The following is a 56658-nucleotide window of genomic DNA, read 5'->3' on the forward strand; positions in this document are numbered from 1 at the left end:
GCGGTGCGGCGGCGACCCGGCTGCCGGTGACGAGTTCGGTGCTGGCGGCGTTGCTGCTGGGCGGTGAGGCGGCGGATTCGCTGCCGCTGCTGATCGTGTGCGCGGTGGCGGCGTTCCTGACCGCGACGCTGGTGCACCGGGCGGCGGGGGACCAGTCGCAGGGCCGGTCGGCGCCGGCCGGTACGACCGGCTGATCATCAGGCGTCGGCCGTCGGCGGCACGGTTTTGCGTCAAAACCGTGAACGCGCGTCGAACCGGTCGTGGACTCCCGTCGCACGGGTCACACGACTGCCGTCCCGCCGCCCGGGACCAGTAGTGTTCATCGTTTTCACTGCTGAAACCTGGGGCTCCCCGGCCGGGCGGGAAATGGACACCGTGCGCACCCTGCCGACCCGGCCGGGACAACGCCCGTCGGGGGTCGAACCGCAGGTGGCGGGGGCCGTCGCGGCGGGCAGCGGGCATATGCCGACAGGTTGGCCAGGACGGCACTCACCACATCGTGGGAAGCCGGGAAAAAGTTGGCCTCGTCGCCGACCGCGGACCCTCGTCCGGGGCCGGCGTCGGCCGGGACACCGTTCCGGCCGGACCGACGAGCCCTCAGGAGGGGAAAATGCGCACCGAGATCCTCGTGCAGCAGGACACCGACCTCGACCTCGACCTCCGCATCGCGGAGGTCTCGGAGCAGACCCAGGAGTTCGGCCAGGGCACCTACACCTCGCCGAGCAGCTACGCCATCGGCACCCGCTGCCCGATCTGCTGCTGACGACGCGTCGGTAGACCACGTGCGCGGGGCGGGCTGCGGCCCGCCCCGCGCTCTTCGTTCCCCCCACCGCCTGCGACCTTGAGGGACACCACGAACGTGCGAGCAGAGCAGGACCTGTTCGAGGTCCGCGAGCCGGTGCTGGTGCGGATGGCCAGCACGCCGCGGACCGGCGCCGAGGCCCGGATCGACCCGGACGACCCCGCCCCGGGGGCGCGCCGGCTGGCCGCCGACCCGCTGCTGCGGCAGGCCGTCGAGGTCGCCAGCGGCAGCCTCGCACTCAGCCTGCAACGCCTGGGCGAGCCGGACGGCGCGGCCGCGCTCGGCCGCAAACGGACCGTCAGCGCGGCCCGGACGCTGACCCGTTACGCCCGCCGCTCGGGCGGCCGGCCCACCCCGTTCGGGCTGTTCGCGGGCGTCGGCCGGGCCCGGTTCGGGGCGGCCGCGAAGTCCTCGCCGGTCGGGGCCGGCCAGCTGCGGGTGCGGCTGGACGGCGGCTGGCTGCACCGCCGGGTGCTGGCCTGGCTGGCCGTGCCGGAGGTCCGCCGCCGGGTCGAGGTGGTGCTGGACGACCTGTCGGTGCTGCGCGACGGCCGGCTGCTGCGGCACACCGGCGAGCGCGAGGTCTCGGTGCGGGACAACGCGCTGGTCGCCCGGGTGCGCGAGCTGGCGGCCCGGCCGGTCGGCTACGCCGCGCTGCTGGCCGATCTGACGGAGCGCTTCCCGCAGCTGCCGGCCGAGCGGATCGACGGGGTGCTGGCCGGACTCGTCCAGCACGGCTTCCTGCTGACCTCGCTGACCCCGCACCGGATCGACGACGCGCTGCTGGCGCGGATCGAGTCCGCCGTCGACGGGGCGGTGCCCGGCGCCGCGGAGGGGCTGCGGGCCGTCCGGGCCGCAGCGGCCGCCCACGAGCGGGACCGGCCCGGCGAGGGTCTGGCGTCCTGGCGGGCGCTGCTGGGCGAGGTGCGGGCGCTGGATCCGGCCGACCGGGCCGGCGAGCGGCCGCCCGTCCAGGTGGACCTGCGGATGCCCGCGGACCTGGTGCTGCCGGAGGCGATCGGCGAGGAGGTGCGCCGGTACGCCGCCGCGATCTGGGCGATCACGCCCGAGTGGACCACCCTGGAGCACCTGCGGGACTACCGCGAGCGGTTCATCGAGCGCTACGGCACGGCGAGCGCCGTCCCGCTGGGCGACCTGGCGGACCCGCACCGCGGGCTCGGCCTGCCGCCCGAGTACGGCGGCGCGCTGCCCGCGCACTCGCGGTCCGGGCCCGGTGACGACGCCGACCGGCCGCGCCGCAACGCGGTCGCCGAACTCGTCCAGCAGGCCGTCCTGTCGGGCCGTGACGTGGTGCTGGACGACGCCGACATCGCCCGCCTCGCGGACGCCGCCGGCCACCGGCCGGGCGACACCCGTCCGCCGCGCACCCTGGAGCTCTGCTTCCAGGTGCTCGCCGACTCCACCGCCGCGCTCGACCGCGGCGAGTTCCTGCTGCTCGGCAGCCCGCACATCGGCTCCTGGACGGCCGGCGCCACCGCCGGCCGGTTCGCCGACCTGGCCGGCCTGACCGACGGCCTGGCCGCGCTGGCCGCCGGGCCCGCCGAGGACGGGGTGCTGCCCGTCCAGGTCGAGCTGGCCCCGCGCGACCCGCGGTCGCTGAACATCGTCCAGGTGCCGCGGCTGCTGCCGCACCGGCTGCCGATCGGGGTGCCCGCCGACCGGGACGACCCGCACTGCCTGGACTGGCGCACCCTGCTGGTCGCCGCCGGCGAGGACGGGCTGCGCCTGCTGCACCCGGCGACGGGCCGTCAGGTCGTCCCGGTGTTCCCGCACATGCTCGCCCTGGACGCGCAGGCCCCGCCGGTCGCCCGCTTCCTGTCCGAACTGGCCGCGGCCCGCCCCCGGGTGTGGTCCGGCTGGGACTGGGCGGGCCTGGACACCCTGCCGTACCTGCCCGCCGTCCGCTACGGCCGGGTGCTGACCACGCCGCGCCGCTGGCTGCCCGGCCGCCGCCTGCGCGACGCCGCCCGCACCGCCGGCCCGGCCGCCTGGGCGCAGGGCCTGCGCGAGTGGCGCGAGCGCTACCGGGTGCCCGACCGGCTGCAGATCGCCAGCAACGACCGGATGTTCCCGATCGACCTGCGGGAGAGCTGGGACGCCGAGCTGCTGCGTGCCGAACTCACCGCCCCCGAACCGCGGTTCCAGCTCTTCCAGGACCTCACCGCGGACGGCGCCGGCCTCGGCTGGAACCACGGGCACAGCACCGAGATCGTCGTCCCGCTGTTCCGCGCCCCGGCGCGGAAGCCCGCCGACGACCGCCCGCCGCTCGCCAGGTCCGCGCTGCGCCTCGCCCCGACGGGCGTCCACCTGCCGGGCGAGGACTGGCTGTTCGCCAAGCTGTACGCCGACCCGTCCGCCCACGAGACGCTCCTCACCGAGCACCTGCCCGCGCTGCTCGCCGACCTCGGGGACGACATCGACCGCTGGTTCTTCCTGCGCTACCGCGACCCCGAACCGCACCTGCGGCTGCGCCTGCACGGCGACCCGGCGGCGCTGGCCGGCCGGGTGCTGCCCGCCCTCGGCCGGCACGTCCGCGCCCTGATCGGGCGCGGCGCGCTGCGCACCATGGCGCTGGACGTGTACCGGCCGGAGACCGACCGGTACCTCGGGCCGGACGCCCAGCAGGCCGCCGAGGAGCTGTTCCTGACGGACAGCCGATCCGCGGTCGTGCAGTTGCAGGCCCGCCGCGCCGGGGCCGCCGCGGTGCCGGACGAGGTGCTGGCCGCCGTCGGCCACGCCGTGCTGCTGGACTCGCTCGGCGACTGGGACTGGTGCCGCTGGGCCGACCACCTGTTCGACAAGAGCCCCGACCACCAGGTCTACCAGCGCCACCGCGCCCTGACGGACCGGCTGATCCGCCCCGGCGACGCCGCCCGGCACGCCGCCGACCTGCTCGGCGTCCCCGCCCTGGCCACGCTCTGGACGGACTCCCCCGCCCCGCGCGCGTTCGGCCGGCTGCTGCTGGCCGCACCGGAAGCCGACCGCGACGAGGCCCTGATGTCGCTGCTGCACATGCGCCACAACCGCCTGTTCGGCATCGACCCGGCCGCCGAGGCCCGCGGCTACGCCGTGCTGCGCGGCGCCGCCCGCGCCCTGCTGGGCCGCCGTGCCCACTCCCGGGACGGGTCATGACGGCCCGTCACCCCCTCTCTACCCCGGAGCTGCCGATGACCGTCACCGAACCGAGCGGAGCGACCTCGCACCGGGCCGGACTGCGCGAGGCGGCCGGAGCGGTGTCCGACCGGATCCTCGACCGGCTCGCCGACCCGGCCGCCACCATCGCCGCCACCCGGATCCCGGCGGAGGCCGCCGACGACGGCGTACCGGAAGGGGTGTGGGCCGAACTGACGCTCGGCAGCGGCAGCCCCGGCCTGTCGCTGGCCTTCAGCGGCGGCGCCCGGCCCGGCACCGACCGGGCGGCCCGGGCGCACGGCTGGCTCGCGGTCGCCACCCGGGCCGCCGCCGACGGCGACACCACGCCCAGCGGGATCTTCAAGGGGCCGGGCGCGCTGGCGTTCGCCGTGCTGGCCGCCAACCGCGCCACCGGCGGCTACACCACCGCCCTGCACCGGCTCGACGCCTACCAGCGGCAACTGGTGCGCACCGCGCTCCCCGCCGTGCCGGACGGCCCGCTGACCACCATCGGCCACTACGAGGTGGTGCGCGGCATGACCGGCGTCGGCCGGTACCTGCTGGCCCGCGCCGAGACCTGCGGCGAGGAACTGGAACACGTCCTCGGCTACCTGATCGAACTGGCCCGCGGCGACACCGCGCACCGCGGCGGGCGCGTCCCGCGCTGGTGGTCGCTGGACGCCCCGCGGATCGGCTCCGAGCACCTGCTCCCCGACGGCCACCTCAACCTCGGCCTGTCGCACGGCGTCGCCGGCCCGCTGATGCTGCTCGCCCTCGCCTGGCGCGACGGCATCCGGCTGCCCGGCCACCGGGAGGCGCTGGAGAGCGCCGCCGGACTGCTCACCCACTGGGCGGTGCGCGACCAGCACGGCCCGTACTGGCCGGGCTACCTCGACCTCACCGAGTACCTGGCCGGCCCCGACGCCTACGACAAACCCCCGAGCTGGCCGTCCTGGTGCTACGGAGCACCCGGCGTCTCCCGCGCCCTCCAGGTCGCCGGGGCCGCCCTCGACCGCCCGGACTGGACGGCCACGGCCCGCGCCTCGGTGGAACGGCTGCTGACCGTCCCGCTCGACGACTGGGGCATCACCGACCACGCCCTGTGCCACGGCTGGGCCGGCGCCCTGCACCAACTCGGCCGCCTGAACGAGGACTTCGCCGACCCGCGGATCGAACGGCGACGGGACCTGATCGCCGCCCGGCTGGTCGACGCCTTCGACCCCGATGCGCCGTTCGGCCTCCGCTTCACCATGACCGCCAGGCCGTTCGCCTCGGACGTCTCCGGCTACCTGGACGGCGCCGCCGGCGCCGCGCTCGCCCTGGACTCGTACGCGTCCGGCGGCACCCCGCACGACTGGGACATGCCGCTGCTGCTGTCCTGACCTCAGTGCGCGCGTCGACGCGGCGTCCCTGTAAGGGACTTCATCAGGACGTCGACCCGGACCGCCGCGCGCGTCGGAGCTGCCGGACGGGGCCGGACGGGGCGCCCGACCGGGCTCCGGGCTCCGGGCTCCGGGCTCCGGGCTCCGGGCTCCGGGCTCCGGGTGCCGGGCTCCGGCCTCCGCGCACGCGTCGGAGCGGCACCCGTCCCCCCGCACGGGTGCCGCTCCGGAGGCGCCCAGCACGGCGGTGTTCCCCCCTCCGCCGTCCTGCGCTTCGCCGCCCCGGGCCGTGCGCGGAGCAGCGCGGGCACAGCCGGGGTCGGCGGGTCGCGGGCCGGTCGCCGGCGGGTGCCGGCCCACTGGTTCGGGCCGCAGGTCCGGTGTCCCACCCCGGTGCGTCCCGATGAACACAGCCTGGGGTGGGCCGATAACCGGCAGCTAACATCTCCCTCACGTGCACCGGCGGGAGTCGGAGGGGACCTGCACGCGTCATCACGGGGAGCACAGGGGTGAGGTTCGGCCTGCTCGGCAGTCTGCTGGCGCACGACGGGGAACGGGACTGCCCGGTCCGCGGCCCCAAGGCCCGCGCCCTGCTCGCCGTCCTGCTGCTGCACGCCAACCGCCCCGTGTCGCTCGACCGCCTCACCGACACCCTGTGGGGCGCCCACGGCCCCGCCACCGCCGAGGCCTCACTGCGCAACCTGGTCGCCCGGCTGCGCCGCGCCCTCGGCGACGAGCCCGGGCACCGCCTGCGGGCCGTCCCCGGCGGCTACCGGCTGGACGTCGCCGAGGACGAACTGGACACCCTCCGCTTCGACCGGGCCGTGCACCGGGCCCGCGCCGCCCACCAGGCCGGGGACCTGCCGCAGGTGCTCGCCGAGACCGCCGCCGCCCTGGAGCTGTGGCGCGGCGACCCGCTGGCCGACGTCACCGAACCGGCCGCCGGGCACGCCGCCCAGCTCGAACAGTGGCGGGAGAGCCGGCTGCAGGCCCTGGAGTGGCGCTTCGACGCCGAACTGCGCCAGGGCCGCCCGCACGGACTGATCGCCGAACTCACCGCCCTGACCGGCGAGTTCCCCCTGCACGAAGGCTTCCACGGCCAGCTGATGCAGGCCCTCGACCGGACCGGGCAGCGGGCCCGCGCCCTGGAGGTGTACCAGCGGCTGCGCCGCACCCTGGTCGACGAGCTCGGCATCGAACCCGGCCCGGCCGTCCAGGAGGTGCACCGGAATATCCTCGCCGACCCGGCCCCAGCCGGCTCCCCAGCCGGCTCCCCCGCCGACTCCCCCGCCGACTCCCGTGCCGGACGCCCCGCGCCGGCCCAACTCCCGTCCGCGCCCGCGCACTTCCTCGGCCGCCGGGAGCAGCTCGCCACCCTGCGCACCGCCCTGCTGGCCGCCGTCGCCGACCGGCCCGCCGTGGCCGTGGTCAGCGGCATGGCCGGGGCCGGAAAGTCCGCCCTCGCGCTGGCCTGCGCCCACGCGCTGCGCGCCGAGTTCCCGGACGGGCAGCTGTTCCTCAACCTCCGCGGCGCCACCCCCGGCCTCACCCCGCTGGGCGCGCTGCCCGCGCTCACCTCCCTGCTGCGCGGCCTCGGCATCGAACCGTCCGGCCTGCCCGAGGACCCCGACACCGCCGCGGCGCTGCTGCGCACCACCCTGTCCGGCACCCGCACCCTGCTGCTGCTCGACGACGCCGCCGACCTCGCCCAGGTCCGGCCGCTGCTGCCGGCCGGGCCGGGCTGCGCCGTGCTGATCACCGGCCGCGCCCCGATGCTCGCCCTGGACGGCGCGCTCCACCTCCGGCTGGACACCCTCTCCGAACGCGAGAGCATCGCCCTGGTCGAACGCACCGCGGGCCGCGCCACCGCCGACCGCGCCGTGGTCGCCTTCGAACAGGCCGACCTGGCCCGCCTGGTCCAGCTGTGCGGCCGCCTCCCGCTCGCCCTGCGGATCGTCGGCGCCCGGCTCGCCGCCCGCCGCACCCTCCCGGTCCGCGGCCTGGTCGGCCGACTGGAGGACCGCGAGGACCGCCTCGACGAACTCGAACTCGACGACCTGAGCATCCGTCAGTCGCTCGCCCTGACCTACGAGTCGCTGCGCGCCTCCGACCGGCGGCCCGACCGGCGGGCCGCCGACGCCCTGCTCGCCGTCGGCGCCCTCGACCTGCCCGAGTACAGCGCCCCGTTGCTGGCCGGCGTCCTCGGCCTCACCCCCGCCCAGGCCGGCACCGCCCTCGACCGGCTCACCGAGGTCGCACTCCTCGACGAGCCGCGACTCGACCGGTACGTGCCGCACGACCTGGTCCGCGACTTCGCCCGCGAACTCACCGCCGACCCCGAGCAGCGCCTGCGGCACACCGGCGCCGCACTCGACTGGTACCTGGCCACCGCGTCCGCCGCGGCCCGGGCCCTCGAACCGGACAAGCACCAGCTCCGCCGGCTGCCCGCCGTCGCCCCGGGCCGGGAACTCGACCAGCACGCCGCGCTGGCCTTCGGCGACGCCGAATACGGCAACCTGCTGGTCCTGGTGGACCGGCTCGCCGACGAACCCTGGGCCACCGACCGCCTGCTCCCCACCGTACGGGCGCTCTTCCCCTACCTCCGCAACCGCGGCCGCGCCCAGGAACTGGCCCAGCTCAACCGCGCCGCCCTGCGAGCGGCCGGGCGGACGGGCAACGCCTTCGCCGAGGCGTATGCCCTCAGCGACCTGGCCTGCGCGCACTTCGACGTCGGCCGCTACCAGGCCGCACTCGACCTCATCGAGCAGAGCGAGGCCCGGTGGCGCGAGCTCGACAACCCCGACCAGGAACTCACCACCCGCACCAACCGCGGCGTACTGCTGCACTCGCTCGACCGCGACGAAGAAGCCCTGGCCGTCCTGGAATCCTGCGCCGAACTCGCCCGCGAGCGCGGCAGCACCCACCACGAGGCCACCATCTACTGCTCCCTCGGCAATCTGTTCGAGGTCACCGACCCGCACCTCGCCATCAGCTACCACCGGCGCAGCCTCGAAGCCGGCCGCAGCGTCGGCTCGACCGCGGCCGAGACCGCCGGCCTCAACAACATCGGCTTCGCCCACCTCCGCCTCGGCGCCCACGAGGACGCCATCCGCTCCTTCGACGCCGCCCTCGCCCTCCCACCCGGCAGCGCCCCCTGGGACTTCCGCATCGAGGCCCACCGCGGCCGCATCGACGGCCTCCGCCGCCTGGGCCGCCTCGCCGAAGCCCTGACGGCCTGCCAGGACCTCCTCGCCCTGGCCGCCTCCGGCCCCGAGGGCTACGGCACCGGCCTCGCCGAACACATCCGCGGCCTGGTCCTCCGCGACCTCGGCCGCCCCGCCGAAGCCGCCGCCGCCTGGCGCAACGGCCTCGCCAGCCTCGCCAACGCCGACGCCCGCGAAGTAGCCGAAATGCGCGCCCTCCTAGCCGCCACCGAAAGCGCCTGACCCCCACTCACGCCAAAGGGCCGGCCCGGGATCCCTCCCGCCGACCGGCCCTCCGTCAACCTCCGCGTACGGAGCCCCCTGTCGGGTTCGAACCGACGACCCCCGCTTTACAAGACGGACCGGGATCATGACGGGGCGTGACGCCTGATGCTGCGTGGCGCTGAACCTGCAGGTCAGCGCCACGCGGCAGGTTTGGTGATCCAGCTCCGCGCAGCTTCTGCCATCCCGTCCGCTCACGCATCGCTCACGCAGGAAACCCGTGGGCCAGGCTGCAACGGGCTCGCCAGCAGCTACGCGGCGCCCGCCTCTCAGCCACCTACAAACGCGTCTCCGCAGTCACACGTGGCGGGCAAGCGGACTTGCGATTGCCTCACCTGGCACGACGAACAGTCCCCGGACCGGGGGTTACCGCTAAGAAATGGTGATAGGTACGCCGATCTGCTGGGCTACAGGCGTCCAAATATCGACGTCTTCGCTAGGCGTGTCGATAGAAATTACCAACGAGTAGCGAGCGCCATCAGGACTTCGGTCCTTCTTGGGATTCTCTTTCCACCAGCCCGTGACCGGATAAACAGCAATGGCCCCGCGCGAGGCCAAATCGGCGGCGGTGCCTTGCCAGATATCCGTGTGCACGGACCCCGGAGACTGCTGAAGCTTCGCCCCGAAAAACCATTCACCCGATTCCGCATGGCTCTCCGGTCGTGCCTCCTCCTCGGCCAGAGCCTTTCTATTGATGCGCTTGCGAAAGTCACTGTTCGATTCAGTGGCGCGCCGCATGTCGAAACGCAAACCATGCGAGGCGTAGGTGTACCTCCTGCGCCAACCGCGCCGCCCAGGATTAGGGTCAATGAAATACGCGAGAGTCACTCGAAGCCGTACCGGAGTTTCACCCATTCCCATGAGAACCTCCACCGGCCAGGGCAGATCGTGCATGTGAATCTCGCGCAGCGCTCCTGCCCCATTGAAAGGATGGATAGTTTCCTGAGCGACAAGGGTAAGCGCATTCGATGCACTGCGAGTAGCTCGCCCCACATCCGGGACTCCCATGCCGTAACGGCGCAGCAGCGCAGCCCGGTCTACCTTCTTCTTCTCGGCAGTGATTCTGGATCTCATCGCGGACGTCCACTCGGCCGAGTGGATAATCAGCGCTCTTACCGTTTCAGGCCAGAGGCTTGGATATGAGCACATGATCTGAGCTGCCATATTGGCAGCCTGCGCGGTAGCGGCACTCGTGCCTGCTGTCAACCCCAGTTGGCCGGGCCGCTGCACAGGGGCTTGCGTCGTAAGCACCTGCAAGTTCTCCGGCGTGTCAATCATTAGGTCATCCGGGGATGCGGCTGCATTCCCGCCCTCAAAAACTACCTCTGGCTTGACTGGCCAAGTCCTACTAAAGGCAACGGACGTCCGACTATGGGGAGAAAGCTCGCCACGAGGTGCAAGAGGCCGCCAGCCGTTAAAACCTGCCGGCGCCTCACTCATGTCGTCTCTTTCGGTGAAAGCCCCCACGGTCAGTACATTCCAAGCCTGCGCTGGATCTTCGACCGGCTCCACGTCACTACGAGTCAAATGATCGAGATCAAATGGAAAGATATTTCCAGCCGAAACCACAAAGAGTCGGGGATGAGCTTCCGCTTCCTGAGTGCGAATAACAACTTGGCCAGAATCTGTAGCGGAATCGATGCTGTGGCCGTAGGCTAGTGCGTCGATGGCTGAGGACCAAGATGTGGGTTGTCCATAATTTGACACAGACTCGCCATTTGGCGTGTCATGCCCAGCAGTCACTGCCATGGAAAATACCCTGCGACGACGGGGCGCCTGAATTTCCACCCTATCTACAGCCTTCGCGACAACTAGGCCGTAAACGTCCGGTTCATTAAAAGCTGGCGGAGGAGGAAGAATCTTCGCCGATTCCAGGCGGTGCCGAAGATGGATTCGCTCGGCTGCGACCAAGGCCTGCCCGAGGTCTCCAAACAACGCAAGTCCGGCCATCTCCGTCCCATGACCGCTGTGATCCTGAGTGTTCCAAGGAGTCTCCGCAGTGTGGCAGTCCTCAGCATTCAGGGCCGGACGGAGCAAAGGATGGTCACGGAATACCCCCGTATCCAAGATGCAGGCAGCCGGCGCATCGTCTGGCGCGTGATCTGTACGCTCCAGGAGCGCAGAAACCCATTCGCCTTGGTCGACCGCGGGCTGAAGAGCCAACACTTCGGCCGCATGGTTAGACCGCCGAATCTCTGCAAGGTCATCCAAGACGTCGAGAGCTCCCGACAGCTGTTCAAGAGTGGTTGCAGCTAGCAGAACCACTCTATCGGCCATCTGCAGGATGTGCCTGTGAAGAGTAATCTCAGCTTGCGCAGCAAATTCTCGAAAGCGGTCGATCTCCCGACCATCGCGCACGCGCAACCAGACTTCGAGCCATATCTTCTCATCCACTCGGGGAAGGCGATCGACCGGGTCAGTCCAGAGGGCATTGATGGACGCGAGACGAATTTCCTTGATTCTATTGACAAGGTTGCTGTGAGTCGGCCTCTCGGTGTCGGCCGTCTCGGCATACTCTTCAATCTTCTTGACGAAATTCTGCAGCTTACCGTCGGGCACGAAAACGGTCGCGCGCTCGACGAGCCCGTACGCAGTTTCTACAGGCTGAACCGACATGAGCTCTGGGTGCACCTTGCCCACCCTCGAATCAAGGCTCTCGACCGCCAGTTCGACGCCGGGGAAACTCTCGAACTCCACATAAACGCCACTGACTGCACCCTCCACCGGCTCTACGGTCGCCGCCTGCTTCTTGGCTGCGATCTTATTTCCGGCCCGCTCAAGGTTGGCAAGAAGTCCTTGAGCATGGAGCGTAGGATCGTTAGGGGAGGCGACTTTGTTACCAACCGGGCCCCCGGGCGGGGGCGAGTACGGCTCAGCCGTAGCGCTTTGCCGAATGAACAGGTGCGGGAGACTCCTGTCTGACGCCATTTAGCCTTCAGGGCTCCTTCCGATTGATGAGCGGGCGACGCTCGCCGATGGCGTTAACGATATCTTCAGTTTCTATCCCGGAATCCCCGGACAGCACAGCTGCCTTTCCGGCCGTTTCGGAGGCAACCGTCAAGTCCCCATAGCTCAGCCCGACCGAGATGTCGGCTACTCGCCCCCAATCGATGCGCGAAAGGTCGAAGTTTGCCAGCCGATTAGAGATGACGGCACATGCCGCCTCCCGGGTTGGCAGTGGGTATTCGATCAAGGCATCAAAACGTCTAAATACAGCCTTATCGAGAATTTGAGGATGGTTCGTTGCCGCCACAATGATGCTATCCGACTCGTCCTGCTCCAAGAATTGGAGGAAGGAATTTAGGACACGGCGCACCTCTCCGACATCATTGGATAGAGAGCGCTCTCCGGCCAGTGCATCGAATTCATCGAAAAAATAGAGCCCGCGAGTTTCGGAAAGAGCCTCGAAGACAAGTCTCAGCTTTGCGGCAGTTTCACCCATGTACTTTGTCATCAATCCGTCAAGTCGAATCGAAAACAACGGAAGTCTGAGCTCTCCCGCAAGTACCCGCGCAGTCATGGTCTTGCCGGTGCCTGGCGCCCCGGTCAGCAAGAGACGGCGGAGCGGGTGAAACCCATGGGCCCGCAGCTTGTCCTGCTGCCTCTGTTCAGTGATGACCTTAAGCAGGCGGGAATGCACCTGCGACTCAAGCACCAGGTCCGATAGGAGCTCGGCGGGGTAACTGACAGTGAGGAGAGACGCGAGCTCCCCACGAGGCTGAGTCACTGGCACCAACCGTGCGGTCACGGCCGCTGGTGCGACCGTCTCACGGGCCCGCAGGCCGTCTACCAGGTCCCTTAGCTCCTGCGCGAAGCGGTTCTGTCCGCTTCTGGCGGCTCTGGCCGCGACCTGCATGGCAACCGAGTAGAAGCGCGCATCGTCACCCTCGCCATGGCTCTTCACGAGTGCCTTCACCTGGTCAGCCGTCGCCACTGTGTCTCACCTCCGTCCCGAGCTGGTTGCTGAACCTTCACACTAGCGGCTGTGGAGTCTGGGGCTGCCACCCATGAAGCTGTCGGGCGCACTGTGGCAGCCTCCTGGGGCGTGGACATCGGCGACCGACCCTAGCCGACACTCTCGTAGCTGGTCTGCCCTGAAACCTAGACCGCAAATACGGCGGCAGGTTGAAAGCCGCCAACGAGCTGTACAACAGAGCCACCCCTCACCGCAGGTACACCGACGCAGCAATCGCACATCGAGTGAGGCGAGAGCTGGCCGTGGGGGCGTCTGTGTACTCGGTCCTGCCCACGTCAGCGATCCCCTCGTGGTCGGGAGTCGGGCGGCGCTGAGGACGTCGAGGTGACGAGCGTAGCCGCCGGACCAGATGGGAGTGACTCGTTCAAGCTGAGTCGAGGACCTCCTCGCCGCCCAGAGCTCGCTTTGCCCCAGCGGCGTCGCCACTGCGGATGCAACTACCCCGACTATCTCGTTGCGCGTGATCTTCGATGCCTGGATGGTTGGACGACGCCCATGATCTACAGTCGGCACACCAGGAACCCCCCGAGGCATTTGATCTTGAACGACCCCTCCGTAGCGATCGTGGCGGCAACTATCTCTGCTGCCCGACTGATGGTCTCGTGGAACGGGACTCCACATTGGCCGGCCCACGCCTCATAGGAGGCTAGGTGGGCAGCGATCGGTACGGGGTCGGTGATCTTGATGGTGCCGGGAAGTTCTCGAATGCGGATATCTTTGAAGACCGTCCCGAGATAGTCGGGAGCCTTCTCGAGAGAGAAGCGGGAGCTGAGGGAGACCCGTGCTGGCCCCTTAGGAATCCCGAGAACGTCGCCTGCAGCCCTAATCCAGAGCTGGTCCAGCTCCTGCTTGTCGGTGTCGCTGTTGGTCGAGGCGATGAGTAGGCAGCCAGGTCGGAGGACGCGGGCCATTTCCTTGATCGTGGCCTCGATGTCGCTGACGTGGTACAGCATGTGCAGGGCCAGCACGGCGTCAGCGCTGTCGTCGGCGAAGGGCAGGGCCTGGGCGTCGGCCACCAGGACCGGCTTCGCGACGTCGGCGAGGATGCCCGCCGAGATGTCCATCCCGACGACCTGGACGTCCGGGCGGTCCTTGTGCAGGCGGCCGACGAACTTGCCGTTGCCGCAGCCAACGTCAAGGACGATCCCGCTTGTGCCGGCCAGCTCTTCGACGACGATCCTGGGCAGGTCGTACTGCGGCTGCTGCCACCGGTAGATCGACTGGCGGGCGGCCAGGTGGCGTCCGTCGGCGTAGGCGCTGTTCGCGAGGATCGCCTTGTCGGCGACCGCGGCGTCCTGCTGTGCGGTGTAGCTCGTCACTGTGGCAGCTCCGGAGGGTTCGTGAGTGCGGGTCGAGAGCAGGCTTCTCTGACATTCTCACGGAGACTCAGGACGACCGGGGAGCCTGCGTAGGCTGGCTCGGCGAGACGAGTGCTCAGCGCCCGAAGGCGGCTGGAGATGCTCGCTGTTCGCCGGTCCGGTGCAGCCTCCAGCACCGCCGAGAGCTTCTCCCGCACGCCATCGAGGTCGCCGTGGGCAAGGTGGGCGTTGGCGAGGTCAAGGCGGGCCGCCAGCAGGTCGCCGGAGGACTGTTCCTGCTGCGGCGCGGACTCGTACAGGGCGATGGCCCTGGAGGACGCCTCGATGGCGCGGTTCACATGACGCTGGCTACCCAGGGCAAGGAGGGCGGTGCCGACGTAGGTCCACTGCTTGGCCTCGGGGAACGTGAACACGCCCGGGAGATCCACGGCGGCTACGGCGCTTCGTGCGGCCTCGGCCGCCGCCACGGCTCGTAGCGCGCTCGCGCTGTCTCCGAGCGCGGCGGTGGCTCGTGCTTCGAGGCTGAGCAGACGAGCTGCGATCGTCCCGCTGTCCGCGTACGGCAGTCCGGCTCTGGCCAGTTCGGCGGCCTGGCGGTGGTCCTGCTGCCAGTAGGCGATCAGGGACTGGACGGATCGGATCCAGGCCCGGAGGCCGTTGTTGCCGGCTGACTCCGCGCAGCGCCAGGCCGTTCGCGAATGCGTAGCCGCAGCTGTGTACTGGCCGAGATCGAGGGCGACATGGGTGGCCAGGCCGCAGAGGCGTCCGGCCTGCAGGTAGAGATGGCCTGTCTGGTAGGGGTGTTGGCGGCCTCGGAGTAAGTCGAACACTCCTCGCCGAAGGGTTCCGATGTCGTGGAAGAGCTCGGACAACGGCTTGCTGACGTAGTCCTCTGCCAGCCTCGCAATGTCCGCGTCGATCTGTTCAAGCAGCGTGTCGTCCACGTTGGATGCGCTCGCGAAGCGGAGGAAGAGCGCGGACTCTGCTGAGTCGGCTGCCACCGCCACTACGAGATCGCTGTCGTGGCCCGTGCGCCAGGCAGGCACAGGAGCCGAGGCGTCGCCGACGCTGCTGGGCGGTGGAACTGCTTCGGCGACCGCAGGGGGTGCTGCCAGTAGGTCGGCCAACTGATCGACCGAGAGTCCCAGGGCGCGGGCGAGCTTCGGCCGCATCCAGGGCTGCGGGGCACCCCTACCGCCCTCCCATCGCCCCACGGTCGTGCGGTCCACGTCGAGGGCTTCAGCCAGGGATTCCTGGGTGTGGCCGACAGCCTCCCTGCGCTGGATCAGCCGGGCCCTCCTGGATGCCATCCCGCGTCCTCCAGAGGTACGTCAGTTCGTCCGTAGCCATAACAGGCCAGGTCATGCCCGGGTTTGCAGCACGGATGCCTCATTGCCGCATCAATTCTGCTCTGGTTCACCGGCATTGGAGGCGGTTCTGTAGATACCTGCCGGGTGAATCCCGGCGCGAATCGGCCCGCTGCCGACCTCGTCCCGGTGAAAGGTCCGCGCTCATGTCCGTCGCCACCCGCCAAGCCACTGCCCCCGCCCCGTTCGGCTTTCGCGTGCTGCCCAGTGCCGAGGCCGTACCGGACGCCCGGCGGCAGGTGATACGGGCCGTACGCGGTTGGGGCTTGCCGCTGGCGGAGGACGCACTCCGCGATGTCGAGTTGCTGTCCAGCGAGCTGATCACCAACGCCGTGTCCCACACCCACGCCCCGTGCGTCGTGTGCGTGTCCTGGGACGGTGAGCGGCTGCGCGTCGAGGTGACGGATGTCGGCCACGAACTGCCGGCTGCAGGCGGGATCGATCTCGACGCCACCGACGGGCGAGGGCTGTTTCTGGTGGCAGCGCTCGCGACGGACTGGGGCGCCGAGCCTGACCCCACTGGCAAGCGGATCTGGTTCGAGGTCGGCACCACCGCTGCCGTTTCGGGCGACGAGCGACTCACCGTGCTGGTAAGGGCCGCTGTCCCGACTACACGGGACGTCGTGCCGACCAGCGTCTGACAAGACTTCCTCCCGCCCCGATGCGGGCTTGGGGGATGCAGGTGGCCGCGGTGGTCAACAGCCACGCGGCAAAGGCACCTGAGGTTCCTTGCCAACGGCTTGCCCTGGCAACGGATCCATCGCTGCACCCACAACGGGGCCGGGCAGTCGGCCCTGCCCCATGAAACCGAAGGAGTGCTTCATGCCCGAGAACCTGACGACCAGCACCGAGCTGGAGGGCGACGGCCTGCTGGTCGCCCGTACGAAGGTCGCCGCGGCCCGCTCGCGTGGCGAGCAGCCGTCGGACGGCGGCTCCACCGGCCGAACCGACACTAACGACTGACGGCTGCATCACGATGACCACCGAGCAGTTCTCGGTGGTTGAGCGTCTGGGCGGGGATCACTTCCTCGCCCAGACTCTCGGCCGCAGCTTCAAGGTCGCACGCGGTGAAGCCGCGTCACTCGCCGGACTCATGAGCTGGGATGACCTCAACGCCATCCTGACCCACCACCGGTTCGAATCGCCTCGCTTCCGGCTCGCCGCCAACGGCGAGCAGGTGCCCGCGCACAGCTACTCCCGGCCGATCACCACCCGGCGGAGCACCGTCTGGCACCAGCTCCAGCCCTCTGAGTTGCACAAGCGTCTCGCCGAGGGTGCCACGCTGGTCCTGGACGCGGTCGACGAACTCCACCCCGGCATCGGTGCTCTGGCCGGCCAGCTGGAGCGCTGGCTGCGAACCGGCGTGCAGGTCAACCTGTACGCCTCCTGGACCGGCACCGAGGGCTTCGGCGTCCACTGGGACGATCACGACGTGGTCGTCGTCCAGCTCGACGGCGCGAAGCGCTGGCGCATCTACGGCCCCACCCGCGCGTTGCCGATGCACCGCGACGTCGAAACGCCCGAGCCACCGCCCGAGGAGCCCGTCGCCGATCTGGTGCTCACCGCCGGCGATGTGCTCTACCTGCCTCGGGGCTGGTGGCATGCCGTCGCCGCCTCCGAGGGCGAGCACTCGCTGCATGTCACGTGCGGGCTGCAGAGCACGACGGGTGCCGACTTGATCATCTGGCTGTCGGAGATGCTGCGTGCCCACGAGGCCGTTCGGGCGGACATCCCGCGCTTCGGGACCGCCGAGGAGCAGCGAGCCTTCCTCGACACGATCGGCAAGCTCATCGCGACCGAGCTGGAGAGCGACGACCTGATCGCCCGCTTCTCCTCCGCCCGCGACGCCACCGAGCGAGCCCGGCTCGCACCGTCGCTGCCCCACATCACGGCGGCCCCGCCGGATGCCGACTTGCAGGTACACCTGGTCACCACGCGGCCCGCGCTCGCGGCCATGCCCGACGGCACAGTCCGGCTTACCGCCGGAGGCGAGGAGTGGACCTTCGCCGCCAAGGCAGAGCCGCTGCTCGCGCTCCTCGCCGACGGGGAACCCCACAGACTGGCCGATCTCGCAGAGGCCGCAGACATCACCCTCGCACAGGCGGCCGGTGTCGTGACGGAGCTGGTCGACGGCCAAGCCGCTGCGATCGGAGGCCCACGATGACCGCCCGGCTGGGCCTCGGCACTTACCGCGGTCACGATGTGGCCGAGGCCGCAGTGAGGGCCGCTTCCCGGGGTGCCGACTGGGTGGATACCGCGCCCAACTACGGGGGCGGTCGGGCGGAGGCGGCACTGGCCCTGGTTCTGGCGGCGTATCCGGATCTTCGCGTCTCCACGAAGGTGGGTTTCGTCCCTCCCGTTGCCAGGCGGATCGGCGTGCGCGCTGGTGCGCTGTCCGCCGGGGATGCCAAGCGCGGGCACTGCCTGGCACCTGACTACATCGCCTGGCAGGTCGCCCGTAGCAGGCGCATGCTCGGCCGCACCCCCGATGTGGTGTTCCTGCACAACCCGGAACACGACTGCCAGGAAGACGAGATCGCTGACCGGCTCTACTCCGCGTTCCTCGCCCTGGAGGAGGCGTGCAACCAGCGCGTCATCAGTTCCTATGGAGTAACTACCTGGCGCGGTTTCAGCAGCGGGCTCTTCGACGTACCCGCCCTACTCGAACTCGCGACCAAGGCCGGCGGCCCGCAGCACCACCTACGGGCCATCCAACTCCCCGTCTCCCTCGTCCACCTCACGCCCGTGGCCCAGGCCCTCAACGGACACGGCCCGCTGGTCGATGCCTTGGATGCGGGACTGGAGGTCTTCGCCTCCGCCCCGCTCCACGGTGGCGAGATCCCCGGCATCCTGACCCGCGAGCTGACCGACCTGATCAGCCCCGGCAGCACGCCCGCGCAGGCCGCCCTCGCCTCGACCACCGGAGTGAGACGCGTACTTCTTTCGACGGGGAATCCGGAACACTGGACGCAGGCCGCCGATGCCATTGGCCGTCCGCCGTTGTCGCCGGACGTGCTGCGAAAGGTCGTTGATGTACTCGGAACCTGAGCCGGACATCGCCGAGCGGATGCGCGGGATGCACGCCACAGCCGCAGCGGCGCTCGACGCGACACCGGTCGGCTCGCACGAAGCATGGGGCTGGCGTGGACGTACCCTCAGCCGCCCGGTTGCCACGGCGTCCGGCGAGGGATGGCTTCGCCTGGTGTCCGCCCCGGCCGACAAGGCAGGCGGAAAGCTCTGGGAGGGACCGCAGGAGGCAGAACGGCTCATGCCCCCTGCGGTCCCCAGGCCGCATCTGAGGGGCCGACACACTTGGACCAACGGTGAGCACGGCTACCTGGCCGAGCTGTACGACAGGATCACCGTCCCCACCATCACCACCCACGAGCCGATCCTCCGGAAGGCTCCCGACCTGGACGACGCATGGTGGGACGGACTCAGCAGCGCCCTTGACGCCATTGCCACCGTCCCCAGCGAAAGAGTGGCAGTCCGTCAGGAGTACCTGGACCGCGCCATGCCGCAGTACCTCGGCATGGCGATCGACACCAAGGCCCCCGCCTGGACCACCGCCCACGGCGACCTGCACTGGGCCAACCTCACCGGCCCGACCCTCACCGTCCTCGACTGGGAAGGCTGGGGCATCGCGCCCGCCGGATACGACGCCGCGCTGCTGTATTGCTACAGCCTCCTGGTTCCCGAGACCGCGGCCGAGATCCGGCGAAGGCTCGGGCACATCCTCGGCACGGCCGCAGGGAGGTTCGCGGAACTCGTGGTCGTCACTGAACTCCTGCAGACCACCACCCGGGGCGACAACCTCGACCTGGAGAAGCCCTTACGGAGGCGGCTCTCCGAGCTCACCAGCGGTCAGGCCACCGATTGAAGGACCGTCACCGGGTAGTCCCTGGAACATCCCACGCAGCAACGTGCTCGCCCTCTCCTCGCGCACGCAAACGGCCCCGGACGTGTCGTCCGAGGCCGGCGGCGACGCTCCCAGGAGGCTGAACGTGCAGCTCATCCGGTGGTGGCGCGGTGAGCCCCCTGTCGGGTTCGAACCGACGACCCCCGCTTTACAAGAGCGGTGCTCTGGCCAGCTGAGCTAAGGAGGCGTGGTGGCCGGGCGGGTGATCCGCGGCGGCACCAGAGGGCAGTGTACCGGGCGGGGGCGTGGGGATGCGGGTGGTTGTGGGCGGGGTGTGGGCGCGGTGTGGGGGCGGGCGGCCGGGGTCGTGACCGGATTGATGCGGAAGTCGAGGGCGGCCGACTGCTGACAAAAGGATGAACTGCCAGGTAGCGTCACGAGGAGTCGCGCCGGAGGGCCTGTGGTCCAGACCACTCGGGGCGGCGGAGACAATCCAACCTTTACTCGGATCGTCCGGCACGTTCCTGCCGGTGAAGGAGTGCAGCAGCATGGCTTCTGTGACGTACGACAAGGCCACCCGTGTCTACCCGGGTGCCGACAAGCCGTCGGTCGACGCGCTCGACCTGGAGATCGGCGACGGCGAGTTCCTCGTCCTGGTCGGCCCCTCCGGCTGTGGCAAGTCCACCTCCCTGCGCATGCTGGCCGGCCTGGAGGACGTGAACGACGGCGCCATCCGGATCGGCGACCGCGACGTGACCCACCTGCCGCCGAAGGACCGGGACATCGCGATGGTGTTCCAGAACTACGCGCTGTACCCGCACATGACCGTCGCCGAGAACATGGGCTTCGCCCTGAAGATCGCCGGCGTGAACAAGGCGGACATCCGCACCAAGGTCGAAGAGGCCGCCAAGATCCTCGACCTGACCGAGTACCTGGACCGCAAGCCGAAGGCGCTCTCCGGTGGTCAGCGCCAGCGTGTCGCGATGGGCCGCGCGATCGTCCGCCAGCCGCAGGTCTTCCTGATGGACGAGCCGCTGTCGAACCTGGACGCCAAGCTCCGCGTCTCGACCCGTACCCAGATCGCCTCGCTGCAGCGCCGCCTGGGCATCACCACGGTCTACGTCACCCACGATCAGACCGAGGCCATGACCATGGGCGACCGCGTCGCGGTGCTCGACAAGGGCGTGCTCCAGCAGGTCGACGCCCCGCGCGCCATGTACGACAAGCCCGCCAACCTGTTCGTGGCCGGCTTCATCGGCTCCCCCGCGATGAACCTCGTCGAGGTCCCGCTGGTCGACGGCGGCGTGAAGTTCGGCGGCTCGGTCATCAACATCGACCGCGCGGACCTGGCCAAGGCCGGCGACGCCAAGAACGTCGTGGTGGGCATCCGCCCCGAGCACTTCCAGGTGGTTCCGTCCGGCGGCCTCGAGGGCGTCGCGGTCACCGTCAACGTGGTCGAGGAGCTCGGCGCCGACGGCTTCGTGTACGGCACCACCCAGGTGTCGGGCCAGGACAAGGACATCGTGGTCCGCGTGCACAGCCGGGAGATCCCGCAGCGCGGCGAGACCATCCACGTCGTCCCGGTCGGCAACGAGAGCCACGTCTTCGCCACCACCGGCGAGCGCCTCAGCCGCTGACGCCTCGGCCGCCGGCCCCTCGGCCCGCGCCGAACAGACGCAATCGGAACCCCCTGCCCACGGCGGTCGGCAGGGGGTTCCGCCGTTCCCCCGTTCCGGGCCCCCTGGTCAACCCGATGGCGGAACAAACCAGGACACCCATCACTCATTGGTGTAACGCAGCGCGCCCGACACGCCACACACCGCTACTCTCCTGTGCGTGAAACAGCTCGTTCGCCGTATCGGCCAGACCGTTGCCCTCACCCTGCCGGTGATCCTGGTGACCACCGGCACGCTCGCCGTCACCCGTGTCCCGTGGGCCCCGCCCACCGCGCTCGACCAGCAGGTCGTCGCGGCGTCCAGCGGGGACGGCTCCATCGGCCGGACCACCGGCTCCCCCAACACCCAGGGCCTGGCCGCGCAGGACGCGCTCCGGGTCGACCTCATGGAGGAGCTGAAGAACCACAACCCGGGCTCCGCGCTCGACCTGCTGGAGCGCACCATGCGGGAGAAGCCCTCGCTCACCCCGTACTGCAGCGCGCTCGCCGGCGAGCTGGGCCGCGCCGCGGTGAAGAAGTACCAGGGCGACGTCCAGCGCGCCCGCTCCTTCGCCCGCCCGGTCTGCGACGGCTCCTTCGCCGCGGGCGTCGTTGGCTAGCCGCAGCCGCTCGCTCATTCGTAGAGCCCGCCCCCGCGACCACGGGGGCGGGCTCTTCCGCTGCCGCCCGGGCACAGGGCCCGCAGCGCACGACAACAGGGGCACGCGGCCCGATGCGCACGACACCAGGGCTGCTGGGCGCACGACAACGACAGCGAGGCCGCGAGCACGGGCAAGTGATGATTGCCCGTGCTCGCGACCCCGCTGTCAGGTCTGTCAGGTGTCTCCCGCTCCGCGCGGTTCCCCGTCCTCTCAGGCCCCGGCGGCCGCCGGTCGCATGCCGAGCTCCAGCAGCGGCGGCCCGCTGCCCAGCAGGCCGCCGATGACGCCGTGGGAGGGCTGCGAGCGCGGCGTGCTGGGTGCGCCGGTGCCCGTGCTGCCGGAGGTGCCGGTGCTGCCGCCGGAGCTGCTCCCGCTGCCGGTGCCGCCGCCGGAACCGTTGGCGTGGGGGGACGGCGTCGGGCTGGGCGTGGCACCGGACTTGGGCTTGCTGCTGCCGCTGCGGCTGGGCGACGGCGAGGGCGAGGGCGTCGTCCTGCTCGGGGTGGGCGACGGCGTGGGCGACGGCGAGGGTGCGGCCGGGGAGGGTCCGCTGCTCGGCCACACCGGGGTGCCGTAGTCCGTCCGGGGGCGCATCGGCGCCTCGCGTCCGGTGCGGACGGCCGCGCCCAGCAGGGAGCCGGACAGCAGGGTCAGGCCGACCACGACGGCGGTGACGACGGCGCGGCGGCGGAGCATCCGTCGCCGGACCGCGCCGGGCTCGGCGGGCCCGTGGCGGCGGAACGCCTCCAGCGCGATCCGGCCGTCCAGCGAGGCGAACGGCGCGCCGGCCATCAGCAGCGGGCTCCAGGCCGCGAGGAAGATCAGGTCGGGGGTGTCGTAGACCGGCACCGCCTTCCAGCTGACCGTGAACAGCAGGGCCGCGGACAGCGCCATCGCGCTGCCGGCGGCGAGCCGCTGCCACAGGCCGAGGATGGACAGCACGCCGATCACGATCTCCGCGAAGGCGACGGCGAGGCCGGAGCCGACCGGGTGGGCCATCGCGAAGTCGAGCAGCGGCTGGGCGACCTTCCACGGGTGCAGCGAGGACAGCCAGCGCATCATCGAGCCGCGCTCGCCGCCGTCGAAGTACACCGGGTCGCACAGCTTGCTGAAGCCGGCGTAGACCGACAGCGAGCCGAGCAGGACGCGCAGCGGCAGCAGCACCAGGCCGAGGTCGACGCGGCGGCCGGGGTACCAGGCGTGCCGGGAGCCGTCGGCGAGCGAGGGCATCTCGGGCAGCTCGCCCTCGGGCTGCCAGCTGCGGCCGCCGACCCGCACCGAGTCGTCCAGCAGGTCGGGCACCCCGGCGTGCGGGGTCTCTCCCGGGCCCGGGTCCGGGTAGGAGTCGGAGACCGGCCCCGGGCCGGAGCCCGCGCCGGACCCGTACTGCCGGGGGACGGCCTGGAGCTGCTGGGTGTCCTGGTCGGCGAAGGCCTGGTCGGTGAAGGACTTCGCCGGTGCGGGCACGGTGTTCAGCCGGACGGCTTCGAGCAGCCGGGTGGCGGCGGTGTCGCCGGGCGCGGCCTGGCCGCTCCAGGTGACCACCCGGGTCTTGCGGCGGGGCGCGGTGCCGGTGACCGAGGCGGCGGTGATCCCGGCGAGTGCGGGCATCGACGCCGCGGGCACCACGACCTGCGGGGTGACCATCGGACGGGCGCCGACCGGCAGGCCGTAGGGGTCGCCGAAGGCGGCCCGGCCGGGGGGTCGATCAGCGCGGCCACCGGGCCGGAGAGCCTGACCCGGAAACTGGCCTGGGTGCTGCTGAGCTTCGCCGGGTCGGACGGGACCCGGACCGTGTTGAGGCCCGGACCGTCGTCTATCGCCGCGGGGCGCTGCCCGAAACGCCGAGGTGTTCTGGTGTCCACACCCCTCTAACCGGGTGACGGGCCCTGAGGACACTCTCCCGGGTGCATTCCGGACGAGGTTTTGAAGTGATCATGAGCGATCCGATCGGGCCCGACCGGACCCGACCGGTTGACTCACGAAATTGACGCACCGTCATGCGTCGTGACGGCCAGTCAGCGCTTGGCGCGCATCCGGGCCGCCTCGTACAGCACGATGCCGGCGGCGACGCCGGCGTTCAGCGACTCGGTCTGGCCGGGCATCGGGATCCGGACCAGCAGGTCGCAGGTCTCCGAGACCAGGCGGGACAGGCCCTTGCCCTCGGAGCCGGCCACGATCACCACGGGGCCGTTCAGCACGTCCAGGTCGCCGATCTCGGCCTCGCCGTCGGCGGCCAGGCCGACCACCATCACGCCGGCCTTCTGGTAGCTCTCCAGCGCGCGGGTCAGGTTGGTGGCGCGCGCCACGGGCAGGCGCGCCGCCGCACCGGAGGAGGTCTTCCAGGCGCCCGCGGTCATGCCGGCGGCGCGGCGCTCGGGGATCACCACGCCGTGCGCGCCGAACGCGGCGGCGGAGCGGACCACGGCGCCCAGGTTGCGGGAGTCGGTGACGCCGTCCAGCGCCATGATCAGCGCGTCCTGGCCGGAGTCGGCGGCGGCCTCCAGCAGGTCCTCCGGGTGCGCGTACTCGTACGGCGGGACCTGCAGCACCAGGCCCTGGTGGTTCAGGCCGCCGGTCATCTGGTCCAGCTGCGGGCGGGGGGCCTCCATCAGCGGGATGCCGCGCTCGTTGGCGGCCTGGAAGGCCTCCCGGACGCGGTCGTCGGTGTCGATGAACTGCTGGACGTACAGCGCGTTCGCGGGCACGCCGCCCTGCAGCGCCTCGACCACCGAGTTGCGGCCCACCACCAGCTCGGCCGCGCCCGCGCCGCCGCGGCCGCTGCGCGGTCCGCCGCCCCGGCGCATGCCGGCCCGGGACTTGGCGTCGCGCTCGCGCTTGAGCGCCGCGTTGGCGGCGCGCTGCTTGGGGTGTCCCTTGCGTTCCTCGCCGCGCGGCGTCGGGCCCTTGCCCTGGAGCGCCTTCCGGCTGTGGCCGCCGGTACCGACACTCGCGCCCTTCTTCGATCCGGGGTTGCGGCGGTTCCTGCGCTGGCTGTTGCCGGCCATGGCTGTACTTCCTGTCTCTGCGTCTGCTTCGTGCGTGGGGGCCGCACCCATACAAAGGTACGGCCCCCATGCGCCCCGAGGGGCTACTGGTTGATCGTCCAGCGCGGGCCGGACGGGGTGTCCTCGATCGCCAGCCCGGCCTGGCCGAGCTGGTCGCGGATGGCGTCCGCGGTGGCGAAGTCCTTGCGGGCGCGGGCCGCCTGGCGCTGTTCCAGCACCAGCTTGACCAGCGAGTCGACCACGCCGGTGAGCTCCTCGCCCTGGGCGCCGCCGCCGGCCCACATCTCGTCCAGCGGGTCCAGGCCGAGGACGCCGAGCATCGCCCGGACCTCGGCGAGGCGGGCCGCGGTGGACTCCTTGTCGTCCGCGCCGAGCGCGCTGTTGCCCTGCCGGACGGCGGTGTGCACGACGGCGAGGGCCTGCGGGACGCCCAGGTCGTCGTCCATCGCCTCGGCGAACGCCAGCGGGACCTCGGCGGCGGGGTCGACGGTGCCGCAGCGTTCGACGGCGCGCTCGATGAAGCCCTCGATCCGGGCGAACGCGGTCTCGGCGTCGCGCAGCGACTCCTCGCTGTACTCGATCATCGAGCGGTAGTGCGGGCCGGCCAGGTAGTAGCGGAGCACGATCGGCCGCCAGCGCTGCACCATCTCGGAGACCAGCACCGAGTTGCCCAGCGACTTGGACATCTTCTCGCCGCTCATGGTGACCCAGGCGTTGTGCACCCAGAAGTTGGCGAACTCGTCGCCGTACGCCTTGGACTGGGCGATCTCGTTCTCGTGGTGCGGGAAGATCAGGTCGAGCCCGCCGCCGTGGATGTCGAAGGAGCTGCCGAGGTACTTGTGCACCATCGCGGAGCACTCCAGGTGCCAGCCGGGACGGCCGCGGCCCCACGGGGTGTCCCAGCTCGGCTCGCCGGGCTTGGCGGCCTTCCACATGGCGAAGTCGCGCTGGTCGCGCTTGCCGGTCTCGCCCTCTCCGGCGGGCTGCCGGAGGTTCTCCAACTCCTGGTTGGAGAGCGCCAGGTAGTCCGGGTAGGTGGTGACGGCGAAGTACACGTTGCCGTCGGCCTCGTACGCGTGGCCGCGCTCGATCAGGCCCTGCATCATCTCGATCATCTCCGGCACGTGGCCGGTGGCGCGCGGCTCCGCACTGGGCGGCAGGCAGCCGAGGGCGTCGTAACCCTCGTTGAAGGCACGCTCGTTGGCGTGCGCGATCTTCCACCACTCGGTGGACTGCTCGCGCCCCTTGGCGATCACCTTGTCGTCGATGTCGGTGACGTTGCGGACGAAGGTGACCTCGTAGCCGCGGTAGCGGAACCACCGCTGCATCACGTCGAAGTTGAGTCCCGACCGGATGTGCCCGATGTGCGGGGGCGCCTGGACAGTGGCACCGCACAGGTAGATCGAGACACAGCCCGGCACCAGCGGGACGAAGTCGCGTACCTGGCGGGTCATGGTGTCGTACAGGCGAAGGCTCACAGCGTCCAGGGTAGTGGGCGGCGGGGGGTGCCCCGCCACCTTCCGCCCACTCGGCTCGATTCGGTGTCAGACGTGGTTGACGACCTTGCGCGGACTGAGCCGCACCACCACCCGCACCGCGTCCGGCTCGTCCCAGGCGTAGTCCTGGCCGCGGTACTTGCGGGACAGTTCGTCGATCAGCTCCCGGCCGCCCTCGGTGGTCAGGGTGACCTCGCCTCGGGCCTCGAAGTACTGGTACGGGCTGTCGGCCGGGTTGACCAGCAGACTCACCCGCGGGTCGCGCACCAGGTTGAGGTGCTTGCGGCGGCCCTGGACGGTGGAGAACAGGATGTCGTCGCCGTCCCGCTTCACCCAGACCACCGAGGCCTGCGGACTGCCGTCCGGCTGGATCGTCGAGACCACCGCGAAACTCTTCGCGTCCAGCAGCGCCTTCACGTTGTCGGCGAGCACCTCACCCATGATTCCTCCTGTGACCGGACGGTGACTGATCGTCAGGCCAGGCTAGAGGGGCGGGCGTTGGTAGACCAGCGCCGTGGCGATCGCGGCGAGTCCCTCGGCGCGGCCGGTCAGGCCGAGGCCGTCGGTGGTGGTGCCGGAGACCGACACCGGGGCGCCGACCGCGGCGGACAGCGCCGCCTGGGCCTCGTCCCGGCGCTTGCCGATCTTCGGGCGGACGCCGATCACCTGGATCGCCACGTTGCCGATCTCGAACCCGGCCTCCCGCACCAGCCGGGCGGCCTCGCCGAGCAGCGCCACGCCGGCCGCGCCGGCCCACTCGGGGCGGTCGGTGCCGAAGTGCGCGCCGAGGTCGCCGATCCCGGCGGCGGAGAACAGCGCGTCGCAGGCGGCGTGGGCGGCCACGTCGGCGTCCGAGTGCCCGGCCAGGCCGGTCTCGCCCGGCCAGTCCAGTCCGGCCACCCGCAGCGGCCGGCCGGCCTCGAAGGCGTGCACGTCGGTGCCGACGCCGATCCGCGGCAGGACCGGCACGGCGGGGTTCTCAGTAGGCATCGGTGGCCCTCCGGCGGGCGAGTACGGCCTCGGCGAGCACGAGGTCCAGCGGGCGGGTGACCTTGAACGCCTCCTCGTGGCCGGGCACCACGACGACCCGGCCGCCGAAGCGCTCGATCAGGCCGGCGTCGTCGGTGACCTCGACGCCCTCGGCGACGGCCTTCTCGTGCGCAGCGACCAGGCCGGCTAGGTCGAAGCCCTGCGGGGTCTGCACGGCGCGCAGCGTGGAGCGGTCGGGGGTGTCCAGCACCGGTTCCGGGCCGGCCGGCTGCGGCTCGACCCGCTTGACGGTGTCGGCCAGCGGCACCGCGGGCACCACCGCCTCGGCGCCGGCCCGGACGGCGGCGGCCACCGCGTCCACCACCTCGACGGGCACCAGCGGGCGGGCCGCGTCGTGCACCAGCACCACCGGGGTGCCGGCCGGGATCGCGGCCAGGCCCAGCCGCACCGACTCCTGCCGGCTGGCGCCGCCGGGCACCACCCGGACGTCCTTGCCGTCCAGGCCGTGGCTGTCCAGCAGCGCGACGACCTCGGCCACGCCGTCCGGCGGGGCGCACACCACCACCAGGCCGACCGCCCGGCTGCGGGCCAGCGCCCGGACCGCGTGCACCAGCAGCGGGACGCCGCCGAGTTCGCGCAGCGCCTTGGGGGCGCCGGGGCCGAGTCGCTCGCCGCGCCCGGCGGCCGGAACGACCGCTGCCGCGAGCTGTGCTGAGGCGTTCAGGTTTGGCTCCTTGGTCGTGATGGGTATGGCCCGTGCCGAACGCGGATTCGCGAGCGGGCAGGCCCCCTTCCTGACTGCACGTTAGTGGAACCGCGCCGAGCCTTCCGCCACCGTTTCGCCGTGCCGTCCCCTTCCGGGCACGCCGAAGCGCCCGGGGCGCCCTTTCGGGCACCCTCGGGCGCTGCGTCGGTCGTCGTCAGGGCTCGGAGCGGGGCTCAGGGCCTGCGCCGGCCTGTGCTCAGGAGGCGAGGACCTCGTCGAGCAGCGTCTCGGCCTTGTCCTCGTTGGTGTTCTCGGCGAGTGCGAGCTCGCTCACCAGGATCTGGCGTGCCTTGGCGAGCATCCGCTTCTCGCCGGCCGACAGGCCGCGCTCGCGCTCGCGGCGCCACAGGTCGCGGACCACCTCGGCGACCTTGATCACGTCGCCGGACGCGAGCTTCTCCAGGTTCGCCTTGTAACGGCGAGACCAGTTGGTGGGTTCTTCGGTGTAGGGCGCGCGAAGCACCTCGAAAACGCGGTCCAGGCCTTCCTGGCCCACCACGTCGCGGACACCGACGAACTCGGCGTTCTCCGCGGGGACGCGAAGCGTCAGATCTCCCTGCTGCACCTTCAGCACCAGGTAGGTCTTGTCCACACCCTTGATCTGGCGAGTTTCGATGGCCTCGATCAGCGCAGCCCCGTGATGGGGGTAGACCACCGTGTCGCCAACCTTGAACGTCATGTGACAGGACCCCTTCCGTGGCTTTCCAGAATAACACGCTTTTCGGCTGACCCGAAGGGCGTTTTCGCAGGTCAGGGCCGGTACCAGGGCTTGACAACCACCCCCGTCGCGTGCTGCGACCGGTGTTCGAGGAGGGCTTCTCGCAGGTCGGAGGCGGTCTGACCTGGGCAACGAAACCTCTGGTCACACTCCCGAAACCATGGTTGGATCTTGAGTTTTTACCTCCGACTCGCCGAGCGCCCCGGATCGTGATCGGACCGCGACACGGGGCCACCCCGTGATAGCCGGATATGTGTGGTCGGTAGTGTGGCCCTCGACCACCGACCGTGATCCCTCTTCCGTGGATCGTCCCCTCCAAGGAGAAGTCGCCGCCGTGAGCCGGAGCCTTCGACGCGGCGCTGCCGCCGCCCTCGTCCTCGCCGCGATCGTGCCGCTGTCCGCCTGTGCGGCCGGCAACGATGCCGACACGCTGCAGATCAAGCCGGACAACGCGGCGACCTCGATCGGCAACGAGGTCAAGCTCAACAACATCGTCGTGGTCGCCCCGGAGGGCTCGGCCGGCGAGTACTCGGGTCCGGTGGCCGTCACCGCGAACATCGCCAACACCGCGCCGAAGGACGACCTGGTGCTGACCTCGGTCAAGGTCGGCGGCACCGCCGCCACGCTGACCGACGAGAACGGCGCGAAGGTCTCCGAGATCACCATCAAGGCCGGCCAGTCGGTGCTGCTGGGCGGTAAGGAGGGCGCGGCCGGCGCCCAGGTGTCCGGCGCGAAGCTGTCGGTCGGCGGCTACGCCGACACCACCTTCACCTTCAAGACCGCCGGCGAGGTCTCCACCCCCGCCAACGTGCAGCCGGCCGCCGGCCTGTACCAGGGCTTCGGCCCGCAGGCGAAGGCCGCCACCTCGCCGACCGCCGGCGCCACCTCCTCCCCGGGCGCCTCCTCGCCGTCGCCGGGCGCCGCGACCGGCTCGCCGAGCGCCCCGGCCTCCGGCAGCCCGTCGGCTTCCGCTCACTGACCGCGGAACACCGCGAAGGGGCCCCGCCGCGGCGGGGCCCCTTCGCGGTGTTCCGCGGTCGTGCCGGTCGGTCCGGGCGCGGTTTACGGCTCGAACTTGTAGCCCAGGCCGCGGACGGTGACCAGGTAGCGCGGCGCGCCCGGGTCGGGCTCGATCTTCGCCCGCAGGCGCTTGACGTGGACGTCCAGGGTCTTGGTGTCGCCCACGTAGTCGGCGCCCCAGACCCGGTCGATCAGCTGCATCCGGGTGAGCACCCGGCCGGCGTTGCGCAGCAGCATCTCCAGCAGGTCGAACTCCTTGAGCGGCAGGTCGACCTTGCCGCCGTCCACCGTCACCACGTGCCGGTCGACGTCCATCCGGACCGGGCCGGCCTCCAGCGCGCCGGGAGCGGCGGCGCCGTCGCCGTTCGCGTCCTCGCCGCGGCGGCGGAGCACCGCGCGGATCCGGGCGACCAGCTCGCGGGTGGAGTACGGCTTGGTCACGTAGTCGTCGGCTCCTATCTCCAGCCCGACGACCTTGTCGATCTCGCTGTCCTTGGCGGTGACCATGATCACCGGGACGTTGGACCGGACTCGCAGCTGGCGGCAGACCTCGGTGCCGGGCAGGCCGGGCAGCATCAGGTCGAGCAGGACGAGGTCGGCTCCGTTGCGCTCGAACTGCTCCAGCGCGTCGGGCCCGGTGGCGGCGACCGCCACCTCGAAGCCCTCCTTGCGGAGCATGTACGACAGGGCGTCGCTGAACGACTCCTCGTCCTCGACCACCAGTACACGGGTCACGATCGGGCCTCCGGGGCAGGAAGTGTGGGTGCTGCTGAGGATGCGCGGTCCTCGACCGGGGCCTGCCCGGCGGGGAGCCGCAGTGTGAAGGTGGAGCCCTGGCCCTCGACGCTCCACACCGACACGGTGCCGCGGTGCGAGGCGGCGACGTGCTTGACGATGGACAGGCCGAGGCCGGTGCCACCGGTGAGGCGGGAGCGGGCGGGGTCCACCCGGTAGAAGCGTTCGAAGATCCGCTCGCGGTCCTTCTCCGAGATGCCGATGCCCTGGTCGGTCACCGAGATCTCGATCAGTTCGCCGTCCGCCTCGCCCAGCGCCGCGGCGCTGGAGATCCGGCGGGTGGCGATCGCCACCCTGGTGCGCGGCGGGCTGTAGTTCACCGCGTTCTCCACCAGGTTGCCGAGTGCGGCGGCCAGTTGGCCGCGGTTGCCGACCAGGTACAGGCCGGTGGTGCCGCCGGCCGCGATGACGATCTGCTTGGCGGCGGCGGTCTGCCGGCAGCGGTCGATCGCCTCGGCGATCAGCTCGTCCACCGCGACCGGCTCGGGGTCGACCTTCAGCTGGTCGTCCTGGACCCGGGAGAGGTCGATGATCTCCTGGACCAGGCTGGCCAGCCGGGTGGCCTCGACCTGCATCCGGCCGGCGAAGCGCTGCACCGCCTCCGGGTCGTCGGAGGCGTCGGCGACCGCCTCGGACAGCAGTGAGAGCGCGCCGACCGGGGTCTTCAGCTCGTGCGAGACGTTGGCCACGAAGTCGCGGCGGATCGCCTCGATCCGGCGGCGCTCGGTGCGGTCCTCGACCAGCACGAGCACCAGCCGGGAGCCCAGCGGGGCGACCCGGACCGAGACCGCCAGCGGTTCGGCGGCCCGGGCGGGGACGCCGGGGCGGGTGAGCTCCAGCTCGATCTGCCGGATCTCGCCGTCCCGCCGGGTGCTGCGGGCCAGCGCGAGCATCTGGTCCACGGCCACCTTGCCGCCGCGGACCAGGCCCATCGCGTAGGCGGCGGAGGAGGCCTTGACCACCTCGTCGCCGTCGCCGAGCACGATCGCGCAGGAGCGCAGCACCGAGAGCACGGTGTCCACGCCGGGCGGCAGGGCCGGCTCCTGAGGGGGTTCCGGCCCCGGGTTCCTGCCGCTGCTGCCGTTCGCCCGGCCCTGCTCGCGCTCGCTCCAACGGAAGGCGATGGAGGCGGTGAGGCCGACGCCGAGCCCGGCTATGGCGCAGGCAGCGGCGGCGGCCACGTTCACGTCCATGCCTGCCAGCGTAAATGGTGGGCGGGCGCGCTCCGTAAGGGTGCGATCAAGGCATCGGCCGGGCGTTGCCGAGAATTCACCTCCACGATGCTGCCGATTCACCGCTGAGGCCGCAGGGGGTCGCCCGAACGGATCAGTGTGGGCGGTGCAAGCCCGTGTGGGCGGTGGCGCGGCTACCATTCGCGCCACCAGCAGCGGCCGTCCGTACGGTCGGCCCCGCGTCGGGCCGCCCGGTGCGGGGCGTCCGGTCGGCACCGCCACCGACACCGGTACTGGAGGAGAAGAGCGCAATGCGCGACGCGTACCACGAGGAACTCGACTCGATCAGCGACGGCCTGGTCGAGATGGCCCGCCTGGTCGGCTCGGCGATGGGACGGGCCACCACCGCACTGCTGGACGCGGACCTGGAGCTGGCGGAGAGCGTGATCGCCGCCGACGAGAAGATCAACAACCTGCACCACGACCTGGAGAACCGGGCCATCGACCTGCTGGCCCGCCAGCAGCCGGTCGCCACCGACCTGCGGATCGTGGTCACCTCGCTGCGGATGAGCGCGGACCTGGAGCGCTGCGGCGACCTGGCCCGGCACGTCGCCAAGGTGGCGCGACTGCGCTACCCGGAGACCGCCGTCCCGGGCGACCTGCACGCGATCGTGCTGGAGATGGGGCAGCTCGCGCAGCGCCTGGTGGCCAAGGCCGGCCTGGTGATCGCCACCAAGGACGTGGACAAGGCGCTGGAGCTGGAGGCGGACGACGACGCGATCGACGCACTGCACCGCGAGCTGTTCTCGCACCTGCTGGACGACCGCTGGCACCACGGCATCGAGACCGCAGTGGACGTCACCCTGGTCGGCCGCTACTACGAGCGCTTCGCGGACCACGCGGTCTCGGTCGCCAAGCGCGTGGTGTTCCTGGTCACCGGCGAGCACGTGGACGAGTTCATGGCCACGGCGGAGACGGCCGAGTAGCCGTCCGGACAGCGGCCGCCGGGGGCGCATTCGGCGCGAACCGACCGCCCCCGCGCGCCCGTTGACGCATCGTCACAACGGGGCTTCACTCGAAGGGACGGGCGTCCACCGGGCTGTCCGGCTCCGCCCGGACGAGGAGGCTGCAGCGCGATGAAGACCACGACCGGCACGTCCACCACTCCCCCGCCGAGCCCGCTCGCTCCGGTAGCGGCGAAGCTGCTGCCGGTCCTCGCGGCGGGCTGCGGCTGCGGTCCGGGCTGCGGCTGCGGCTGCCAGTCGGGCTCGCCCTGCCAGTGCGGCGGCGCGACCGGCTCCTGCTGCGGCGGCCACTGACGGTACGGCGGGGCCGGGCACCCGGAGGGGTGCCCGGCCCTTGTCGTGCGGTGCGTCAGAAGGTGACGTCCATGCACTGGTAGAACGCGTTGCCGGTGTCGGCGATGTCCCAGACCGCCAGGATCACCTGGTGGCCGGTCAGGCCGGAGGGCAGCGTCGCGGTGTGGCTGAGCGTGGCCGGGGGCTGCTTGCCGCCCATCGGCACGGTCAGGAACGGGGTCGGGTTCAGGTTGGCCCGGGTGAGCTTGGTGGTGGCGTCGTAGCCGGGCTTGGTGAGGAAGTACCGGAACGAGGTGGTGGCGTGCCGCGCCTCGATGCTCCAGGTCAGGGTGAGCTGCTGACCGGCCGTCACCTTGGTGGTCGGCCAGGCGCCGCTGCGGGGGTCGTCCAGCGGGGCCCAGCGGGCGTCGCCGCCCGCGCACAGGGTGCCGTCGGCCGGGCCCTGGGCCGGGAAGCCCTTCGGGCCCTCGACGCTCTGCGGCTCCCACTGGATCTGGCCGCACTTCTTCACCACGCCCGCGCCGCACAGGCCGGCCCGGCTCGGCGGGGTGGTGATGTACCCGTGCGAGCTGGCGGGGATCGCCGTCGCCAGGGTCGCCGCGGCGGCCGCGATGCCGACCGCCAGGATGTTGCGCTTGCGCATGGTGCTCCTCCGTGGGGGTGGATGGAGTACATGCGCGGGCACGCGCGGGCCGCGTGGGGGCGGCCTTGAGTGTCATGCCCGCGCCGACATTGCCCTCACGCTAGAAGCCCGCGGCGACCCCCGTCAATGGTCTGAACCATTCTTCGTGGTCTGAACCACTCCGTCCCGCCCGCCGATTGACGCCCCGTCACCCGGACACGGAACAGCCCCCTGGGCCGGGGCACCGTTGCGCCGGACAGGGGGCTGAGGGGACGTGGAGCGTTACTTCTTGCCCTGGTTCTTGACCGCCTCGATCGCGGCGGCGGCGGCCTCCGGGTCGAGGTAGCGGCCACCGGGGTTGACCGGCTTGAAGTCGGCGTCGAGCTCGTAGACGAGCGGGATGCCGGTGGGGATGTTGAGGCCGGCGATGGCCTCGTCGGAGATGCCGTCGAGGTGCTTGACCAGGGCGCGCAGGCTGTTGCCGTGGGCGGTGACCAGGACGGTCTTGCCGGCCGCGAGGTCCGGGACGATGGCGTCGTACCAGTACGGGAGCATCCGCTCGACGACGTCCTTGAGGCACTCGGTGCGCGGGCGCAGCTCGGACGGGATCTCCGCGTAGCGGGCGTCGCCGGCCTGCGAGTACTCGGCGTCGTCGGCGAGGGCCGGCGGCGGGGTGTCGTAGGAGCGGCGCCAGAGCTGGAACTGCTCCTCGCCGAACTCGGCCAGGGTCTGGGCCTTGTCCTTGCCCTGCAGGGCGCCGTAGTGGCGCTCGTTCAGGCGCCAGCTGCGGCGGACCGGGATCCAGTGGCGGTCGGCCTTGTCCAGGGCGATCTGCGAGGTGCGGATGGCGCGGCGCAGCAGCGAGGTGTGCAGCACGTCCGGCAGCAGGCCCTCGGCGAGCAGCAGTTCGCCGCCGCGGGCGGCCTCCTTCTCGCCCTTCTCGTTGAGGTCGACGTCGACCCATCCGGTGAAGAGGTTCTTCTGGTTCCACTGGCTCTCGCCGTGACGGAGCAGGATCAAGCGGTAGGTCGTGTCAGCCATGGGGCCAGCTTAGTGGAGGGGGAAATTCGATGGCCGGGCCGTCCACGCCGGATGTAATGTACGCAAAGCGTCTTTGCCCATTACCGATCTGCCGTCCCCGGGGAGCCCTCATGCCCGTCTCCGCCCGTCTGGTGAACGAAGTGCGCAGGGCGGCGGGCGGGCTGCCGCGCCAGTTCTGGTGGCTGTGGACGTCGACCCTGGTGAACCGCCTCGGCGGCTTCGTGGTCACCTTCCTGGCGCTGTACCTGACAGTCGATCGAGGGTACTCCGCGTCCTACGGCGGCCTGGTGGCGGGTCTGTTCGGTCTCGGCTCGGCGATCGCGGCGGTGGGCGGAGGGGTGCTGACCGACCGGCTCGGGCGGCGGCCCACGCTGCTGGTGGCCCAGTTGTCGACGGCGGCGTTCACGGCGGTGCTGGGCTTCGCGGACGGGCAGGTGGCGATCGCGGCGGTCGCGTTCCTGGTGGGCCTGGCGAGCAACGCGTCCCGCCCGGCGGTCTCCGCGATGATCGCCGACCTGGTGCCGGCCGCGGACCGGGTGCGCGCCTACTCGCTGAACTACTGGGCGGTCAACATCGGCTTCGGCGTCTCCGCCGCGGTGGCCGGACTGATCGCCGCGAACGGCTACCTGACGCTGTTCCTGCTGGACGCGCTGACCACCGTGCTGTGCGCCGTGCTGGTGTTCGTGAAGGTCCCCGAGACGCTGGCGAAGGCCGAGGCGGAGGCGGAGGCGGCCGAGGAGCCGACGGAGGCCGCCGTCGGCCTGGGCGCGGTGTTCCGGGACGGCGCGTTCATGGCGGTGGTCGGCGTGAACCTGCTGCTCGCCCTGGTCTTCCAGCAGGGCCCCACCACGCTGGCGATGGACATGGGCCGGCACGGCATCTCGACCGCCGAGTACGGCCTGGTGGCCAGCCTGAACGGGGTACTGATCGTGCTGCTCCAACTGCCGCTGACCCGGCTGCTGGAGGGCCGCAACCGCACCGCCCTGCTGGTGGCGAGCGCGCTGCTGATCGGCTGGGGCTTCGGCCTGACGGCGGTGGCGGGCACGTCCACCGCCTTCTACGCGCTGTCGGTGGCGGTGTGGACGATCGGCGAGATCATCAACGCGCCGACCATGATGGGGCTGGTCGCCGAGCTCTCCCCGGCCCGGGCCCGCGGCCGCTACCAGGGCGTGTACTCGCTGTCCTGGTCGCTGGCGGCCTTCCTCGGCCCGGCGGCCGGCGGCCTGCTGCTCCAGTACGCGGGCAGCTGGGCGCTCTGGGGCAGCTGCGCCGCCGGCGGGACGCTGGCGGCCGGCGCGTTCGTGTCGATCGGCCGCCGCCGTCCCGCGCGGGACGCGGCGCCGGACGCCGACCTGGCCGCGGAGCCGGCCGCCGCGACGGCCTGAGGCCGCGTCAGACCACCGCGCCGCCGCTCTCGCTCTGCCGCAGCCGCACCCAGGAGTCGTGGTCGTCCTCGAGGATCCGCTGGTACTCGTCGACCAGCGCCGCCACCCGGTCCGGCTCCGGGACGGTGTCGCCGTACTCGGCCTTCAGCAGGGTGAGGCGGCGGCGCAGCGAGGCCAGCCGGTGCACGGTGTCGGAGCGCTGGATCCACAGCGTCCGGTAGCCGAAGAACGCCGCCCAGGCGGCGAGCACGGTGACCAGCGCGCCGCACACCAGCGCGGCGTCGGCCAGCCGGTCGGCCATCGGCTCGCCGACCTTGAGGCCGAGCAGCACGGTGACCAGTACGGACAGGCTGACGGTGGCCAGCTGGAGGGTCAGGGCCCGCCGCCGGTCCCAGTCCCGGCGGCGCCGGCGCTCGGCCAGCTCCGCGCCGAGCTCGGCCTCCAGCCAGGCCAACTTCCTTTGTGCAGCGGCACGTTCGTCGTCCATCGGTATCCTCCCCGGGCGGGAGGATACCGGGCTCAGCCCTCGGCCGGAGGGTTCTCGCTCGCCAGGTGGGCGAAGGCGGTGAGGTTGCGGGTGGACTCGCCGCGCTTGGTGCGCCACTCCCACTCGCGGCGGATCGCGGTGGCGAAGCCCAGCTCCAGCAGGGTGTTGAACGGCTCGTCGGCGTTCTCCAGCACGGTGCCCAGCAGCCGGTCCACGGCCTCGGCGGTGAGCGCCTCCAGCGGCAGCCGGCCCACCAGGTAGACGTCGCCGAGCCGGTCGATCGCGTACGCCACCCCGAACAGCCGGGTGTTGCGCTCCAGCAGCCAGCGGTAGACGCCCTCGTGGTTCTCGTCGGGGCGGCGGATCACGAAGGCGTTCACCGACAGCGTGTGGTCGCCGACCCGCAGCGCGCAGGCGGTGGACAGCTTGCGGGTGCCGGGCAGCGAGGCGACCAGCGTGTACGGGTCGGCGGCGGCGGGCTCCCAGGCCACACCGGCCTCGTCGAGCGCGGCGCGGAGCAGGGGGAGTGCGTCGTCCTTGGCGGCCATGCCCCCACGCTAACCGGCCGCCGGGCCGGGCGGGGTGTCGCCCCGGTCACCCCGCGCGCCGGGGTGACCCGCCGTCAGGAGACCCGCACCGGACGGGCGCCGGCCATCGCGTCCGCGTACACCTCGGCGGTGGCGCCGGCCGCCGTCAGCCAGCCGAACGCCGCCGCGTGCCGGGCGGCCGCCTCGCCGCGGGCCGGGGCGAGCGCCGGGTCGGTGGCGTACGGGAGCAGGGCCTGCGCCCAGGCGTCCGGATCGTGGCCGGGGACGAGGGTGCCCGTCACGCCGTCGCTGACCGCGACCGGGAGGCCGCCGACGGCGGCCGCCACCACGGGGGTGCCGCAGGCCTGCGCCTCCAGGGCGACCAGGCCGAAGGACTCGCTGTGCGAGGGCATCACCAGGGCGGTCGCCGCGCGGTACCAGTCGGCGAGCTGCTGCTGGCCGACCGGCGGGCGGAACCGGACCACGTCGTTGATGCCGAGCTGGGCGGCCAGTTTGTGCAGGCTCTCGGGGCGGGCCAGGCCGCTGCCGGACGGCCCGCCGACCACCGGGACGACCAGCCGCTCGCGCAGCCCGGGCCGGCGCTCCAGCAGCCGGGCGACGGCCTTGAGCAGCACGTCCGGCGCCTTGAGCGGCTGTATTCGGCCGGCGAACAGCAGGACCGCGGCGTCCTGCGGCAGGCCGAGGCGGTGGCGGGCCGCGGCGCGGTCGCCGGGGCGGAACACGTCCAGGTTCACGCCGGGGTGGACCACGGCGAGCTGCTCCGGGCGCGCCGCGTAGTGGTGGGCCAGCTCGGCGGCCTCCTCCGCGGTGTTGGCGATCAGCCGGTCGGCCGCGCCGACCACCTGGGTCTCGCCGATCACCCGGGCGACGGGCTCCGGGGTGTCGCCCTCCGCGAGCGCCGCGTTCTTGACCTTCGCCATGGTGTGCATGGTGTGCACCAGCGGCACGCCCCAGCGCTCCGCCGCCAGCCAGCCGACCTGGCCGGACAGCCAGTAGTGCGAGTGCACCAGGTCGTAGTAGCCGGGGCGGTGGCCGGCCTCGGTGCGCAGCACGCCGTGGGTGAAGGCGCACAGCTGGGCGGGCAGGTCCTCCTTGAGCAGGCCCTCGAACGGGCCGGCCGTGACGTGCCGCACCAGCACGCCGGGGGCGAGCTGCACGGTCGGCGCGTCGTCCGAGCTGATCGCCCGGGTGAAGACCTCGACCTCGATGCCGAGGTCGGCGAGGCGCTTGGCCAGCTCCACGATGTACACGTTCATGCCGCCGGCGTCACCGGTGCCGGGCTGGTGCAGCGGCGAGGTGTGGACGCTCAGCATGGCGATCCGGCGCGGGCGGCGCGGACGCGCGGGGGCCGCGGCGGACCGCGACTCCCCGCGGGGCATGCGGACGAGGTGGTGGGTCACCTGCGTGAAGCCTCCCTGGGCGCTGCCCGTCGCTGCGTCTGTGGTGGTGCCGACTGCGTCACTGCGTGTTCTGCCTGCTCACGCGCCGCCGCCCGCGGCCGGGAGCTGCGGGCGGTGGGACGTCAAGGATGCCAACCGCAGCGTCTCGTCCGCGTATTCCCGGCTGCTGGCGAAGCACCGGGGACGGGCCGGCCGGGCACGGGCGGCGCTGCGTAGGCTTGGTGACCATGGCCGCAAGCGACACGCCGTCGTCCCGGGGCCGGTCGAGCCGGCCGGTGGGGACGATCACTCGGGGGACGACGAACACCAACCGGCTGCGGCGGATGGACCGCTGGATCGCGTACACGGCGGGCCGGGCGCTGCGCGCCGCCGTGCAGCCGCCGGTCGCGGTGGACCTGGGGTACGGGGCGGCGCCGTGGACGGCCGTGGAGCTGGCGGCGCGGCTGCGGGCGGTGCGGGCGGACGTCCGGGTGGTGGGCATCGAGATCGACCCGGCGCGGGTGGCGGCGGCGCTGCCGATGGCCGACCCGCCACTGCTGGACTTCCGCCGCGGCGGCTTCGAGGTGCCGCTGCCGGGCGGGGCGCGGGCCCAGCTGATCCGGGCGGCGAACGTGCTGCGGCAGTACGACGAGGAGCAGGTGGCCGAGGTGTGGTCGCGGCTGTGCGGGCGGCTGGCGCCGGACGGGCTGCTGGTGGAGGGCACCTGCGACGAGATCGGGCGGCGGCACGTGTGGGTGGCGCTCGGCCCGGAGGGGCCGCGGACGGTGACCTTCGCGGCCCGGCTGGGGAGCCTGGAGCGGCCGTCGGACCTGGCGGAGCGGCTGCCGAAGGCGCTGATCCACCACAACGTGCCGGGGCGCCCGGTGCACGCGTTCCTGCGGGACTTCGACCGGGCGTGGGCGGCGGCCGCGCCGCTGGGCGCGTTCGGGGCCCGGCAGCGCTGGGTGGCGGCGTGCGCGGCGCTGGCCGCGGACTGGCCGCTGCGGGACGGGCCGGCCCGGCGGCGGCAGGGCGAGCTGACGGTGGACTGGGCGGCGCTGGCGCCGCGCTGAGCCCCTTCCCGCGCGCGGCCCGGGCGGGCAGCCGTTCGACCGGTTCACTCGAACGAGTTATCGAATCCCTCTGGCGCATTGACGCCCTGCCGCGCCACCATGGGAGCACCCGAATGCGCCGTCGCGCGCCCCCTGAGCGCCCGTCAGCGCCCCTGCTCTCCCGGCCCCGTCGCCAGCTCGTCCCGCACGCGTTCGAACACCTCGTACATCTCGGCACCGAACAGCACGAAACGCACCTCGTCCAGGTCGGGCCCCACCTCGGCCACCGCCGTCAGGGCGATCCGGGCGGCATCGTCCGGCGGCCAGCCGAAGATCCCGGCGGAGATCGCCGGGAAGGCCACCGTCCGCGCCCCCAGCTCCGCCGCGACCAGAAGGGATTCCCGATAGCACGAGGCCAGCAGCTCGGCCCGCTGCGCGCGGTCCTCCGCCCGGAACACCGGCCCCACCGTGTGCACCACCCAGCGGGCCGGGAGCCGGCCGGCGGTGGTCGCCACGGCCCGGCCGGTCGGCAGGCCCTTCCCGTAGTGCGAGGCGCGCAGCCTCCGGCAGTCCGCGAGGATCTCCGGCCCGCCCCGGCGGTGGATCGCGCCGTCCACCCCGCCGCCGCCCAGCAGTGAACCGTTGGCGGCGTTCACCACCGCGTCCACCCGCTGATCCGTGATGTCACCCTGCACCAGCGTGATCCGGGTCACCGTTCCTCATCTCCCGTCAACTGCGGCTCTGCGGTGGCGGAAACCGTACAGAACGACGCCACCGGAAGCGTGGCAATAACCACATCGCCGCCGCTCAGTCGAAGAAATCCTCGGAGATCACGTTATGGTCGCGGGAAGCTCCCCGATGCCCGGTGCCATGCGGGCACCGCGGACGGACACCAGCCGTTGGCCTGTCGGGGAAAGGAAGGACCGACCGATGCCCGCTACGGGAGACGGGCGGGCACCCGACGCGACCGACGACGTTGGGTCCGCCGAGCGCAGTCAGAGCCGGCGCGACGCGCAGCGCCGGAGCCGGACCACGGGTTCCGCGCCGATACCGCACCCGCGCAGCACGCCGGGCGGCAGCGAGCCGGTCCGGGCCGCGGCCGCCGACTTCCGGGTGCTGGTGGTCGAGGGCGCCGGGCCCGGGCACCGGCTGTTCGAGTCGCTGGCCGAGGAGCTCGGCGAGCGCGCCGAACTGCACCGGGTGGACGGCGTCCGCGAGGCGGCGGCCCTGCTGCCCCCGCCGCCCGGCACCGGCCGGCGCGGCATGCGCCACCCCGAGTTCCAGTGCGTGCTGGTCGACCTCGGCGCGCCCGGCGAGCTCCCGCCCGGCAGCGACGGCCTCGACGAGCTCCGCGAACTGCTCCGGCGCGCCCCGCACACCGCCGTGGTGGTGCTCACCGACGCCGCCGGCGCCGAGCTCGGCGCGGCCGCGGTCGCCGCCGGCGCCCAGGACTTCCTGGTCCGGCAGGACACCGCCGGCCCGCTGCTGGCCCGCGCCCTGCGCTACGCGGTGGAGCGCAAGCGCGCCGACGAGTCGCAGCGCCGCCTGGTGGAGGCGGAGATCCGCGGCCAGGAGAACGCCCGGCTCCAGCGCCACCTGCTGCCCACCCCGCTGCTGGACGGCGCCGGCCTGGCCTTCACCCGCCGCTACCGGCCGGGCCGCCGCCGCGCCCTGCTCGGCGGCGACTTCTACGACGCCGTCCGCACCCCGGACGGCCGGGTGCACGTGGTGATCGGCGACGTCTGCGGCCACGGCCCGGACGAGGCCGCGCTCGGCGTCGCGCTGCGGATAGCGTGGCGCACCCTGGTCTTCGCCGGCCTGACCGGCCAGCAGCTGCTGACCACCCTGCAGCACGTGCTGGAGCACGAGCGCCGCAGCGACGAGATCTTCGCGACGCTCTGCATGCTGGTGCTGGACGCGCCGGGCGGGGACGGCGCGGCGGAGTCCGCCGAGCTGTTCCTGGCCGGGCACCCCGCGCCGCTGCTGCTCGGGCCGGACGCCGCCCCGGTGCTGCTGCCCTCCGACCAGGCCGGGCCCGCGCTCGGCCTGCTGCCCTGCGACGCCACCCAGTCCACCTGGCCGGCCCTGCGGCTGGACCTCCGCCCGGGCTGGCGGCTGCTGCTGTACACCGACGGCCTGGTCGAGGGGAAGGTCGGGGCGGGCTCGCCGCGGCTGGGCCAGGAGGGCCTGATCGACCTGATCGCCGACCACCAGGCCGCCGGGCTGACCCGGGGCCGGCTGGTGGACTCGGCGATCGCCGAGGTGGAGGAGCTGAACGGCGGGGCGCTGACCGACGACGTCGCGGTGCTGCTGCTGGAGCGCAACCCGGTTCCGGTGATCATGGGCTGACGGCCCGTCGGATCCCCGGAGACGGACACGGAGAAGGGGCGGCCCCGTGCGGGGCCGCCCCTCTCTCGTCGCCGTGCGGCGGGGTCACCAGGGGCCGTACGCACCCGAGCTTCCGCCGCGGCCGTCGGTGAGCAGCTTGATCGCGGGGCGGACGTCCACCACGTAGACGATCGCGGCGACCAGGCCGGCCAGCGTCAGCAGGCCGGTGACCGGGTTGGCGCCGAACAGCAGGTCCGCGCCCAGCGCCAGGCCGAGCACGACCAGCCAGAACCCCTTGGTCTTCTTGTCGGCGGCGCGGTACGCGTCGTCGCGGCGGACCGCCGCGTCCACGAACGCGAACACCTTGTAGCAGATGATCGCGGTGGCCAGCCACCAGAACGGGTTCAGGAGATCGACGTACAGGATCTGCACCTGGGGCTCCTCATCTCTCTCTTCCATCCTGGCACGGGCACTGCCCGGATCAACGGTGTTCGGCGGTGTGCCGTTCCCCTCGGCCCCCGGAGGAGCCCCTGCCCGGCGTCACTCGGAGTCGGCGGCGGCCTTGCGGGCGCGGGCCGGCTTCTTCGCGGCGGCCTTCGGCGCGGCCGGCTCCGCCTCGACGGCGGGCTCGTCCACCACGACCTCGGCGAACACGACCTCCTCGACCGGGGGCTCGGACCCGACGGCCGGCTCGGCGTCCTCCGGGCGGGTGTTCGCGGCGTCCACCACGGTGCGGCCGCGGACCGCGAGCTCGTCGTAGACCTCCTTGGCCTTGACCGCGAACTCCAGCGCCCGGCCGACCTGCTGCATCGCGAACTCCTGGGCCTTGGCCTGGAGTTCCTTCACGTCGGTGGGCAGCGCGGTGACCGCGCCGGTGACCTTCGCCTGGGCCTCGGCCAGCTTGCTGCCGGCGTCCTGCAGGGCGGCGGCGGCCTTGTCCTGCGCGCCCTTCGGGTCGGCGGCGAGCGCCTCCAGCTGGCCGGGCACCTCGCGGAGCTTCTCGTAGGCCAGGTCGCCGGCGCCGGCCAGGGCGTACAGCGGGGTGGGGTCGGTGAGGGTCTTCTTGAGCTCGTCGCTGATCGGCATGTCTGGTCCTCCGGTCGTGGTGCGCCCGTGCGTTCGGGTCACGCGGGGTCGGTCGGGTGGGCGGCGCCGGCCGGGCGGGCGGCCTGGTTCTCCTTCAGGAAGGCCTCGTAGACCGCCAGCAGGGCCTGCTTCTGCCGCTCGTTGATCTGCGGGTCGGCGAGGATCGCGGCCCGCAGGCCCGGCCCCTTCTCGTCCCGCTCCTCCAGAATCCCGGCCTGCACGTACAGCGTCTCCGCCGAGATCCGCAACGCCTTGGCGATCTGCTGAAGGATCTCCGCGCTGGGCTTGCGCAGCCCGCGCTCGATCTGGCTCAGGTACGGATTGGACACCCCGGCGGCCTCGGCCAACTGCCGCAGCGAGTACTGCGCGTTCCGCCGCTGCTCCCGGATGTACTCGCCGAGCGAGCCCACGTTCAGTGACGCCATACCGGCAGTCTGCCCCGCCCTGCTTGCAATTGCAAGCACACTGCTAGCGCCCGCACGCACCGGGCTCGGTAGCCTTCGCGTGCGGAGTCGTCGGAGACCTGGGGGTGGCGCGGTGGCGGGGCAGCGGGTCGGGGCGGTGTTGTGCGATGTGGACGGGGTACTGCGGGTCTGGGGCGACCTGGGTGCGGTGGACGCGGCGCACGGGTTGCCGGTCGGGACGGTCGCGGGGGCGGCGTTCCGGGAGGAGCGGCTGCTGCCGGCGGTGACCGGGCGGGTGAGCGACGAGGAGTGGCGGGCCGCGGTCGCGGACGATCTGGCGGCGGCGTGCGGCTCGCTCGCGCGGGCGCGGGCGGTGGTGGCCGACTGGGGGCGGCAGCCGTTCCGGGTGGACGCGGAGGTGCTGGCGCTGCTCGGCGAGGCCCGCCGGCGGGTGCCGGTGCTGCTGGTCTCGAACGGCACCACCCGGCTGGAGGCGGACCTGGCCGCGCTCGGGCTGGACACCGCCGTCGACGGGGTGCTCAACTCCGCCCGGCTGGGCGCGGCCAAGCCCGACCCGCAGGTGTACCTGGCGGCCGCCGCCCGGGCCGAAGTCCCGCCCGGGCAGTGCCTGTTCGTGGACGACAGCGCCGGCAACGTGGCCGCCGCCGAGGCGCTCGGGATGCTCGGCCACCACCACCGGGACGCCGCCGGGCTGCGCCGGGCCCTCGCGGCCGGCGGGCTGCTCCGACCACTCCGCGAAATGCGGCGGCACCCCGCCCGACGGCGTGTCAGCATCGGCCGCATGACGACCTTCTCCGCACACGACGGAACCACCCTGTCCTACGAGCAACTCGGCGACGGCGCACCGCTGGTGGCGATCCCCGGTGGCCCCGGCGCGGACGCCCGCTACCTGGGGAGCCTCGGCGGCCTGGACGCCGACCGGCGGCTGATCCGCTTCGAGCCGCGCGGCACCGGCCGCTCCGCCGCGCCCGTGGACCGGGCGAGCTGCGCCTTCGCCTCCCAGGCGAAGGACCTGGAGGCGCTGCGCGAGCACCTCGGGCTCGACTCCTTCGACCTGCTCGGCCACTCCGCGGGCGCCCTGACCGCACAGCGCTACGCCGCCGAATTCCCGCACCGCGTACGGTCCTTGGTGCTGGTGACGCCGGTCGGCCGGGGCGCCCGGGAGGCCGACGAGGCGGAGCTGGCCGCGATCCGGGCCGGCCGCGCCGACCAGCCCTGGTACCCGGACGCGGCACAGGCGGCGGCCCTGCTGGCCGCCGGGCAGGGCGACCCGGCGGAGCTGCTCGCCCGCATCACCCCGTTCTTCTGGGGCAGTTGGGACGACCGGGCGCGCGCCGCGTCCTTCGATCCGGACCTGGTGCCGAGCGCGCCGTGGATGCGGGAGGCGTTCTACGCGAGCGCGGGCGAGGCCGCGCCGGTGACCGTTCCGGTGCTGGTGGTGGCGGGCGAGCTGGACGGAATGATCGGCACCGCGCCGGCCCGGCTGGTCGCCGCCCTCCACCCGGGGGCCCGGCTGGAGGTGCTGGCGGGTGCGGGGCACCGGCCCTGGGTCGAGAAGTCGGCCGAATTCACCGCGCTGGTAGGGGAGTTCCTCGGCTAGTCACCCCTCGACCAGGCGGCGGTAGTCGGCGGCCAGCAGGTCGGCGAGGTCGCGGCCGCGGAGCGGGATGCCGCTCGGGCCGAGGTGGTCGAGGGCCGGGTCGGGGCGTTCGGCGGGGGCGTCGGACGGCCGGAGGGTGAACTCGCCCTGCCAGAAGGCGTCCAGGCACTGGTCGAGCGGGCGGTCGGAGTCGGGCGGGCGGGTCGTCATGGTGTCACTCCCCCACGGCGTCGGCGGACAGGGTGAGCAGTTCGCGGAGCTGCTCGGCGGGCAGTTCGGTCAGCCACTGTTCGCCGGCGCCGACCACCGCGTCGGCCAACTCGCGCTTGGCCTGGAGGAGTTCGGCGATCCGCTCCTCGACGGTGCCGACGCAGACCAGGCGGCGGACCTGGACCTCGCGGCGCTGGCCGATCCGGTGGGCGCGGTCGGTGGCCTGGTCCTCGGCGGCGGGGTTCCACCAGCGGTCGAGGTGGATCACCTGGTTGGCGGCGGTGAGGTTGAGACCGGTCCCGCCGGCCTTCAGCGACAGCAGGAACACCCGTGGCCCGTCCGGGGATTGGAAGCGGTCGACGAGTTCCTGGCGGCGCGGCGCGGACAGGCCGCCGTGCAGGTACAGCACCTGGGTGCCGAGCCGGTGGCGCAGGTGCGGCTGGAGCAGGGCGCCGAACTCGGCGTACTGGGTGAACACCAGCACCCGGTCGCCCTCCGCCAGGGCCTCCCGGAGCAGCGCGACCAGCCGCTCGACCTTGCCCGACCGGCCGCCCAACGGCGAACCGTCGTGCAGCAGTTGGGCCGGGTGGTTGCAGACCTGCTTGAGCCGTCCGAGGGCGGCCAGGACGGCGCCCTTGCGCTCGACGCCGCGGACGCCGCCCAGCCGGCGCAGCAGTTCGGCGACCACCGCCCGGTAGAGCCCGGCCTGCTCCGGCGTCAGGTTGCAGCGGACGGTGAACTCCTGCTTGGCGGGCAGCTGTTCGCCGATCTCGGGGTCGCTCTTCAGGCGGCGCAGCAGGAACGGCCCGGTGAGCTTCTGGAGGCGGGCGGCGACCTCCCGGTTGCCGGACTGCTCGACCGGGACGGCCCAGTGCTCCTTGAACGACTCGGCGGTGCCGAACAGTCCGGGGTTGGCGAAGTCCAGGACGGCGTGCAGTTCGGCGAGGCGGTTCTCCACGGGCGTGCCGGTGAGCGCGATCCGCGGGCCGGAGCGCAGCGAGCGGATCGCGCGGGACTGCCGGGCGGAGCGGTTCTTGATGTGCTGGGCCTCGTCCGCGACGATCCGCCGCCAGTCGACGGCGCGCAGCGCGGCGGTGTCCCGCTGGAGCACCCCGTACGTGGTGATCACCAGGTCGGCGGCCGGGTCGGGGGCGGTGCGGCCGGGCCCGTGGTGGAGCTGGACGCGCAGGCCGGGGGCGAACCGGGACGCCTCGCGCTGCCAGTTGCCGACCAGCGAGGTCGGGCAGACCAGCAGGACGGGGCCGCGGGCGCCGCGGGCGTGTTCCAGGGCGAGCAGGGCGAGGGTCTGGACGGTCTTGCCGAGGCCCATGTCGTCGGCCAGCACCGCGCCGAGGCCGAGCCGGCCGAGCGCGTCCAGCCAGGCCAATCCCCGTTCCTGGTAAGGGCGGAGGGTTCCGGTGAAGCCGGGCGGGGGCGGGGTGCGGTGGGCGCCGGGGAGGCGGCCGAGCCGGCCTGCGAGCAGGTCCCCGAGCGGGCCGTCGGCGTGCACGACGGTGACCGGCAGACCGTCGACGACCGCGCTGTCGTCCAGGGCGAGCCGCAGCAGGGTGGCGGCGTCCAGTTGCGGGTCGTCCCGCCGGGCGGCCAGGAAGCGCAGGGCGGCGGCGAGTTGGGCCGCGTCCGCCTCCACCCACTGGCCGCGCAGCCGGACCAGGCCCTGCTGGGCGGCCGCGAGTTCGTCCAACTCCTGCTGGGTGAGCGGCTGTTCGCCGACCGCGAGCTGCCAGCGGAAGTCCAGCACGGCGTCCCGGTCGGCCTGCGCGGTGCGCTTCACCGACCCCGGCGCGGGCCCGCTGTGCGCGGTGGCGGCAAGTCCGAGCCGGGGGCGGCGGCGCCACCACGCGGGCAGCAGGACGCCGTACCCGGCGGCGGTCAGCAGCGGGGCGGTGTCGCGCAGGAACGCGAGCGCCCCGGCCCGGTCCAGGTCGACGCCGGTGGGGCGGGTGCGGTGCAGGGCGCCGCGCAGCTCGGGGCAGATCCGGGCGGCCCGGTCGAGTTCGGCGAGGTACGCCTCCACCGGATCGCCGAGGCTCTGCGCGAGCGCGGCGAACGCCGGTCCGCCGGACCAGAGTTCGGCCGCCGGGAGCAGCAGCGAGGGCCGGTCGACCGGCCCGGCCAGCACGTCCAGTCGCCAGTTCTCGTCGGCGACGGCGGCGTCCGGATCGCCCGGCGCCGTCCCCAGCGGCTCCGCCAGCCGGAACGCGAGCCGGACGTCGCCGACCGGCTCCGCGCCGGCGCTCCAGGCGGCGAGCCGCGCCGCGAGCGCGGGGTCGGGGGGTGCGGGCAGGCGGGGGTCGGTGCGGTGCAGGGCGGCGATCCAGCCTTCGACTCCGCTGTCCGGCCGGCTGGTTGACGGCCCGTCGGAGGCGAGCGCCGCGCGGGTCTCCTGGTCGGTGAGGGCGTCCAGGACGGTGGTGAACAGGGCCGTGCCGGTGCGTTCGGCGCCGTCCTCGGCGCGGGCGATCGGCGGGCAGCCGGCCGCGAGCGCGGTCGCCTCCCGGCGGGCCGGGCCGTCGGGCGCGGGACGCCAGCGCGCCGCCCACCCGTCCGGCTCCTCGACCAGCGCGGGCAGCACCCGCCCCCGGCCGACCAGCCGCCACGCCAGGTCGTGCACAGCCGTCAGCCAGCGCAGCGACGCCCCGTACGCGAGCTCGGCCGACCGGCCTCCGGGCAGCTCGACGGTGGTCCCCGGCCAGTACGGGTCGAACAGCTCGCCCAGCAGCTGCGCCGCCTCCGCCCGCTCGAACAGCAGCGCCGGGACTCGCCACGCCTGGAGCGCCGGCCCCTTCGCCGTCGCCCCCACCGGCAGGTCGGGGGACGGCGTCGGCCGCGAGCCCAGCGTCGGCAGCCGCAGGCTCACCCACCGCTCGGCGCCCCGCTCGGCCAGCCAGGCCGGGCCCGGCCCGACAGCGGCCAGCAGCCCGGCCACCTCCCCCGCCGAGCACGCGAACGGGTGCCGCACCCCCTCCACCACGCGGCCCGTGAACGCCCCCGCGTCCTCCGCCCACACCCCGAGCCGGCCGTCGGCCCGCCACAGCGCGTGCAGGACGTACATGGGAGCGAGGCCTCCGGGGGACGAGGGAGCGGGCGGGTTCAACGATAAGCAGGGCGGGCGGGGGAACTGCCCGGGCCGCCTCCGCCAGGTCGCGAACACGTGCAGGCCATTGTCCTGCCAGGCGATCTCTCCCACGAGTGCGTTCCCCCTCGCGCAGCTTCCCGCGCCCCCGTGTCCGCACCCGCTCACCTCACGTGGAACACGGGGCCCCGGGGCCGGAAGGGCAGGGTCGAGCCGCGGGGGATCAGGTAGGCGTGCTCGCGGCGGGGTACCCGGAGGACGTCGCAGCCGGTGTCGGTGATGATCAGCAGCGGGGCGGTGGCGGGGAAGTCTCGGGCCCGGGTCAGCAGGTCGATGCCGGGCTGGAGGACGGTTCCGCCGCGGCCGTGGAGGCGTACCCGGGAGGCGAGTTCGGACACCGGCAGGTAACCGAGGTCGTACGGGGCGGCGTCGCAGCAGACGAGACGGGCGGCGGGGACGTCCCGGGCGGCCGCGTAGGAGGCGATCGCGCCGAGGGCCTTGCCGAGCAGGACGCGGCTCATCGTGCCGGAGGTGTCGAGGACGACGCCGAAGGTGCAGCGCGGGGTCTCCTCGGGCGGGTGGTAGCGGCCGGCGCGCGGGATGTCGGGGCTGGCGGACTGTCGTCGGGACGGCCTCGCAAAGGACCGCAGGGGTTCCGGCCGGGGGACGAACTCGTCGAACCAGCGGGCGAGTTGCGCGTCCCAGGGCAGTGGCGGGTGGGCGAGGGCGCGGATCTCCTCGACCAGTCCGGCGGGGAGCAGGCCGCGTTGGCGGGTGTGCAGGTCGAAGCCCTGGAGGAGGCCGCGGCGGTAGAACTCGTCCAGGTCGACGTAGCCGGGTCCGCCCTCCCGGGGCAGGGGTTCGCCGAGGATGTCGCCGAGCCCTTTGCCGCGCAGGGTGGCGAGGCGGCGCATCCGGCGCTGGTCGCGGACGAGCCGGTCGTAGACCTCTTCGGCCGAGAGGCCCTTCAGTTCGGGGTCGTGGAGCAGCCCCTCGGGCATCTCGCCGACGCCCATGTCGAGCAGCCAGCCGTTGACGACGTAGTCGGCGGCGACGTTGAAGAGGTAGGGGTCGCGGCCGCCGGCCCGGTCGCCGTGGCGGAGGGCGGCGTGCAGCATCTCGTGGGCGAGGATGAAGCGCCACTCCTCGTCGGTGTGGCGGCGCAGCGGGTTGAGGTAGATCTCGCCGGCTTCGGCGTTGACGGCGGCGACGGCGATACCGTGGGCGCGGGCGAGTTCGGCGTCGGCGACCAGGGTGAGGCCGGCGGCGAGGCCGCCGAGCAGCGGGTAGTGGGAGACGAACCAGTTGAGGGCGCGTTCCCAGGGACGTTGCGGGACGCGGGGGCCGTCGAGGTGTTCGCGGCGGCCGGCGGCGAGGTCCATCGCGGCGGAGACGGTGCGGGTGAGGGCGTGGGCGAAGGCGAGGGTCCAGTCCTCGGGGTCGTCGGCGCGCCACCAGGAGTGCAGGAGTTGGTCGGGCTGGTCGCCGGCGGTGCCGCAGGCCCGGTATTCGGCGGGGATGCCGTCGCGGCGCCAGCGCGCGGCGAGGGTCTCCTCGTCGCCGCCGGGCCAGGCGGCGGGGAGGTCGTCGGGGGCGCGGCCGATGTGGAAGGTGGCGAGGAAGCGGTTGACGACGGTGCAGCGGGCGGCGAGGTCGGCCGGGTCGGGCTGGGTGCGGGGGCCGCGGGCGGCGGGGGTGGCCGAAGCCGAGGTGGAGCAGGGCGTGGGCGAGGGCCCAGGCCCATTCCTCGGGTTCGGCGCGGCGGGTGCGGTGGGCGTGCACGATGCCTTCGGAGGTGACCACGGCCCAGCCGGTGACGGGGTGCAGGGAGCAGTGCTCCGGCCGCTGGTGCACACCTCGGCGGGGACGGCGGCGAGTGCCGGGTTGGACATGGCCTTGGCGAGTCCGGCGGCGAACGCGGCCTTGGCCGGGTCCTGTTGGGGCTTCTCGGCGGGGCGGCGGGTGCTCACCGGCGGGCCTCGACGAGCCGAGGCAGGTCGCGGGCGGCTTCGATGAGGAACCAGGACGGCAGGACGGGGTTGCCGTCGGGGCCGTCGGCGATCACGGTCTGGGCGACCTCGACGGAGATCTCGGCCAGCTGGACCAGCAGCGACTTGGAGCGGTAGGCGTGCTGGCGGACGGTCGGCGAGGCGTGTTCCTTGCGGGCGGGCAGTTCCTTGACCAGTCGGCCGCGGAAGGAGTCGGCGAGGTAGTAGAGCAGGTCACGGTCCTCGACCCGGTGCGGCCAGGAGGCGTCGCCCTTGAGGATGGCCTCCAGCCCGTACGCGTTGCGGACGATCTTGGCGTAGCCGCAGAAGGCGACGGCGTGCGCGGGGGTGAGCAGGCCGTGGGCGAGGACCTTGAGGGTGTCCTCGTCGAGGCCGGCGCCGAAGGAGTGCAGCGCGTCGGAGAGCATGTGCCAGGCGCGCGGGGTGGAGAACGGTTCCTCGGTCTTGGGCGGGCTGGACCACAGGTGGTCCGGCCGGTCGGTGAGGTGGTCGAGGATCCAGGGGTGGATGGCGTGGCCGGCGGCCCAGCCGAGCCAGTCGTCGGCGCTGGCCCGCAGGTGGACGTGGACCAGCCGGTTGAGCAGCGCGGACGGCATCGGGCGGGCGAGGGCGCCGTCGGTGGCGCGGTTGCCGGCGCCGATCACGATGGAGCCCGCCGGGAGTTCGTAGTTGCCGATCCGGCGGTCGAGGATCAGCGAGTAGAAGGCCTTCTGGACGTCCGGCGTGGCGGCGTTGAGTTCGTCCAGGAACAGGCAGTAGGGCCGGTCGCGGGCGATGCTCTCGGGCGGGCAGAACCGGGAGCGGCCCTCGGGGGTGATCTGCGGGACGCCGATCAGGTCCTCGGGGGCGAGCTGGGTGCCGAGCAGCGAGACGCATTCCAGGCCGAGCGAGTCGGCGAACTGGTTGACCAGCGAGGACTTGCCGATGCCGGGCGCTCCCCACAGGAACACCGGCCGCACGGTGGCGAGTCCGAGCAGCAGCTCGGGGACCTGGGACGGCGACACGGTGACGGCTGACTGCACGAGTCTCCTCGGGGAGGGGTGGTGGTGGGGTTCGGCGGTCAGTGTGAACCGCCGGGACGGCCCGGCGCACCCGGTTTTCCACCGCTTCGCGGAGCTGTCCACAGGCTGGGGACAACGGGCGCGGAACGACTCTGCGGTCGCCATGTCGGACAACTTTCAACTTCATGGTTGAAAGTTGAACGAGATGGGCGTACAGTCGAGCCATCAACAAGTTGAAGCCTCAACAAACGGCTTCGACCCTCACAAGGAGAGAAGCCATGGGCATCTTCAACCGCAGCAAGAACACCGTCGCCACCGCCGCCCCGGCCGCCGTCCAGGGCCCGGACCTGGCCCACCTGACCGGCGACTACACCATCGACAACACCCACTCGAAGATCGGCTTCGCGGTCCGCCACGCGATGGTCACCAACGTCCGCGGCGAGTTCACCGAGTACGAGGGCAAGCTGCACCTGGACGGCGCCAACCCGGCCGCCTCCACCGCCGAGCTGGTCATCAAGGTCGCCTCGATCCACACCAACCAGGCCCAGCGCGACGAGCACCTGCGCACCGGCGACTTCTTCGACGCCGCCGCCTACCCGGAGATCACCTTCAAGTCGACCACCGCCGAGCAGATCGACGGCGACACCTACCGCCTGCACGGCGACCTGACCATCAAGGGCACCACCCGTCAGGTCGTCCTCGACCTGGAGTTCACCGGCGCGGCCACCGACGTGTACGGCGCCAACCGGGTCGGCTTCGAGGGCGGCACCACCGTGGACCGCACCTCCTGGGGCCTGACCTACAACGCCGCGCTGGAGACCGGCGGCGTGCTGATCGGCGAGAAGGTCAAGCTGACCCTGGACATCTCCGCCGTGCGAGCCTCCTGAGACCGCCTGTCCCGGCCGCCCCGCGGCCCCGGTACCGCCCCGCCGTCCCCTCGGCGGGGCGCCGCCGTTTCCCGGCGCAGCGGCGCAGCCTGCCGGGGCAGCGGCGCAGCCTGCCGGGGCAGCAGCGCGGTCCTATCGGGGCAGCAGCGCGGCGTCCTCGGCCGGCAGCCAGCTGCCCGGCGGGCGCTCCAACCAGCCTTCCGCGGCGGCGAGTTCGGCCGACGCGGCGCACAGCGCGGCCAGCCCGGGGTGGCGCATCCCGGGCCGGTGCACCAGGCCGACCAGGCTGAGCGGCACCGGGTCGACGAGCGGACGGGCCACCCCGCCCGGGATGTCGGGCCCGTCCGTGGTGGTGAGGATCGGGCTGCCGTGCCGGGTCAGGTAGCGGGCGAACTCGGCGGCGCCGACCGGCGGGGTGCGCCCGGGGGCGGCGGTCAGGCCGTGTTCGGCGAGCAGCCGCAGGCCCAGGTCGGTCCACTCGGCGGTGTCCGGCTGCCCCGCGAACACGTCCACCGGGTGCCCGTCCAGCGCGGCCAGCGGCACGGCGGCCAGGCCGGCCAGCGGGTGTCCGACCGGCAGGAACACCGCGATCGGCTCCAGCCGCACCGGCGTGTGCGCCAGCCGGGACCGGACGGCGGCCGGCAGGCCCGCGTACCTCCCGAACGAGACATCCAGCCGGTGCGCCGCCAACTCCCGTGCTGCGGCGGTGAGTCCGCCCTGGTAGCGGGCCAGCAGCTCGGCCTCCGGGCAGCGCCGGCGGGCCGCGGCGAGGATGCGTTCGGCGGTGAGCTCGCGGTCGCCGCCCGGGCTGTTGACGTCCACCAGCAGGGCCCGGGTGTCGCCGAGCGCGGTGATCTCGGCCTGGAGCTCCAGCAGTTGACGGGCCTTCGGCAGCAGCGCCGCGCCCGCCTCGGTCAACTCGACGCTGCGGGTGGAGCGGTGGAACAGCGGGCAGCCGAGATCCCGCTCCAGCGCCCGGACGTCCCGGCTGACGGCCTGCTGGGCCAGGTGCAGCCGGCCGGCGGCGCGGCCGAAGTGCAGGGTCTCGGCGACGGCGGTGAAACTGCGCAGCAGGCGGGGGTGGATGTCACGGGGCACACGGGAGATTAACAACAGGATCCGGTCAATCGCGCGGAATTAGGTGTTGGACGGGGCACCCGCAGCGGCCCGAGGGTGAGGGCATCCCCCTTCCTCTCCCCCGGAGTCGTGCGTTGTCCCTGCCGTTCGCCCGCTACCGCCCCGTCTTCGCCGCGCCGGGCAGCCTCACCTTCACCCTGGCCGCCCTCCTCGGCCGGCTCGCCCTGGCGATGTACGGCGTCTCCGTCGTGGTGCTGATCGCCGACCGCCGCGGCTCCTACGCCCTGGCCGGCGCCGTCTCGGCGGCCGGCGTGCTGGCCGGAGCCGTCGCGATGCCGCTGCTCGGACGGCTGGTCGACCGGCTCGGCCAGGCCCGGGTCGCCGTCCCCGCCGTCCTCGCCACGGCCCTGCCGACGGGCGCGCTGCTGCTGTGCGTCCGGCACGGCGCGCCCGCCTGGACGCTGTTCCTGTGCTGGGCGCTGTCCGGCACCAGCCCCGACCTGGGCAGCATGGCCCGGGCCCGCTGGGCGCACCTGCACCGCGCCGACGCCGGCCTCCTGCATAGGGCCAACTCGCTCGAACAGTCGCTGGACGAGCTGTGCTTCATGGCCGGACCGGTCCTCGGCATGGCCCTGTGCACCACGCTCGCCCCCGAGGCCGGACTGATCGCGGCCTGGGTCATCGGCGCTGTCGGCACCCTGCTGTTCGCCGCCCAGCGCGGCACCGAACCGCCGCTCGCCGCACCCGCCCGGACGTCCTCCCCCGCCGCCGCCACCGGACTGCTCCGCACCCGGGGCTTCCCCGCGCTGCTCGCCGGGTTCCTCGCCGCCGGCGTGCTGTTCGGCTCGCTGGAGGTCACCACGCTCGCCTACACCGACGCGCTCGGCCGGCAGTCGGCCGGCGGCGCGCTGCTCGCCCTGGTCGCGGCCGGGTCCTGCGTGTCCGGGCTGGTGTTCGGCGCGATCCGGCTGCGCCGCCCGGCCGCGGTGCGGCTCGCCGTCGGCGCGGGCGCGATGGCCGTCCTGATGCTGTTCCCGCTGGCCGCCGGGCAGTCGGGGGCGGGCGTGCCGGTCCTCGGCGCGGCCCTGCTGGCGGCCGGGTCGGGCACCGCGCCGACGATGATCAGCGGCATGACGCTGGTCCAGGAGCTGCTCCCCGCGCACCGCCTGAACGAGGCGATGGCGCTGGCCGTCTCCGCCATCCTGGTCGGCATCTCGACCGGCGCCACCCTGGGCGGCTCGGTCGCCCAGCACACCGCCCCCGGCACCGGCTACCTCCTCCCCGTCGCCGCCGCGGCCCTCGCCGTCCTCGCCGCCCTCCCCGCCGCCCGCCGCGCCGCCCGCAAGCCCTGACGGCCCGACCGGGCCCTAGCGCCAGCCGTACTCGTACTCCGCCAGCTCCGTCCCGTCCGGGAAGTGGGCGGTGCCGTGGCCGAGGCGGCGGGCGCCGTGGCGTTCGTAGAAGGCGACGGCGCGGTGGTTGGCGGCGAGGACGTCGAGCCGGACGGGCCGGTCCGGGTGGCGGGCGAGGGCGGCGTGCAGCAGGCGGGTGCCGAGGCCGGCGCCGGTGCGGCCGGGGCGGACGTGCAGCTGTTCGAGGCGGACGACGGGGCCGTCCGGGACCAGGTACGCGAAGGCGGCGAGGGTGCCGTCGGGGTCGTCGGCGAGCAGCAGGGCCGGGGTGTTGGCGGGCGGGCCGTAGTCCGCGGCGAGGCGGATCTCCCACAGCAGCGGCTGCTCGCCGTCGGCGGCGAGCGCGGCGTCCGGGACGAGTCCGGCGTAGGCGCTGCGGCGGCTGGCGGTGAGCAGGTCGGCGACGGCGACGGCGTCGGCCGGGCCGCCCTCGCGCAGGGTGGCGGGCATGCCGCCAGCCTTCCACACCGGGGGTTGAACGTGTTCAACCGGTGCCCTACAGTCATCCCGAGCAGTTTTGAACGCGTTCGAAACTGTGGGCCCCGGTCGAGGAGGGGATCCGTCCGCCTGCCCTGGCGACGGACGGACGACCGGGGCGGGTGGACGGCGCGCCCGGTGCCGGGGGCACCGGGGCCGCCGGGGAGAGCAGGGCCGATGGGGAGGCCGTTTCGCCCTCCCGGTCCGGAGTTGTCCCGGTCCGGGCTAGGCTCGGCTCCACAGGTGACCGGGGCGGAGCGAACGGCAAGGCGGGGCGAAGGTGCCAGCAGACGACGGGGATCGGAGCCGACGCGGCCCGGTAGTGTCGGACGGCGTGGAGAGCGCGAGCGACCGGAACGAACCGGAGAGCGGCGGCCCCGCCGCCGAACTTGCGGGCGGCCGGGCCCAGCCGAAGACGGACAAGAGCGAGGCGACCCGGGCGCTGATCCTGGAGACCGCCATGCGGCTGTTCCAGGAGCGCGGCTACGAGAAGACCACGATGCGGGCGATCGCCGCCGAGGCGGGCGTCTCGGTCGGCAACGCCTATTACTACTTCTCCGCGAAGGAATTCCTGATCCAGGGGTTCTACGACCGGATGACGTACGACCACGCCGCCGACGCCCGGCGGCGGATGGCCGGCACCAAGGACTTCGCCGAGCGGCTGGAGATCGCGCTGGTCTCCTGGCTGGACACGGCCGCGCCGTACCACGAGTTCGCCGCCCAGTTCTTCCGCACGGCCGCCGACCCGACCAGCTCGCTCAGCCCGTTCTCCAACGAGTCGCACCCGGCCCGGGCCACCGCCGTGGAACTGTTCCGCGAGGTCCTGCAGGGCTCCGAACTGGCCCCGAAGCTGGACGCCGAACTGGTCGAACTGCTGCCCGACGTCCTGTGGTTGCACCTGATGGTCGTGGTGCTCTACTGGGTCTTCGACCGGACCGACGACACCGAGCGCACCCGGGAGTTCGTCCGCCGCTCGACCCCGATGGCCGCCCGGCTGATCAACCTGTCCAGGTACCGGATATTCCGCCCGATCGTCCGCGACGCCAAGGGCCTGATCCAGGACTTCATCCTCCCCACCATCGGGAAGACCGCCGTCAAGTAGCGGCGGCCTCCCCGTCGGCGGCCCGCGGGCCGGGGGTTCACCGGGCCCGGTCGTCCGTTCCCGTCAGAACACGTCGGGGTTCCAGGGCGCCCGGGCCGTGCGCAGCAGGGTGTCGGTGCGGGCGGCGGCGCCCGGGGCGAGTTCGGTGACCAGGGCGGCGTCGGCCAGCCGGGTGGCGGTCTCGGCGCCGAGGTGGAGGGTGCCGAGTTCGGCGACGCCGAGGGCGAGGTCGGCGTCGTCCTCGGTGCGGGTGATCCGGCCGGTGCCGTCGGCGGCGGCCTCCAGGGCCCAGCGGCCGGACGTCCAGCCTTCGCGGTCGGTGACGTCCAGGACCACCCGGCCGGGGGCGGTGTAGCGGCGGGCGGCGAACGCGGCGGGCAGGTCGAGCAGGCGCAGCCACAGGAAGTCGGCGTCGTCCTCGTGCGGGCGGGCGGCGCGCGGCTCGTTGAGCAGCAGCGGCAGCGGCTCGTCGGACCGCAGGTTGGGGACG

49 protein-coding genes, 1 tRNA gene and 2 pseudogenes (1 of these 52 only partly in view) are annotated in these 56658 nt (G+C 72.8%); 22 read left to right on the forward strand and 30 right to left on the reverse strand.

Features of this window, described 5'->3' with window-relative positions:
• From KCH_RS41375 to KCH_RS16535, 5 genes and pseudogenes are all read left to right on the forward strand, one after another.
• A pseudogene (locus tag KCH_RS41375) lies at positions 1–194 on the forward strand (chloride channel protein); the annotation flags it as partial.
• 416 nt (positions 195–610) lie between these two features.
• Positions 611–763, forward strand: a complete 153-nt coding sequence (gene lanA / locus KCH_RS38645; protein WP_063750158.1) for an SCO0268 family class II lanthipeptide — start codon at positions 611–613, stop codon at positions 761–763.
• Between the two features lie 147 nt (positions 764–910).
• Positions 911–3955, forward strand: a complete 3045-nt coding sequence (locus tag KCH_RS16525; protein WP_084224214.1) for a lantibiotic dehydratase — start codon at positions 911–913, stop codon at positions 3953–3955.
• Positions 3956–3990: 35 nt separating this feature from the next.
• On the forward strand, positions 3991–5337 hold the full coding sequence (locus tag KCH_RS16530; RefSeq protein WP_035863814.1) for a lanthionine synthetase C family protein: 1347 nt from the start codon (positions 3991–3993) through the stop codon (positions 5335–5337).
• Positions 5338–5846: 509 nt separating this feature from the next.
• Positions 5847–8783: an AfsR/SARP family transcriptional regulator gene (locus KCH_RS16535; protein ID WP_035863816.1), complete on the forward strand. Its 2937-nt coding sequence runs from the start codon at positions 5847–5849 to the stop codon at positions 8781–8783.
• 411 nt (positions 8784–9194) lie between these two features.
• On the opposite strand, the gene KCH_RS39685 is transcribed toward KCH_RS16535, so the two are convergent.
• The 4 genes from KCH_RS39685 to KCH_RS16560 form a co-directional block, all read right to left on the reverse strand.
• Positions 9195–11546 carry a S8 family peptidase gene (locus KCH_RS39685; protein WP_208865957.1) on the reverse strand — a complete coding sequence of 784 codons (2352 nt, stop codon included), beginning with the start codon at positions 11544–11546 and terminating at the stop codon, positions 9195–9197.
• A gap of 211 nt (positions 11547–11757) precedes the next feature.
• A complete protein-coding gene (locus tag KCH_RS16550) occupies positions 11758–12756 on the reverse strand; it encodes an AAA family ATPase (protein WP_035863823.1) in 999 nt (332 codons plus the stop codon).
• A gap of 542 nt (positions 12757–13298) precedes the next feature.
• A complete protein-coding gene (locus KCH_RS16555; protein WP_035863825.1) occupies positions 13299–14117 on the reverse strand; it encodes a class I SAM-dependent methyltransferase in 819 nt (272 codons plus the stop codon).
• Positions 14114–15427 (reverse strand): helix-turn-helix transcriptional regulator, encoded by a 1314-nt coding sequence (locus tag KCH_RS16560; RefSeq protein ID WP_051653137.1) that lies wholly within the window; start codon positions 15425–15427, stop codon positions 14114–14116. The genes KCH_RS16555 and KCH_RS16560 overlap by 4 nt, the downstream gene beginning before the upstream one ends.
• A gap of 203 nt (positions 15428–15630) precedes the next feature.
• Between KCH_RS16560 and KCH_RS39690 the strand changes: the two genes are divergently transcribed.
• The 5 genes from KCH_RS39690 to KCH_RS16580 all read left to right on the forward strand — a co-directional run bounded on the left by KCH_RS39690 (position 15631) and on the right by KCH_RS16580 (position 19364).
• Positions 15631–16125, forward strand: a complete 495-nt coding sequence (locus tag KCH_RS39690; RefSeq protein WP_051653138.1) for an ATP-binding protein — start codon at positions 15631–15633, stop codon at positions 16123–16125.
• Positions 16126–16306: 181 nt separating this feature from the next.
• Positions 16307–16447 (forward strand): hypothetical protein, encoded by a 141-nt coding sequence (locus tag KCH_RS42545; protein ID WP_167574070.1) that lies wholly within the window; start codon positions 16307–16309, stop codon positions 16445–16447.
• 13 nt (positions 16448–16460) lie between these two features.
• On the forward strand, positions 16461–17648 hold the full coding sequence (locus KCH_RS16570; RefSeq protein ID WP_035863827.1) for a cupin domain-containing protein: 1188 nt from the start codon (positions 16461–16463) through the stop codon (positions 17646–17648).
• Complete coding sequence (locus tag KCH_RS16575) at positions 17645–18532, forward strand: aldo/keto reductase (protein WP_035863829.1); 888 nt, start codon at positions 17645–17647, stop codon at positions 18530–18532. Before KCH_RS16570 ends, KCH_RS16575 begins: the two co-directional genes overlap by 4 nt.
• Before the next feature lie 220 nt (positions 18533–18752).
• Complete coding sequence (locus tag KCH_RS16580) at positions 18753–19364, forward strand: phosphotransferase (protein ID WP_244305345.1); 612 nt, start codon at positions 18753–18755, stop codon at positions 19362–19364.
• Positions 19365–19516: 152 nt separating this feature from the next.
• Here the strand turns inward: KCH_RS16580 and KCH_RS16585 are convergent.
• Positions 19517–19590: transfer RNA gene (locus KCH_RS16585), tRNA-Thr, on the reverse strand.
• Positions 19591–19891: 301 nt separating this feature from the next.
• Between KCH_RS16585 and KCH_RS16590 the strand changes: the two genes are divergently transcribed.
• Together KCH_RS16590 and KCH_RS16595 are read left to right on the forward strand one after the other, a co-directional pair.
• Complete coding sequence (locus KCH_RS16590; RefSeq protein ID WP_035863830.1) at positions 19892–20980, forward strand: ABC transporter ATP-binding protein; 1089 nt, start codon at positions 19892–19894, stop codon at positions 20978–20980.
• Between the two features lie 199 nt (positions 20981–21179).
• Positions 21180–21617 carry a hypothetical protein gene (locus tag KCH_RS16595; RefSeq protein ID WP_035863833.1) on the forward strand — a complete coding sequence of 146 codons (438 nt, stop codon included), beginning with the start codon at positions 21180–21182 and terminating at the stop codon, positions 21615–21617.
• A 252-nt stretch (positions 21618–21869) separates the two neighbouring features.
• On the opposite strand, the gene KCH_RS16600 is transcribed toward KCH_RS16595, so the two are convergent.
• From KCH_RS16600 to KCH_RS16630, 7 genes are all read right to left on the reverse strand, one after another.
• The gene (locus KCH_RS16600; protein WP_051653140.1) at positions 21870–23306 is read right to left on the reverse strand and encodes a DoxX family protein; all 1437 of its coding nucleotides are present in this window, start codon (positions 23304–23306) and stop codon (positions 21870–21872) included.
• Positions 23307–23677: 371 nt separating this feature from the next.
• Positions 23678–24667, reverse strand: a complete 990-nt coding sequence (gene rlmB / locus KCH_RS16605; protein ID WP_035863835.1) for a 23S rRNA (guanosine(2251)-2'-O)-methyltransferase RlmB — start codon at positions 24665–24667, stop codon at positions 23678–23680.
• Between the two features lie 83 nt (positions 24668–24750).
• On the reverse strand, positions 24751–26145 hold the full coding sequence (gene cysS / locus KCH_RS16610; RefSeq protein WP_035863837.1) for a cysteine--tRNA ligase: 1395 nt from the start codon (positions 26143–26145) through the stop codon (positions 24751–24753).
• Between the two features lie 66 nt (positions 26146–26211).
• Entirely contained in the window at positions 26212–26604 is a 393-nt protein-coding gene (locus KCH_RS16615; protein WP_035863838.1) for a PPOX class F420-dependent oxidoreductase, read from the reverse strand.
• A 42-nt stretch (positions 26605–26646) separates the two neighbouring features.
• Entirely contained in the window at positions 26647–27153 is a 507-nt protein-coding gene (gene ispF / locus KCH_RS16620; RefSeq protein ID WP_035863840.1) for a 2-C-methyl-D-erythritol 2,4-cyclodiphosphate synthase, read from the reverse strand.
• Complete coding sequence (ispD, locus tag KCH_RS16625; protein WP_341865482.1) at positions 27143–27904, reverse strand: 2-C-methyl-D-erythritol 4-phosphate cytidylyltransferase; 762 nt, start codon at positions 27902–27904, stop codon at positions 27143–27145. Before ispD ends, ispF begins: the two co-directional genes overlap by 11 nt.
• Positions 27905–28115: 211 nt before the next feature.
• Entirely contained in the window at positions 28116–28598 is a 483-nt protein-coding gene (locus tag KCH_RS16630; protein ID WP_014136563.1) for a CarD family transcriptional regulator, read from the reverse strand.
• A gap of 373 nt (positions 28599–28971) precedes the next feature.
• On the opposite strand from KCH_RS16630, the gene KCH_RS16635 reads away from it, so the two are divergent.
• A complete protein-coding gene (locus tag KCH_RS16635) occupies positions 28972–29616 on the forward strand; it encodes a hypothetical protein (RefSeq protein WP_035863844.1) in 645 nt (214 codons plus the stop codon).
• 83 nt (positions 29617–29699) lie between these two features.
• Here KCH_RS16635 and phoP read toward each other — a convergent pair whose 3' ends face one another.
• Both phoP and KCH_RS16645 read right to left on the reverse strand, forming a co-directional pair.
• Positions 29700–30392, reverse strand: coding sequence for a two-component system response regulator PhoP (gene phoP, locus KCH_RS16640; protein ID WP_035863847.1), 693 nt, complete (start codon positions 30390–30392; stop codon positions 29700–29702).
• Positions 30389–31645 (reverse strand): sensor histidine kinase, encoded by a 1257-nt coding sequence (locus tag KCH_RS16645; protein WP_035863849.1) that lies wholly within the window; start codon positions 31643–31645, stop codon positions 30389–30391. The genes phoP and KCH_RS16645 overlap by 4 nt, the downstream gene beginning before the upstream one ends.
• A 290-nt stretch (positions 31646–31935) precedes the next feature.
• On the opposite strand from KCH_RS16645, the gene phoU reads away from it, so the two are divergent.
• Together phoU and KCH_RS16655 are read left to right on the forward strand one after the other, a co-directional pair.
• Positions 31936–32610 (forward strand): phosphate signaling complex protein PhoU, encoded by a 675-nt coding sequence (gene phoU / locus KCH_RS16650; RefSeq protein ID WP_035863851.1) that lies wholly within the window; start codon positions 31936–31938, stop codon positions 32608–32610.
• Between the two features lie 150 nt (positions 32611–32760).
• Complete coding sequence (locus KCH_RS16655; RefSeq protein WP_035863853.1) at positions 32761–32943, forward strand: hypothetical protein; 183 nt, start codon at positions 32761–32763, stop codon at positions 32941–32943.
• Positions 32944–32998: 55 nt separating this feature from the next.
• On the opposite strand, the gene KCH_RS16660 is transcribed toward KCH_RS16655, so the two are convergent.
• On the reverse strand, positions 32999–33586 hold the full coding sequence (locus KCH_RS16660) for a lytic polysaccharide monooxygenase auxiliary activity family 9 protein (RefSeq protein WP_035863856.1): 588 nt from the start codon (positions 33584–33586) through the stop codon (positions 32999–33001).
• A gap of 261 nt (positions 33587–33847) precedes the next feature.
• Positions 33848–34606: a phosphoglyceromutase gene (locus tag KCH_RS16665; RefSeq protein WP_035863857.1), complete on the reverse strand. Its 759-nt coding sequence runs from the start codon at positions 34604–34606 to the stop codon at positions 33848–33850.
• 110 nt (positions 34607–34716) lie between these two features.
• Between KCH_RS16665 and KCH_RS16670 the strand changes: the two genes are divergently transcribed.
• A complete protein-coding gene (locus tag KCH_RS16670) occupies positions 34717–35991 on the forward strand; it encodes an MDR family MFS transporter (RefSeq protein WP_035863860.1) in 1275 nt (424 codons plus the stop codon).
• Positions 35992–35998: 7 nt separating this feature from the next.
• Here the strand turns inward: KCH_RS16670 and KCH_RS16675 are convergent, their stop codons facing one another.
• From KCH_RS16675 to mshA, 3 genes are all read right to left on the reverse strand, one after another.
• Positions 35999–36478 (reverse strand): SLATT domain-containing protein, encoded by a 480-nt coding sequence (locus tag KCH_RS16675; protein ID WP_084223672.1) that lies wholly within the window; start codon positions 36476–36478, stop codon positions 35999–36001.
• Between the two features lie 32 nt (positions 36479–36510).
• Entirely contained in the window at positions 36511–37026 is a 516-nt protein-coding gene (locus KCH_RS16680) for a type III secretion system chaperone family protein (RefSeq protein WP_035863864.1), read from the reverse strand.
• A gap of 74 nt (positions 37027–37100) precedes the next feature.
• A complete protein-coding gene (mshA, locus tag KCH_RS16685) occupies positions 37101–38405 on the reverse strand; it encodes a D-inositol-3-phosphate glycosyltransferase (RefSeq protein ID WP_244305660.1) in 1305 nt (434 codons plus the stop codon).
• A gap of 248 nt (positions 38406–38653) precedes the next feature.
• On the opposite strand from mshA, the gene KCH_RS16690 reads away from it, so the two are divergent.
• On the forward strand, positions 38654–39478 hold the full coding sequence (locus KCH_RS16690; protein WP_035872355.1) for a class I SAM-dependent methyltransferase: 825 nt from the start codon (positions 38654–38656) through the stop codon (positions 39476–39478).
• Between the two features lie 143 nt (positions 39479–39621).
• Here KCH_RS16690 and KCH_RS16695 read toward each other — a convergent pair whose 3' ends face one another.
• On the reverse strand, positions 39622–40170 hold the full coding sequence (locus tag KCH_RS16695) for an O-acetyl-ADP-ribose deacetylase (protein WP_035863869.1): 549 nt from the start codon (positions 40168–40170) through the stop codon (positions 39622–39624).
• A gap of 217 nt (positions 40171–40387) precedes the next feature.
• Between KCH_RS16695 and KCH_RS16700 the strand changes: the two genes are divergently transcribed.
• The gene (locus tag KCH_RS16700; RefSeq protein WP_035863872.1) at positions 40388–41806 is read left to right on the forward strand and encodes a PP2C family protein-serine/threonine phosphatase; all 1419 of its coding nucleotides are present in this window, start codon (positions 40388–40390) and stop codon (positions 41804–41806) included.
• Positions 41807–41890: 84 nt separating this feature from the next.
• Here KCH_RS16700 and KCH_RS16705 read toward each other — a convergent pair whose 3' ends face one another.
• The 3 genes from KCH_RS16705 to KCH_RS16715 form a co-directional block, all read right to left on the reverse strand.
• Positions 41891–42211 carry a DUF2516 family protein gene (locus tag KCH_RS16705; RefSeq protein WP_051653969.1) on the reverse strand — a complete coding sequence of 107 codons (321 nt, stop codon included), beginning with the start codon at positions 42209–42211 and terminating at the stop codon, positions 41891–41893.
• Between the two features lie 114 nt (positions 42212–42325).
• Positions 42326–42871, reverse strand: a complete 546-nt coding sequence (locus tag KCH_RS16710; protein ID WP_035863874.1) for a hypothetical protein — start codon at positions 42869–42871, stop codon at positions 42326–42328.
• 38 nt (positions 42872–42909) lie between these two features.
• A complete protein-coding gene (locus KCH_RS16715; RefSeq protein WP_035863876.1) occupies positions 42910–43296 on the reverse strand; it encodes a helix-turn-helix domain-containing protein in 387 nt (128 codons plus the stop codon).
• On the opposite strand from KCH_RS16715, the gene KCH_RS44550 reads away from it, so the two are divergent.
• On the forward strand, positions 43259–44896 hold the full coding sequence (locus tag KCH_RS44550) for an alpha/beta fold hydrolase (protein ID WP_341865380.1): 1638 nt from the start codon (positions 43259–43261) through the stop codon (positions 44894–44896). The two genes, KCH_RS16715 and KCH_RS44550, sit on opposite strands and share 38 nt — an antisense overlap.
• Here the strand turns inward: KCH_RS44550 and KCH_RS16730 are convergent, their stop codons facing one another.
• The 4 genes and pseudogenes from KCH_RS16730 to KCH_RS16745 all read right to left on the reverse strand — a co-directional run bounded on the left by KCH_RS16730 (position 44897) and on the right by KCH_RS16745 (position 51234).
• Positions 44897–45106 carry a hypothetical protein gene (locus KCH_RS16730; protein WP_035863877.1) on the reverse strand — a complete coding sequence of 70 codons (210 nt, stop codon included), beginning with the start codon at positions 45104–45106 and terminating at the stop codon, positions 44897–44899.
• 4 nt (positions 45107–45110) lie between these two features.
• Positions 45111–48182 carry a DEAD/DEAH box helicase gene (locus KCH_RS16735; protein ID WP_035863880.1) on the reverse strand — a complete coding sequence of 1024 codons (3072 nt, stop codon included), beginning with the start codon at positions 48180–48182 and terminating at the stop codon, positions 45111–45113.
• A 185-nt stretch (positions 48183–48367) separates the two neighbouring features.
• Positions 48368–50173 (reverse strand): annotated as a pseudogene (locus KCH_RS16740) (vWA domain-containing protein).
• Positions 50170–51234 (reverse strand): ATP-binding protein, encoded by a 1065-nt coding sequence (locus KCH_RS16745; protein ID WP_035863882.1) that lies wholly within the window; start codon positions 51232–51234, stop codon positions 50170–50172. The pseudogene KCH_RS16740 and the gene KCH_RS16745 overlap by 4 nt, the downstream one beginning before the upstream one ends.
• 257 nt (positions 51235–51491) lie before the next feature.
• On the opposite strand from KCH_RS16745, the gene KCH_RS16750 reads away from it, so the two are divergent.
• Positions 51492–52100: a YceI family protein gene (locus tag KCH_RS16750; RefSeq protein WP_035863883.1), complete on the forward strand. Its 609-nt coding sequence runs from the start codon at positions 51492–51494 to the stop codon at positions 52098–52100.
• A gap of 132 nt (positions 52101–52232) precedes the next feature.
• Here KCH_RS16750 and KCH_RS16755 read toward each other — a convergent pair whose 3' ends face one another.
• A complete protein-coding gene (locus KCH_RS16755) occupies positions 52233–53198 on the reverse strand; it encodes a LysR family transcriptional regulator (protein ID WP_035863885.1) in 966 nt (321 codons plus the stop codon).
• A 113-nt stretch (positions 53199–53311) separates the two neighbouring features.
• Between KCH_RS16755 and KCH_RS16760 the strand changes: the two genes are divergently transcribed.
• Positions 53312–54529, forward strand: coding sequence for an MFS transporter (locus KCH_RS16760; protein WP_051653141.1), 1218 nt, complete (start codon positions 53312–53314; stop codon positions 54527–54529).
• Positions 54530–54544: 15 nt separating this feature from the next.
• Here the strand turns inward: KCH_RS16760 and KCH_RS16765 are convergent, their stop codons facing one another.
• The gene (locus KCH_RS16765) at positions 54545–55039 is read right to left on the reverse strand and encodes a GNAT family N-acetyltransferase (RefSeq protein ID WP_035863887.1); all 495 of its coding nucleotides are present in this window, start codon (positions 55037–55039) and stop codon (positions 54545–54547) included.
• Positions 55040–55400: 361 nt separating this feature from the next.
• Here KCH_RS16765 and KCH_RS16770 point away from each other — a divergent pair, with 361 nt between their 5' ends.
• Positions 55401–56168 (forward strand): TetR/AcrR family transcriptional regulator, encoded by a 768-nt coding sequence (locus KCH_RS16770; RefSeq protein WP_084224215.1) that lies wholly within the window; start codon positions 55401–55403, stop codon positions 56166–56168.
• A 63-nt stretch (positions 56169–56231) separates the two neighbouring features.
• On the opposite strand, the gene KCH_RS16775 is transcribed toward KCH_RS16770, so the two are convergent.
• Positions 56232–56658: the 3' end of a GNAT family N-acetyltransferase gene (locus KCH_RS16775; protein ID WP_051653142.1), read on the reverse strand. It continues 866 nt past the right edge of the window; 427 of the gene's 1293 nt are visible here — the last part of the coding sequence; its start codon lies off the right edge, out of view — the gene reads right to left on this strand; its stop codon occupies positions 56232–56234.

It is taken from the genome of Kitasatospora cheerisanensis KCTC 2395 (assembly GCF_000696185.1).
In the GTDB taxonomy this organism is placed as follows: domain Bacteria; phylum Actinomycetota; class Actinomycetes; order Streptomycetales; family Streptomycetaceae; genus Kitasatospora; species Kitasatospora cheerisanensis.

Bases quoted from the DNA above. Each gene is read 5' to 3' on its own strand.
- KCH_RS16680 (WP_035863864.1), bottom strand. From the start codon at position 37,026: ATGGCCGCCAAGGACGACGCACTCCCCCTGCTCCGCGCCGCGCTCGAC.
- KCH_RS16665 (WP_035863857.1), bottom strand. From the start codon at position 34,606: ATGGCTGACACGACCTACCGCTTGATCCTGCTCCGTCACGGCGAGAGC.
- KCH_RS16730 (WP_035863877.1), bottom strand. From the start codon at position 45,106: ATGACGACCCGCCCGCCCGACTCCGACCGCCCGCTCGACCAGTGCCTG.
- rlmB (WP_035863835.1), bottom strand. From the start codon at position 24,667: ATGGCCGGCAACAGCCAGCGCAGGAACCGCCGCAACCCCGGATCGAAG.
- KCH_RS16570 (WP_035863827.1), top strand. From the start codon at position 16,461: ATGACCACCGAGCAGTTCTCGGTGGTTGAGCGTCTGGGCGGGGATCAC.
- KCH_RS16670 (WP_035863860.1), top strand. From the start codon at position 34,717: ATGCCCGTCTCCGCCCGTCTGGTGAACGAAGTGCGCAGGGCGGCGGGC.
- KCH_RS44550 (WP_341865380.1), top strand. From the start codon at position 43,259: ATGTACTCGCCGAGCGAGCCCACGTTCAGTGACGCCATACCGGCAGTC.
- KCH_RS16710 (WP_035863874.1), bottom strand. From the start codon at position 42,871: ATGCCGATCAGCGACGAGCTCAAGAAGACCCTCACCGACCCCACCCCG.
- KCH_RS16690 (WP_035872355.1), top strand. From the start codon at position 38,654: ATGGCCGCAAGCGACACGCCGTCGTCCCGGGGCCGGTCGAGCCGGCCG.
- KCH_RS16655 (WP_035863853.1), top strand. From the start codon at position 32,761: ATGAAGACCACGACCGGCACGTCCACCACTCCCCCGCCGAGCCCGCTC.
- phoU (WP_035863851.1), top strand. From the start codon at position 31,936: ATGCGCGACGCGTACCACGAGGAACTCGACTCGATCAGCGACGGCCTG.
- KCH_RS16700 (WP_035863872.1), top strand. From the start codon at position 40,388: ATGCCCGCTACGGGAGACGGGCGGGCACCCGACGCGACCGACGACGTT.
- KCH_RS16575 (WP_035863829.1), top strand. From the start codon at position 17,645: ATGACCGCCCGGCTGGGCCTCGGCACTTACCGCGGTCACGATGTGGCC.
- KCH_RS16600 (WP_051653140.1), bottom strand. From the start codon at position 23,306: ATGGTCACCCCGCAGGTCGTGGTGCCCGCGGCGTCGATGCCCGCACTC.
- KCH_RS16560 (WP_051653137.1), bottom strand. From the start codon at position 15,427: ATGGCATCCAGGAGGGCCCGGCTGATCCAGCGCAGGGAGGCTGTCGGC.
- KCH_RS16750 (WP_035863883.1), top strand. From the start codon at position 51,492: ATGGGCATCTTCAACCGCAGCAAGAACACCGTCGCCACCGCCGCCCCG.
- KCH_RS16530 (WP_035863814.1), top strand. From the start codon at position 3,991: ATGACCGTCACCGAACCGAGCGGAGCGACCTCGCACCGGGCCGGACTG.
- KCH_RS16580 (WP_244305345.1), top strand. From the start codon at position 18,753: ATGCCCCCTGCGGTCCCCAGGCCGCATCTGAGGGGCCGACACACTTGG.
- KCH_RS16715 (WP_035863876.1), bottom strand. From the start codon at position 43,296: ATGGCGTCACTGAACGTGGGCTCGCTCGGCGAGTACATCCGGGAGCAG.
- KCH_RS16590 (WP_035863830.1), top strand. From the start codon at position 19,892: ATGGCTTCTGTGACGTACGACAAGGCCACCCGTGTCTACCCGGGTGCC.
- KCH_RS16675 (WP_084223672.1), bottom strand. From the start codon at position 36,478: ATGGACGACGAACGTGCCGCTGCACAAAGGAAGTTGGCCTGGCTGGAG.
- KCH_RS16765 (WP_035863887.1), bottom strand. From the start codon at position 55,039: ATGCCCGCCACCCTGCGCGAGGGCGGCCCGGCCGACGCCGTCGCCGTC.
- KCH_RS42545 (WP_167574070.1), top strand. From the start codon at position 16,307: ATGCCCGAGAACCTGACGACCAGCACCGAGCTGGAGGGCGACGGCCTG.
- KCH_RS16660 (WP_035863856.1), bottom strand. From the start codon at position 33,586: ATGCGCAAGCGCAACATCCTGGCGGTCGGCATCGCGGCCGCCGCGGCG.
- KCH_RS39690 (WP_051653138.1), top strand. From the start codon at position 15,631: ATGTCCGTCGCCACCCGCCAAGCCACTGCCCCCGCCCCGTTCGGCTTT.
- KCH_RS16525 (WP_084224214.1), top strand. From the start codon at position 911: ATGGCCAGCACGCCGCGGACCGGCGCCGAGGCCCGGATCGACCCGGAC.
- KCH_RS16615 (WP_035863838.1), bottom strand. From the start codon at position 26,604: ATGGGTGAGGTGCTCGCCGACAACGTGAAGGCGCTGCTGGACGCGAAG.
- KCH_RS16735 (WP_035863880.1), bottom strand. From the start codon at position 48,182: ATGTACGTCCTGCACGCGCTGTGGCGGGCCGACGGCCGGCTCGGGGTG.
- mshA (WP_244305660.1), bottom strand. From the start codon at position 38,405: ATGCCCCGCGGGGAGTCGCGGTCCGCCGCGGCCCCCGCGCGTCCGCGC.
- ispF (WP_035863840.1), bottom strand. From the start codon at position 27,153: ATGCCTACTGAGAACCCCGCCGTGCCGGTCCTGCCGCGGATCGGCGTC.
- KCH_RS16645 (WP_035863849.1), bottom strand. From the start codon at position 31,645: ATGGACGTGAACGTGGCCGCCGCCGCTGCCTGCGCCATAGCCGGGCTC.
- lanA (WP_063750158.1), top strand. From the start codon at position 611: ATGCGCACCGAGATCCTCGTGCAGCAGGACACCGACCTCGACCTCGAC.
- KCH_RS16630 (WP_014136563.1), bottom strand. From the start codon at position 28,598: ATGACGTTCAAGGTTGGCGACACGGTGGTCTACCCCCATCACGGGGCT.